The organism is Pseudomonas putida (assembly GCF_028682635.1).
Lineage (GTDB): Bacteria > Pseudomonadota > Gammaproteobacteria > Pseudomonadales > Pseudomonadaceae > Aquipseudomonas > Aquipseudomonas putida_AE.
The window spans coordinates 1-54,171 of sequence record NZ_JANHLK010000034.1; the positions used below are offsets into that span (position 1 = coordinate 1).

50 protein-coding genes and 1 pseudogene are annotated in these 54,171 nt (G+C 61.4%); 24 read left to right on the forward strand and 27 right to left on the reverse strand.

Annotated elements, in window-relative coordinates; translation table 11 throughout:
• Window positions 1–226 precede the first annotated feature (226 nt).
• The 10 genes from NPS56_RS27500 to NPS56_RS27545 form a co-directional block, all read right to left on the reverse strand.
• The gene (locus tag NPS56_RS27500) at window positions 227–1,762 is read right to left on the reverse strand and encodes an APC family permease (RefSeq protein WP_274077554.1); all 1,536 of its coding nucleotides are present in this window, start codon (window positions 1,760–1,762) and stop codon (window positions 227–229) included.
• A gap of 112 nt (window positions 1,763–1,874) precedes the next feature.
• Complete coding sequence (locus NPS56_RS27505) at window positions 1,875–2,897, reverse strand: heme-dependent oxidative N-demethylase family protein (protein WP_274077555.1); 1,023 nt, start codon at window positions 2,895–2,897, stop codon at window positions 1,875–1,877.
• Between the two features lie 18 nt (window positions 2,898–2,915).
• Window positions 2,916–3,884 carry a PDR/VanB family oxidoreductase gene (locus NPS56_RS27510; protein ID WP_274077556.1) on the reverse strand — a complete coding sequence of 323 codons (969 nt, stop codon included), beginning with the start codon at window positions 3,882–3,884 and terminating at the stop codon, window positions 2,916–2,918.
• Window positions 3,881–4,483 (reverse strand): dimethylamine monooxygenase subunit DmmA family protein, encoded by a 603-nt coding sequence (locus NPS56_RS27515; RefSeq protein ID WP_274077557.1) that lies wholly within the window; start codon window positions 4,481–4,483, stop codon window positions 3,881–3,883. The genes NPS56_RS27510 and NPS56_RS27515 overlap by 4 nt, the downstream gene beginning before the upstream one ends.
• A gap of 524 nt (window positions 4,484–5,007) precedes the next feature.
• On the reverse strand, window positions 5,008–6,435 hold the full coding sequence (locus tag NPS56_RS27520) for a sigma-54 interaction domain-containing protein (RefSeq protein WP_274077558.1): 1,428 nt from the start codon (window positions 6,433–6,435) through the stop codon (window positions 5,008–5,010).
• Complete coding sequence (locus NPS56_RS27525; RefSeq protein WP_274077559.1) at window positions 6,432–7,562, reverse strand: PAS domain-containing protein; 1,131 nt, start codon at window positions 7,560–7,562, stop codon at window positions 6,432–6,434. Before NPS56_RS27525 ends, NPS56_RS27520 begins: the two co-directional genes overlap by 4 nt.
• Window positions 7,563–8,203: 641 nt before the next feature.
• Window positions 8,204–8,971, reverse strand: a complete 768-nt coding sequence (gene phnE, locus NPS56_RS27530) for a phosphonate ABC transporter, permease protein PhnE (protein WP_274077560.1) — start codon at window positions 8,969–8,971, stop codon at window positions 8,204–8,206.
• The gene (locus NPS56_RS27535; protein WP_274077561.1) at window positions 8,968–9,795 is read right to left on the reverse strand and encodes a PhnE/PtxC family ABC transporter permease; all 828 of its coding nucleotides are present in this window, start codon (window positions 9,793–9,795) and stop codon (window positions 8,968–8,970) included. Before NPS56_RS27535 ends, phnE begins: the two co-directional genes overlap by 4 nt.
• Entirely contained in the window at window positions 9,789–10,586 is a 798-nt protein-coding gene (locus NPS56_RS27540; protein ID WP_274077562.1) for a phosphonate ABC transporter ATP-binding protein, read from the reverse strand. The genes NPS56_RS27535 and NPS56_RS27540 overlap by 7 nt, the downstream gene beginning before the upstream one ends.
• A complete protein-coding gene (locus NPS56_RS27545) occupies window positions 10,583–11,434 on the reverse strand; it encodes a putative selenate ABC transporter substrate-binding protein (RefSeq protein ID WP_274077563.1) in 852 nt (283 codons plus the stop codon). Before NPS56_RS27545 ends, NPS56_RS27540 begins: the two co-directional genes overlap by 4 nt.
• Before the next feature lie 397 nt (window positions 11,435–11,831).
• Here NPS56_RS27545 and NPS56_RS27550 point away from each other — a divergent pair, with 397 nt between their 5' ends.
• Complete coding sequence (locus NPS56_RS27550; RefSeq protein ID WP_274077564.1) at window positions 11,832–12,281, forward strand: cupin domain-containing protein; 450 nt, start codon at window positions 11,832–11,834, stop codon at window positions 12,279–12,281.
• 6 nt (window positions 12,282–12,287) lie between these two features.
• Here the strand turns inward: NPS56_RS27550 and NPS56_RS27555 are convergent, their stop codons facing one another.
• Entirely contained in the window at window positions 12,288–13,550 is a 1,263-nt protein-coding gene (locus tag NPS56_RS27555) for an MFS transporter (protein WP_274077565.1), read from the reverse strand.
• Window positions 13,551–13,681: 131 nt separating this feature from the next.
• Here NPS56_RS27555 and NPS56_RS27560 point away from each other — a divergent pair, with 131 nt between their 5' ends.
• From NPS56_RS27560 to NPS56_RS27585, 6 genes are all read left to right on the forward strand, one after another.
• On the forward strand, window positions 13,682–14,575 hold the full coding sequence (locus NPS56_RS27560) for a LysR family transcriptional regulator (protein ID WP_274077566.1): 894 nt from the start codon (window positions 13,682–13,684) through the stop codon (window positions 14,573–14,575).
• Window positions 14,576–15,089: 514 nt separating this feature from the next.
• Window positions 15,090–16,487: a diguanylate cyclase domain-containing protein gene (locus NPS56_RS27565; protein ID WP_274077567.1), complete on the forward strand. Its 1,398-nt coding sequence runs from the start codon at window positions 15,090–15,092 to the stop codon at window positions 16,485–16,487.
• A complete protein-coding gene (locus tag NPS56_RS27570; RefSeq protein WP_274077568.1) occupies window positions 16,484–17,812 on the forward strand; it encodes a glycosyltransferase family 2 protein in 1,329 nt (442 codons plus the stop codon). The genes NPS56_RS27565 and NPS56_RS27570 overlap by 4 nt, the downstream gene beginning before the upstream one ends.
• Window position 17,813: 1 nt before the next feature.
• Window positions 17,814–18,656, forward strand: coding sequence for a hypothetical protein (locus NPS56_RS27575; protein ID WP_274077569.1), 843 nt, complete (start codon window positions 17,814–17,816; stop codon window positions 18,654–18,656).
• A 6-nt stretch (window positions 18,657–18,662) separates the two neighbouring features.
• Window positions 18,663–19,787, forward strand: coding sequence for an HlyD family secretion protein (locus NPS56_RS27580; RefSeq protein ID WP_274077570.1), 1,125 nt, complete (start codon window positions 18,663–18,665; stop codon window positions 19,785–19,787).
• Window positions 19,788–19,789: 2 nt separating this feature from the next.
• Window positions 19,790–20,737, forward strand: a complete 948-nt coding sequence (locus NPS56_RS27585) for an NAD-dependent epimerase/dehydratase family protein (protein WP_274077600.1) — start codon at window positions 19,790–19,792, stop codon at window positions 20,735–20,737.
• Here the strand turns inward: NPS56_RS27585 and NPS56_RS27590 are convergent.
• Window positions 20,709–20,969 carry a hypothetical protein gene (locus NPS56_RS27590; RefSeq protein WP_274077571.1) on the reverse strand — a complete coding sequence of 87 codons (261 nt, stop codon included), beginning with the start codon at window positions 20,967–20,969 and terminating at the stop codon, window positions 20,709–20,711. The genes NPS56_RS27585 and NPS56_RS27590 overlap by 29 nt on opposite strands.
• Window positions 20,970–21,385: 416 nt before the next feature.
• Between NPS56_RS27590 and NPS56_RS27595 the strand changes: the two genes are divergently transcribed.
• Window positions 21,386–22,453 (forward strand): hypothetical protein, encoded by a 1,068-nt coding sequence (locus NPS56_RS27595; RefSeq protein ID WP_274077572.1) that lies wholly within the window; start codon window positions 21,386–21,388, stop codon window positions 22,451–22,453.
• Window positions 22,454–22,469: 16 nt separating this feature from the next.
• Entirely contained in the window at window positions 22,470–22,823 is a 354-nt protein-coding gene (locus NPS56_RS27600; RefSeq protein ID WP_274077573.1) for a DUF1428 domain-containing protein, read from the forward strand.
• Between the two features lie 15 nt (window positions 22,824–22,838).
• Here the strand turns inward: NPS56_RS27600 and NPS56_RS27605 are convergent, their stop codons facing one another.
• Entirely contained in the window at window positions 22,839–23,033 is a 195-nt protein-coding gene (locus tag NPS56_RS27605) for a hypothetical protein (protein WP_274077574.1), read from the reverse strand.
• Window positions 23,034–23,108: 75 nt separating this feature from the next.
• Here NPS56_RS27605 and thpR point away from each other — a divergent pair, with 75 nt between their 5' ends.
• On the forward strand, window positions 23,109–23,648 hold the full coding sequence (thpR, locus tag NPS56_RS27610) for an RNA 2',3'-cyclic phosphodiesterase (protein ID WP_274077575.1): 540 nt from the start codon (window positions 23,109–23,111) through the stop codon (window positions 23,646–23,648).
• 210 nt (window positions 23,649–23,858) lie between these two features.
• Here thpR and NPS56_RS27615 read toward each other — a convergent pair whose 3' ends face one another.
• From NPS56_RS27615 to NPS56_RS27635, 5 genes are all read right to left on the reverse strand, one after another.
• Complete coding sequence (locus NPS56_RS27615) at window positions 23,859–24,956, reverse strand: polyamine ABC transporter substrate-binding protein (RefSeq protein WP_274077576.1); 1,098 nt, start codon at window positions 24,954–24,956, stop codon at window positions 23,859–23,861.
• 53 nt (window positions 24,957–25,009) lie between these two features.
• Window positions 25,010–25,894, reverse strand: a complete 885-nt coding sequence (locus NPS56_RS27620; RefSeq protein WP_274077577.1) for an ABC transporter permease subunit — start codon at window positions 25,892–25,894, stop codon at window positions 25,010–25,012.
• Window positions 25,891–26,772: an ABC transporter permease subunit gene (locus NPS56_RS27625; protein ID WP_274077601.1), complete on the reverse strand. Its 882-nt coding sequence runs from the start codon at window positions 26,770–26,772 to the stop codon at window positions 25,891–25,893. Before NPS56_RS27625 ends, NPS56_RS27620 begins: the two co-directional genes overlap by 4 nt.
• A 29-nt stretch (window positions 26,773–26,801) precedes the next feature.
• Window positions 26,802–27,944 (reverse strand): polyamine ABC transporter ATP-binding protein, encoded by a 1,143-nt coding sequence (gene potA, locus NPS56_RS27630; RefSeq protein WP_274077578.1) that lies wholly within the window; start codon window positions 27,942–27,944, stop codon window positions 26,802–26,804.
• Between the two features lie 360 nt (window positions 27,945–28,304).
• Complete coding sequence (locus NPS56_RS27635) at window positions 28,305–29,066, reverse strand: gamma-glutamyl-gamma-aminobutyrate hydrolase family protein (protein WP_274077579.1); 762 nt, start codon at window positions 29,064–29,066, stop codon at window positions 28,305–28,307.
• Window positions 29,067–29,349: 283 nt separating this feature from the next.
• On the opposite strand from NPS56_RS27635, the gene NPS56_RS27640 reads away from it, so the two are divergent.
• From NPS56_RS27640 to NPS56_RS27655, 4 genes are all read left to right on the forward strand, one after another.
• Window positions 29,350–30,726 (forward strand): glutamine synthetase family protein, encoded by a 1,377-nt coding sequence (locus NPS56_RS27640; RefSeq protein ID WP_274077580.1) that lies wholly within the window; start codon window positions 29,350–29,352, stop codon window positions 30,724–30,726.
• Window positions 30,727–30,913: 187 nt separating this feature from the next.
• Entirely contained in the window at window positions 30,914–32,404 is a 1,491-nt protein-coding gene (locus NPS56_RS27645) for an aldehyde dehydrogenase (protein WP_274077581.1), read from the forward strand.
• A 52-nt stretch (window positions 32,405–32,456) separates the two neighbouring features.
• Window positions 32,457–33,740, forward strand: a complete 1,284-nt coding sequence (locus tag NPS56_RS27650) for an NAD(P)/FAD-dependent oxidoreductase (protein ID WP_274077582.1) — start codon at window positions 32,457–32,459, stop codon at window positions 33,738–33,740.
• A 271-nt stretch (window positions 33,741–34,011) separates the two neighbouring features.
• Complete coding sequence (locus NPS56_RS27655; RefSeq protein WP_007946335.1) at window positions 34,012–34,560, forward strand: cupin domain-containing protein; 549 nt, start codon at window positions 34,012–34,014, stop codon at window positions 34,558–34,560.
• Between the two features lie 79 nt (window positions 34,561–34,639).
• Here NPS56_RS27655 and NPS56_RS27660 read toward each other — a convergent pair whose 3' ends face one another.
• Together NPS56_RS27660 and NPS56_RS27665 are read right to left on the reverse strand one after the other, a co-directional pair.
• Window positions 34,640–35,065: a hypothetical protein gene (locus NPS56_RS27660; protein WP_274077583.1), complete on the reverse strand. Its 426-nt coding sequence runs from the start codon at window positions 35,063–35,065 to the stop codon at window positions 34,640–34,642.
• Window positions 35,066–35,193: 128 nt separating this feature from the next.
• A complete protein-coding gene (locus NPS56_RS27665) occupies window positions 35,194–35,412 on the reverse strand; it encodes a PLD nuclease N-terminal domain-containing protein (RefSeq protein WP_274077584.1) in 219 nt (72 codons plus the stop codon).
• A 263-nt stretch (window positions 35,413–35,675) separates the two neighbouring features.
• Between NPS56_RS27665 and NPS56_RS27670 the strand changes: the two genes are divergently transcribed.
• Window positions 35,676–36,479: a hypothetical protein gene (locus NPS56_RS27670; protein WP_274077585.1), complete on the forward strand. Its 804-nt coding sequence runs from the start codon at window positions 35,676–35,678 to the stop codon at window positions 36,477–36,479.
• Between the two features lie 36 nt (window positions 36,480–36,515).
• Here the strand turns inward: NPS56_RS27670 and NPS56_RS27675 are convergent, their stop codons facing one another.
• The 3 genes from NPS56_RS27675 to NPS56_RS27685 form a co-directional block, all read right to left on the reverse strand.
• Window positions 36,516–37,253 carry a hypothetical protein gene (locus NPS56_RS27675; RefSeq protein ID WP_274077586.1) on the reverse strand — a complete coding sequence of 246 codons (738 nt, stop codon included), beginning with the start codon at window positions 37,251–37,253 and terminating at the stop codon, window positions 36,516–36,518.
• Window positions 37,254–37,446: 193 nt separating this feature from the next.
• Window positions 37,447–37,683: a hypothetical protein gene (locus tag NPS56_RS27680; RefSeq protein WP_274077587.1), complete on the reverse strand. Its 237-nt coding sequence runs from the start codon at window positions 37,681–37,683 to the stop codon at window positions 37,447–37,449.
• A gap of 258 nt (window positions 37,684–37,941) precedes the next feature.
• Entirely contained in the window at window positions 37,942–39,357 is a 1,416-nt protein-coding gene (locus NPS56_RS27685) for a purine-cytosine permease family protein (protein ID WP_274077588.1), read from the reverse strand.
• A 256-nt stretch (window positions 39,358–39,613) separates the two neighbouring features.
• On the opposite strand from NPS56_RS27685, the gene NPS56_RS27690 reads away from it, so the two are divergent.
• Entirely contained in the window at window positions 39,614–40,525 is a 912-nt protein-coding gene (locus NPS56_RS27690) for a LysR family transcriptional regulator (RefSeq protein ID WP_274077589.1), read from the forward strand.
• Window positions 40,526–40,540: 15 nt separating this feature from the next.
• Here the strand turns inward: NPS56_RS27690 and argE are convergent, their stop codons facing one another.
• The 4 genes from argE to NPS56_RS27710 form a co-directional block, all read right to left on the reverse strand.
• Window positions 40,541–41,692: an acetylornithine deacetylase gene (argE, locus tag NPS56_RS27695; RefSeq protein WP_274077590.1), complete on the reverse strand. Its 1,152-nt coding sequence runs from the start codon at window positions 41,690–41,692 to the stop codon at window positions 40,541–40,543.
• Window positions 41,689–42,366 carry a DUF1028 domain-containing protein gene (locus NPS56_RS27700; protein ID WP_274077591.1) on the reverse strand — a complete coding sequence of 226 codons (678 nt, stop codon included), beginning with the start codon at window positions 42,364–42,366 and terminating at the stop codon, window positions 41,689–41,691. Before NPS56_RS27700 ends, argE begins: the two co-directional genes overlap by 4 nt.
• A 101-nt stretch (window positions 42,367–42,467) precedes the next feature.
• Complete coding sequence (locus tag NPS56_RS27705; protein ID WP_008058648.1) at window positions 42,468–42,884, reverse strand: RidA family protein; 417 nt, start codon at window positions 42,882–42,884, stop codon at window positions 42,468–42,470.
• Between the two features lie 52 nt (window positions 42,885–42,936).
• Complete coding sequence (locus NPS56_RS27710) at window positions 42,937–44,247, reverse strand: flavin-containing monooxygenase (protein ID WP_274077592.1); 1,311 nt, start codon at window positions 44,245–44,247, stop codon at window positions 42,937–42,939.
• 479 nt (window positions 44,248–44,726) lie between these two features.
• On the opposite strand from NPS56_RS27710, the gene tssB reads away from it, so the two are divergent.
• The 8 genes and pseudogenes from tssB to NPS56_RS27750 form a co-directional block, all read left to right on the forward strand.
• Complete coding sequence (gene tssB, locus NPS56_RS27715; RefSeq protein WP_274077593.1) at window positions 44,727–45,230, forward strand: type VI secretion system contractile sheath small subunit; 504 nt, start codon at window positions 44,727–44,729, stop codon at window positions 45,228–45,230.
• Between the two features lie 34 nt (window positions 45,231–45,264).
• Window positions 45,265–46,830, forward strand: a complete 1,566-nt coding sequence (tssC, locus tag NPS56_RS27720; protein WP_274077594.1) for a type VI secretion system contractile sheath large subunit — start codon at window positions 45,265–45,267, stop codon at window positions 46,828–46,830.
• Entirely contained in the window at window positions 46,827–48,182 is a 1,356-nt protein-coding gene (gene tssK / locus NPS56_RS27725) for a type VI secretion system baseplate subunit TssK (protein WP_274077595.1), read from the forward strand. The genes tssC and tssK overlap by 4 nt, the downstream gene beginning before the upstream one ends.
• Window positions 48,179–48,859, forward strand: a complete 681-nt coding sequence (tssL, locus tag NPS56_RS27730; RefSeq protein ID WP_274077596.1) for a type VI secretion system protein TssL, short form — start codon at window positions 48,179–48,181, stop codon at window positions 48,857–48,859. The genes tssK and tssL overlap by 4 nt, the downstream gene beginning before the upstream one ends.
• A gap of 10 nt (window positions 48,860–48,869) precedes the next feature.
• Window positions 48,870–50,582, forward strand: a complete 1,713-nt coding sequence (locus tag NPS56_RS27735; RefSeq protein ID WP_274077597.1) for an OmpA family protein — start codon at window positions 48,870–48,872, stop codon at window positions 50,580–50,582.
• A 34-nt stretch (window positions 50,583–50,616) separates the two neighbouring features.
• A complete protein-coding gene (locus tag NPS56_RS27740; protein ID WP_274077598.1) occupies window positions 50,617–51,108 on the forward strand; it encodes an Hcp family type VI secretion system effector in 492 nt (163 codons plus the stop codon).
• Between the two features lie 136 nt (window positions 51,109–51,244).
• Entirely contained in the window at window positions 51,245–53,890 is a 2,646-nt protein-coding gene (tssH, locus tag NPS56_RS27745) for a type VI secretion system ATPase TssH (RefSeq protein ID WP_274077599.1), read from the forward strand.
• A 2-nt stretch (window positions 53,891–53,892) separates the two neighbouring features.
• Window positions 53,893–54,171 (forward strand): annotated as a pseudogene (locus NPS56_RS27750) (type VI secretion system tip protein VgrG); the annotation flags it as partial.

Sequence of the window (54,171 nt, forward strand, 5' to 3'; positions counted from 1 at the left end):
GCCCAGCGCCGGGTTGAACACCGGTTGGGCGGGGCCTTCGCCGTTGATGAGTTGGCCGTTGATCAAGAGTTGGGTTTGCATAAGTCTGTCCTCGTTCGAGTTCCCTGTAGGAGCTGGCTTGCCAGCGAAGGGGCCATCACTTCCAGCAATGATGTCAGCTGACACACCGCTTTCGCTGGCAAGCCAGCTCCTACAGGATCCGGTTCGCACAATGGGTATCGGGTTGTCAGATGGCTGGTTTGTTTATCGCAGCACCTGGAAGGTCAGCACCCTTGGCCCGCGGCTTGGAAAACTTCCACGCATCCCCCGCCGGCGCCGTGCCTTTGTCGTAGGGCTTGCCCAGCAGCATGTAGACCAGACCCGCACCCATCACCACCAGCGTGGTGAGGATCATCGAATAGTTGATGTACCAGGCCGCGTCCGGCGAGCGCGGCCAGACCATGTTGACGATGGCGCACACGCCATAGATCAGTGCCGCCAGGTTCACCCACAGGCCCCAGGCGCCGAGGGTGAATTGACCGTTCGGGCGCCAGCCCTTGGCACGGGCGATCAGCGCGGCGACCACGATCAACTGGAAGGCCACGTAAATGCCGATCGCGGCGAAACCGACGATGGTGGCCACGGCATCGGCCATGAACATCCCCAGGCAGACAATCGCCGCCGGCACCAGGCCGCTGACCAGCAGCGCGAACGACGGCACCTGGTTGGCCGACAGGCGCTTGAACAGTGAGCTGCCGACGATCATCTCGTCCCGGGCATAGGCGAACAACAGGCGGCTGGCCGCCGCTTGCAGGCTCAGCACGCAGGAGATAAACGAGACCATGACCACCGCCATCACCAGGCGCGAACCGACCGGGCCGAAGGCATTGGCCAGGATCGTGGCGACCGGGTCGGTGTCTTCACCGGCCAGTACCTTGGCCATATCCGGCACCGAGAGAATCAACGCCAGGCACGCGAACATCGCTGCCGCGCCGCCGATGTAGATGGTCATGCGCATGGCCTTGGGAATGCGCTTGCCCGGGTTCGGGGTTTCTTCCGCGACATCGCCGCAGGCCTCGAACCCGTAGTACTGGAACAGGCCGGCCAGGGAGGCCGCGAGGAAGGCCGGCAGGTACGAGCCATTGACCTCAAGGTTGAAGGTGTCGAACAGCACGCCGATCGGTTGATGACGCTCGAAGATCAGCAGGTAGCCACCGACCAGGATCGCCCCGACCAGTTCGCAGAGGAAGCCGAACATCGCCACCCGTGCCAGCAGCTTGGTGCCCACCAGGTTCAGCGCGGTGGACAGCAGGATGATCGCCAGGGCGATGACGATGTTGGCATCCGGGCCGGGATTGAAGCCCAGCATGATCGCCAGGTACGGCCCGGCACCCACAGCGACCCCGGCGATGGTGGCGCATAACGCCCAGGCATAGACCCAGCCGACCATCCACGCCCAGCGCTTGCCCACCAGGCGACGGGCCCAGGGATAGACACCACCGGAAATCGGGAACTGCGACACCACTTCGCCAAAAATCAGGCAGACCAGCATTTGCCCGGCGCCGATCAGCAGGTAGGACCAGAACATCGGCGGGCCGCCGGCGGCCAGGCACAGGCCGAACAGGGTATAGACCCCGACCACCGGCGACAGGTAGGTAAAGCCCAGGGAAAAGTTCTCCCACAGGCTCATGCTGCGATTGAAATCCGAGCTGTAGCCGAGGGCGCGCAGTTGTTCGGCGTCCTGATCGGCGCTGCTTGCACGCGTGTTGGATGAGCCACTCATGTTATTTCCTCATTATCAATGGCAGTGGATTGCGGTGTGGGAGCCAGCCTGCTGGCGATGGCGCCCTCAAGACCGCCATCGCCAGCAGGCTGGCTCCCACAGGGGGATCGCATCAGGCTTTGGTTTCGTCGTCGTACTGCGACAGCCACTCGACCGCCGCATCGCGGTACCGGCTGAAGCCTTTGTAATCGACCAATTGCTGATTCAGGTCGCGCAGCACCCGGTGCATGCGCCGCGCCCATGCCGGGTTGGTGGCGATGTCTTCGAGGCTGAGCAGGTAGGTGCGGATCGGAAAGACAATGGCGTTGCTGCGCGGCAGGCGGTGCAGCGGTTGCAGCTCAATGCGCAGGTACACCAGCTTGCCGGCGTTTTCGGCGGTCACGAGGGTCCGGTCCGGCGCCCATTCAGGCAGGCTTTCGGCCGAGACCTCAAGGCGCGGGTTGACCGTCAGCGACCAGTTCAGGCGCCGCACCGGGTGGCCGGTGCGCAGGCGCAGGAGGAACTTCAGGGCACGGTCGAGCATGCCGATTTCCTTCACCAGCGGCACCGGGCCGTGGAACTCTTCCCAGCTCATGCCGAGGTTGAATCGCAGCGAATAGTCGGCCCGTTGGGTGGCGATCCCTGCGCCCCAATACAGCGTACCGTCGCGTTCTTCCTGCAATACCCAGTCGCCCTGGGCCTGGCGGGTCACGTACTCCATCGGCTCATAGGGCAGGGTCGCCGGGTCGCCGAAGGTGAAGTGATCGTCGATGTCCAGCAGGCGGTTGACCCAGTGCCACTGGCGGCCTTCACGGGACAGGGTGAAGTACTGCGGATAGTCGCGGGCGTAGGACTCCATGATCAGTTCGAGCAGGTCCCACTGCGCCTCCATCATGTGCGGCGCCGAGACGTAGTGCATGCCCGGATCTTTCTCCAGGGTGATGGCGCGGTCCCGGCATTCGCTGATGTAGTGCTCGTCGATATCGAACGCGGCCCGGAAGGCGCCGTCGCCGACCGAGACATGGGGCTCGAGGTTCATCGAGTACATGTAGTCGTCATCGGGGAACGGGAAGGGCGCGCGGGCGATGGTCTCCGGGCTGTTGGCGAAGGTGTAGTCGTCGCGGTAGGTTTCGTCGGGATTGAATTTGATATTCATTGTTATGGTTTCCGTCGATCAGAGGTCGATGACCAGGCGATTGCATTTGGCGCGGGATACGCAGGGCATGATTTTCTTGTGGCTGCTCTTGTCGTCGTCCGACAGCCAGTCATCGCTGTGCAGCAGTTCGCCGTCGAGCTCCAGGACCGCGGTTTCGCAATGGCCACAGGCGCCACCACGGCACAGGTAAGGCATGCTGTAGCCCGCAGCCTCGACCGCTTCGAGCATGGTCTGGTCAGGCGAGACTTCGATGGTTGCGCCACTGCGCCCGAGGGTGAAACTGAAGGCTTCGCCGCCGCTGCTTTGTTCGAGGAAGCGCTCGAAGTGCACGTGGCTGTCGGTCCAGCCCAGGTCGCGGGCACAGGCCAGCGTGGCGTCGATCATGCTGTCCGGTCCACAGGCATAAACGTGACTGCCCAGCGGGCGATCGGCGAGGATCCGGCCGATGTCCATGCGCGTTTCGATGCCTTTGCGATACAGGTGGACCTGTTCGCCGTAGGTGGCCTGCAACTCTTTGCCGAGCTGTGCGTGTTCATCGCCGCGAACGGCGTAATGCAGTTCGAAGGGCACCTTGCTCAGGCGCAATTCCTCCAGCTGGGAGATCACCGGGGTGATACCGACGCCACCGGCAATGAACAGGTGCAGGCGGGCTTGCTTGATCAGCGGGAACAGATTGACCGGTGGCGTGACCTCGATCAGGTCGCCCTCGCGGACACTGTCATGCAGCGCCATCGAACCACCGCGACCGCTTTCCACCCGGCGCACGGCAATCTGATAGCTGCTGGTGTCATAGGGCGAACTCAGCAGCGAGTAGGGGTTGCGCAGCGTGTTGTTCGGGTTGGCGATGAGCACCACCACGTGGCTGCCGCCGGAGAACGCCGGCAGGTGCGCACCGGTCGGCGATACCAGGGTGAAGCGTTTGATCTCTGGGGTCACCGCTTCGATGCGGACCACCCGCAGGTTCAAGGTCCCGTTGTTCTGGCTCATGTATCGAGTTCCTCGGCTGGGGGCAGTTCGCCCGGTACTTCGGCATCGGCCTTGACCGCCTGGAAGGCCGCCAGGCGCCGGGAATAGTGGTCGCGCACCACCAGCGTCAGGCTGCAACCGGGGCAGTCGTAGACGCGTTGGGTCACGTTTTCGGTGTAGGTGTCGCAGTGCACGCACCAGACCCGGCGCACCAGGGTGCCGGAGTGCTCGCGAAGCACTTCGTCGCGATTGAGATCGAAGCGGGTGGCCACTTGCATGGCGCTGCCGAGGAAGCTTTCGGAACCGGCGAGGTAGAGGCGGGTACCCATCCTGGCGTCGCCGAGCAGATCGTCGAGGGCGTCGATCAATGCCTGGTTGCTGGCATACACCCGCAGTTGGTGACCCGGGTGCTGCTGCAATTGCGCCAAGAAGTCCTGGCCGGAAAATGACTCCTGGGCGTACAGCAAGGTCACGGGGCGATCCAGCCCGGCCATCTCCTCCAGCAAACGCAACATGGCGCGACCGCCACTGCCTTGCCCGGCAATGATGTGCCGGACACCTCCCGGCAGAGGTTGCAACCGGTCGTAGACCGGCCGACTTTTGATCCCGGTGATCAACATTATTGTTATTCCTCCTGACTATCGGAGCCCAACGATGGTGGGTTGCAGATAGCAGGAGCACAGGGCGTGCCAAGTGTTTAAGTCGTTGTTTTTAAATGATTAAATATTTATACAGAATAAAAGTGTAAGCAGAAATAACTACGTTGTAGGCGTTTTTGCAGCGTTTTATTGGAGAGAACCGGGAAAAACCTGTAGGAGCTGGCTTGCCGGCGAAGGCAGCCTGACAGCCGACCAATCTCCTGCCGATGTACACCGATCAACCTGTAGGAGCCGGCTTGCTGGCGATGGCGGCCTGACAGCCGACCATTCTCTTTCAGGTGTACATAGATCAACAGCCAAGCGAGTACCTGTGGGAGCGAGCCTACTCGCGAAAAACCTGAGAGCGCCTCGGGGTGGCAGGATCTCCGCGTCATCGTTGACGTCCATCGCTGCGATGCGGCGACCCGACAAGCCAGCTCCTACAGTTAAGAGGCAAACCGTAGATGGCTCCGAAAGAATAGGGTCGCCAAGCCCACACGCTGCAATCAGTCGCGCTGCAACTTGCGAATCAGCGTCCCTATATCAATCCCCAGATGCTGCGCAGCCTTGCGCTTGCTCCCGCACAGGTGCACGGCACGTAGAATGACCTGGCGTTCGAAATGCTGAACCTGAAGCTTGAGGTTCTGCTCCGACTCTTGCGGCGCTTGTTCCTGCACGACCGAGGCGGCCCGGGCGCGCACCGGTTCGAGCAGTTCAGCCGGCAAATGATGCTCCTGCGCCTCATCGTCGGCGAGCACGGCCAGACGTTCGAAAATGTTCACCAGCTCGCGAATGTTGCCCGGGAAGTCATAGCTCATCAAACGCTTGCGAACGCCGGCGGACAGGCTCAGGGACGGTACACGATCGCCATTGATGCGGCTGAGCAGGATGTCGATGAGAAACGGCAAGTCATCGCGGTGCTGGCGCAGCGGCGGGATCTCCACCGGCAGCACGGCGAGGCGATAATACAGGTCGGCGCGAAACTCACCCAGGTCCACCAGATGACGCAGGTCCTTGTTGGTGGCGGCGATGACCTGTACCTGCACGGTTTTGCTCAAGGGCGAGCCAACCGACTGGATGGTGCTGTCTTCGAGAAATTTCAGCAGCTTGGCCTGTACGTGCAGCGGGATTTCACCGATCTCGTCGAGGAACAGGGTGCCGCCCGACGCCGCTTCGATATAGCCTTGCTTGCCGCCCTGCAACGCGCCGGTAAAGGCGCCACGCTCGTAGCCGAACATCTCCGACTCGAACAGACTCTCCGGAATGCTCCCGCAATTGACGTGGATGAACGGACGATCGCCCCAACCGGCGGCTCGATGGATGTGCCGGGCGATGGCGGTCTTGCCGACCCCCGGCTCACCCAGCAGCAACAGCCGTGCGCGCCGGCGGAACGCCCGCACGCCGGTGTCGGCGATGCTCGACAGCTGCGGCGAAAGGTGCAGGGCATTGTCCTGGGGATCGCGCAGGCCCTGGGGCTCCAGCGGCCGGTTGTTGAGCGATGCCCGGCGCTGCGGCTGGCTGGCGTCGAAGTCTTTCTGGGTGAGCATCCTGAACGGTTTTTCGTAGGCACCGGTGGGGATCGCGTGGGTACTGCTGAGCAGCACCCGGCCTTCCCGTGAACGGGTCAACGCACTGTTGCCACCGCGGTTCAGCGCGGCCAGCAAGTCGTCGTAGTTCAACGCCGAACGCTGGAAAAAATCACGCTCGGACAGCCCCACGGCCTGCTGTTTCGACAGGCGGTTGACGCGCTCGGCGGCCAGGTTGATGAAGCGCAGCCGGCCCTCACCGTCGCTGATGATCAGCGCTTCGCTGAAGCTGTCGAGCAAGGCATGCAACGCCGGCGTTTCCAGCAGCGCGCCCAGCACTTCGCTGCTGACATTGACCGAAGAACGCATGCCCATCTGCAAGGTGGGTGGCAGGTTGGAGTCTTTCATGGGTGCAACTCTTGGGGGGTGCGAACGCCCTGGCTTTCACGAAACACCGCCACGCGCCAGGCCACGCCTTCGCGAATCAGGATGCGCGAGCAATGCACATTGAAGTTCAGGTCGCGTCCGCTCAGGTCCGGCAGGGGCAGGCTGTGCCAGGTGCGTTCGGGCAAGGCATTGTCCAGCAGCAAACGGGCGATTCCGGCACCATGGGTAATGCCGAAGGTGTCCTCGAAGGCTGCGTTGCGCCACTGCGGTTGCAAGTGTTCATCGATCACCAGCACCGCGTCGGGCACGGCATCGAAGACCCGGCGCAAGGCATCGATGCGTTGCTCGGCATCGTGCTGCATGCGCAACTCCTGGCTGACGTCACGAATGCTGCCCCACATGCGCAACAACTGGCCATTGACGATGGTGGCCCTGACGTCGTTTTCCACGTAGGCCGGCGAGCCATCGTGGCGGCGATCCACCGAGAGCGCTCCGTCGACATGAAACCCGGCCTCGATCAGGCGCCGCACGAACTCTTCGTTGGCCGGGCTGCGTGGCCAGTACAGGCGCACCGGTTGCTGGTTGAAGTCGACATCCGACGGCATCTCGTACACCTCGGCCATGGCCCGGTTGCACAGGCGCCAGTGGGAGTCGTTTTCGAACACCTGGCGCACGATCTCATCCGGTGAGTGGTTGATGTCCACCGCCTCGGCGAATTCGATGCACCAGTAGGCGACCTTGGCGCTTTGCAGCATCTGGTTCATTACTTCATTGGCGTTGTGCATTTCCCGCAGCCGATGGCCCAGCGTACCAAGGGGAATCTTCAACAGGTGCAGGCGTGCCGGTTGCACATTGCGCCACTCCAGCACACCGCTGGCAATCACATGCAGCAGGCCACCGTTGTGGCGAATCAGGGTCAGCTCCAGGCTGTGGATCAGCTCGTCGGCGGGCGGGTTGGCAAACAGCGCCTGCACCGTGCGCAGCGACTCGACGCTCAATACCCGCTCAATCGGTTGATTGAGCAGCTCCTCGGGTGCATAGCCCAATTGATCACTCAGGCTCAGGGACAGGCCGAGCAGTAGTCCGTCGGCGCCGACGGTACTGGTCAGGGGCTGGGCTTTGTTTACCAGCAAATTCAGGATATCCATTGGTGGATCGGCTCGATTCGGCTAATGGGACCTGGGCACAGAATGCCAGGGCAGTCTGGTAAGGGCATATCGCATGCCAACTCTAAAGCCAGTGAACAGGAGGCCTTGCGCGTGGCCGTTTTGAATGCGCGCTGCGTTATTGCAGCATAATCAGCAAATATGCAGCGCGTTAATGAGATCAACGGTTGTGCGCAGAACCTGTAGGAGCTGGCTTGTCGGGTCGCCGCATCGCAGCGAAGGCGTCCGTCAGATCACCATCCCATCAAGCCGGCACCTACAGGACCAAATCGATCTAAAAATTTCAGTCCACGCCCTGAGCGTTTTGCTACTCTGAAGTTGTAGGTGAAAACGCAGACTGATGCGCAAGCGGATAGCGAGGACGCGTGGGGCGCGCTCCGAAGGGTACACGGTTAGAAAGATCTCCGCGCTGAGATCCAGCCCTTATGCCGTGTGAAGCAGGACAGCGCTTATTGCTGTTTCTGTGAGAGTCCTGATAAACCTCGTAAGCCAGAGACCAGCGCTGGCCACCTACTTGGCTCTTAGAAGCCTGCCTTGTGCAGCTGAACATATGCAGCTCGCCAAGATCAAATGCCCCGACTTTCGGGGCATTTGTTTGTCTGCTGTTTGCCGTTGGCGCGATTTCAGGCCTTCACCCAACGCTGGCGACTCCAGCTGCTCAGCGTATCGACGGCAAAGACCAAAAACAGCATCGCCAGAATGACCGTGCTGGCCTGGGCCTCCTGGAACAGGCTGAGGCTCATGTAAAGCATTTGTCCCAAACCGCCGGCACCGACAAAACCCAGCACGCTGGCCATGCGGATATTGTTCTCCCAGCGGTACAGGATGTAGGCCAGCAGCTGCGGGAACAGATTGGGCAGGGTGCCGTAGCAGAACGCCCACACGGCATTGCCCCCCTGCAGGCGGATCGCGTCGGCCGGTTCCGGCGGGGTGTTTTCCAGCGCTTCGGCAAACAGCCGGCCGAGCACGCCGGTGGTGTGCAGCGCCAACGCCAGGGTGCCGGCATTGGGGCCGAGCCCGGCGGCCAGGACCATCAGCACCGCCCAAACAAGCTCCGGAATCGCGCGCAGGGCATTGAGCACCAGGCGCGACAAACCCTGCATCGGCCAGCCGAATCGACCGGCCGCCGGCAGCGCGAGCAACAAGCCGAACACCGTCGCCAACAGTGTGCCCAGTGCCGACATGGCGATGGTTTCCAGCGCGCCGCGAGCAATCGCCTGCAAATGTCCGGTGCTCAGGTCCGGGCTGAGAAAACGCTGAATGTAGGCGAGCATCTGTTTCAGGTTGCCGCTGCCACCCAGTTCGCCGAGGTCGATGCCCAGGTAGCGGAACGAAGCGAACACCGCGGCGCCGATGCACAGCACCAGCAGCAGGTTGACCAGGCGACTCACGCCAGCCTCCAGCGCAACAGCCGGCTCAGTTGATCGGCGAGCAGCACCAGGACGAGGAAGGTCAGCAACAGGCTGGCCACTTCACCGCCGGCGAACATGCGCATCGACAGGTCGATCTGCTGGCCCAGGCCGCCGGCCCCGACGAAGCCCATCACCACCGAGGCGCGAATCGCGCATTCCCAGCGGTACACCGTGTACGACAACAGCTCCGCCGCGACGTTGGGCAGGATCCCGTAGCAGAACGCCGCGAGCCGCCCACTGCCGGCTTGCAGCAACGCGTGGGCGGGGCGCTGGTCGACCGATTCGAAAATTTCCGCGTAGACCTTGCCCAGCATGCCGCTGTAGGTAATGGCGATGGCCAGGACCCCGGCGGTCGGCCCCAGGCCAACGGCGCGCACAAACAGCAGGGCCCAGACGATTTCCGGCACGCTGCGCAGGAAAATCAGCGCGCCGCGCACCGGCCAGCGCAGCAGTTGCCCCCACTGGCTCGGGCGCCCGGCGCGGGACGCTGCCGACAGGGACAGCGCGCGGCTGGCCAGCAGGCTGGCGGGGATCGCCAGGAGCAGCGCCAGGGCCATGCCAGCCGTGGCGATGGCCAAGGTCTGCAAGGTGGCTTGCCACAACAGCTGAAGGAATTCTGCGCCATGGGCGGGCGGCCAAAAGGTCGCGACAAAGCGGCCCATCTCGCTCTGGCTGTCACTGGCCAGCAATACACTCAAGTCCAGTTCGCTGAAGCGGATACCCGGCCACAGCAGGGCGATCGCCAGCAGAGTGAGCAGCAGGCGTGGCCGGGCGGCGGGATCACGGGTGGCACGACTCAGCATCGGGGAATCTGCACGCTCAAGGAGGGAACCGGGGTTGGGGAGGGCTGCAACTGCTCGTTGGCGTAGAGGGCGTCGAGTTGCTCGCGGTCGACGGCGCTGGCCGGCAGGTCGAAGAGGATTTGTCCGTCACGCAAGCCGATGATCCGCGAGAAGTGCGCCAGCGCCAGATCCACCGCGTGCAGGCTGGCGACCAGGGTCACGGCGTGCTCCCGCGCATGCTGGCAGAGGACCTTGAGCGTGTGGCCGGCCAGCACCGGGTCCATGGCCGAAACCGGTTCGTCAGCCAGCAACACCTCGGGCGCCTGATACAGCACCCGGGCAATGCCCACCCGTTGCAGTTGGCCGCCGGACAATTGCTGGCACTGCGCGAAGAGCTTGTCGTGCAGGTCGAGCCGGGTCAATGCCGCGCGAGCCCCGGGAACATCCAGCGGGTGCAGCAGGTTGATCAGGCTCTTGGCCAACCCCCACTGACCGATTTTTCCCGCCAGCACCGCGGTGATCACCCGCTGGCGCGGAGGCAGCGGCGGCGCTTGATGCACCAGGCCGATGCGCGCGCGCAGGCGTTGGCGCTGACGGGCCGACAGGTGCCAGGGCTGTTCCCCCAAGACCTGCAATTCGCCGTTGCCGGGGCGCAGGCCGGTGGCAAGTACGTTAAGCAGGCTCGACTTGCCCGCGCCGGACGGGCCGATGATGGCGACCTGTTCACCGGCTTCGATGTGCAAGTCCAGGCTGCGCAGCGCCTGTACTCCGTTGGCATGGGTGAGACTGACCCGGGTCAAATGCAAGGTCATTTGAGCAGGTCGGCGGCGCGTGCGGCTTCCTCGATGCCCTTGTAGTTTTCCGGCTTGGTCTCGATGAAGCGGCTGGCGGCCTGCAAGTCGAGGATTGCTTTTTGCTCGGGTTTCGCCGGATCAAGCGCGAGGAAGGCAGCCTTGATCTTCGCCGCCAGCGCCGGGTCGAGGGTGCCGCGCACGGTCCAGTTGTAGTCATAGTAGGCCGGCGTGGTGGCAAATACCTTGACCCTGTTGGTGTCGACCTTGCCAGCCTTGACCAGTTTTTCCCAGACGCTGGCGTTGAGCACACCGGCATCGACCTTGCCCGCCTGGACCCAGGCCACGGTGGCGTCATGGGCGCCGGAGTAACCGACGCGGCTGAAGAAGGTTTCCGGCTTGATGCCGTCCTGCAACATGAAATAGCGCGGCATCAGGCTGCCGGATGTCGAGGACACCGAGCCGAAGGCGAAGGTCTTGCCCTTGAGGTCGGCGAGGGATTTGACGTTCGGGTCGGCGGTGATGAATTTGCTGGTGAACTGGGCGTCCTGTTCGCGCTGCACCAACGGAATGGCATTGCCGGTTTTCAGCCGCGCCTGGACGAAGGTGAACCCCCCGAGCCAGGCCATGTCGATCCGGTCGGTGGCCAGCGCCTCGACCACGGCCGGGTAGTCGCTGACCGGCACGAACTCGACCTTCATGCCCAATTGCTGTTCCAGATAAGTGCCCAGAGGCTGGAACTTGCGCAGCAGTTCGGTGGGGGCTTCATCGGGAATGGCACTGACCTTGAGGACGTCGGCGGCCTGTGCCAGCAGGGTGGAAAAGGACAGGGTCAAGCCGACAGCCAATGCCAGGGTGCGTTTGAGCATGAAAGTTCTCCGGTTCATTAGCGCAAGTATTTCGAAGCGCCTGACCTATATGGGATAACGGTCAGGCGCTTTTTGAGGGTAGACGAAGTGCGGCGATTATAGGGATTGCAGATGGCGTATCAACCAATCGCTGCTCGGCGAGGCGCAGAGGTTACCTGTAGGAGCGAGCCTGCTCGCGAAAAACCTCAGAGCACCGCGGGGTTTCAGGCTCCCCGCGCCATCGTTAACGTCCATCGCGAGCAGACTCGCTCCTACAGGTATCGCAACGTATCCACCGTTCACCCAGCTACGTTGGCATACAAAATCCGGGGTGGCGGGACACGCAGGCGATACACGACGAGCGCGTAATGCAGCAGCCGGATAACGGCTTTTACCTTGCGCTCACTGGAGAATCACCATGTCCCGAACCCCCACCCGCTACGCGGCAGGCCTGCTCGGCGTTGCCCTGGTCACTGCGACACTCACCGCCTTCACGGGCCTCGCCCAAGCCCAGGAATCCGGCCAGCCACCGGCAAAAAACTGGCAGGCCGGCCTCAAGCGTACGGACCTGGTGCGCCGCGACCTTGACGTCGCCGGGCGCGAAGTGATCCAGGTGCTCGTTGAATTCGATCCGGGCGTGGCGTCGCCGAAACACTCGCACCCCGGGGTAGAAGTGGCCTACGTCACCGACGGCACCCTGGAATATCAACTCGAAGGGCAACCGACCGTGACGCTCAAGGCTGGTGAATCCCTGTACATTCCGGCCGGCACCGCCCATGTGGCGAAAAACATCGGCCAGGGCAAGGCGTCGGAACTGGCGACCTACATCGTCAAGAAAGACACGCCGTTGGTGTCGCTGGAGCAGTAAGCGCCTCTACCGCGGGTCAGCCTGCCTGCGCCATGCGACCAGGTAGGCGACAACGATCAGCCCCAGCGCGACCAGATAGGTCGTGCGCATGCCGCTGGCAATGGCCTGCGGCTGGGCGGTGCCGATGTCGACCGCCTTTGAGGCCAGGGCAAACACGGAGCCCATCGCCGAGGCCCCGGTGACCAGTCCCAGATTTCGTGACAGGTTGAGCAGGCCGGAGACCACGCCGCGTTGATCGGGCAACACGTCGAGCATCACGGCGGTGTTGTTGGCGGTCTGGAACAGCGCATACCCCAAAGTGATAACGACCATGGGCGCGATGTAGCCGCCGACGCCGAACGTTTCGGGCACCAGCGACAACAGGCAGCAGCCGAGCGCCATGCCCAGCAGCCCGGCGAGGGTCATGGCCGGGGCCCCCCAACGGTCGACGATGCGCCCGGCGGGCACTCCGGCCAGCATGGCGACCAGCGGCCCGACCGCCAGCACCAGCCCGGTCTCCATCGCCGTCAACCGCAGGGTCTGCGACAGGTAGAACGGCCCGACCAGCAGCGTCGTCATCATCACGGTGGTCACCAGCAGGCTCATGGCAAGGCAGCCACTGAGTCGGCCATCGCGCAACAGCGCCAGTAACAATGTACCCAGCGAATCGACCCCCGCACGCCTGGTTTGCCCCTGGCGATCTTCGGGCAGGTAGCGTTGCGCGAGCAGCCAGGTCAGCAGACCCAGGGGTACGCTGATGAAGAAAATCCAGCGCCAGCCGAATCCGTCAATGAGCACGCCACCGAGCGCCGGTCCCATCGCCGTACCCATGGCGGACAGGGTCCCCAGCAGCCCCATGGCGCTACCGGTCTTGCCCTTGGCCACCGTGTCGCCGACAAAGGCCAGGGTCAGCGCCATCATGACCGCCGCGCCCAGGCCTTGCAGCGCCCTGGCAGCGATCAGCAGGCCAAGATTGGGCGCCAGGCCGCACAGCGCCGAAGCCAATGTGAACAGGGCAATACCGGACAACAGCAGGCGGCGCCGACCGACAAGGTCACCGAGGCGGCCGACGCTGACGATCGAGGCGGTAATGGCCAGCAGATAGGCGATGACCACCCACTGCACCTGTTGAAAGGACGCGCTGAATGCCTGTGCCAGGGATGGCAGGCCGACGTTGGCGATGCTGGTGCCGAGGGACGACAACAACATCGCCAACGACAGGCTGGCCAGCGCCCCTTTCACCGAAGGTGTTTGTTGAGCCACTGCCGCGACTGCAGATCCGTCATTCATGGTGTTGCCCTTTTCTGGCCGCTCCCGACTGGAGCTACCAGAAATCTACGCCGGGGCCTAACATGGCGGAAGACGCACGGTTTGCACTGATTACGTGCATACAGCGCCATACCTTCCGACCTGGGGCACGCATGTCCACTCCCGATCTCAACCTGCTGATCACCCTCGATGTGCTGCTGGCAGAAGGCAGTGTCGCCCGCGCCGCCAAACGCCTGCGCCTGAGTCCATCGGCGATGAGCAGGGCGTTGGCGCGATTGCGCGAAACCACCGGCGATCCGCTGCTGGTCAGGGCCGGTCGCGGCCTGGTGCCAACGCCGCGTGCGCTGGAATTGCGTGAGCGGGTCGCCCAGCTTGTGCAGGAGGCCCAAGCGGTGCTGCGTCCGGCCGAGCAGCCCGACCTCCTGCAGGTGTCGCGCACCTTCACCTTGCGCACCAGCGAAGGATTTGTCGAAAACTTCGGCGCCGCACTGATCGCCCGCGTCGCCGAACAGGCGCCAGGCATACGCCTGCGCTTCATGCCCAAACCCGACAAGGACAGCACGGCGTTGCGCGACGGCACGGTCGATCTGGAAACGGGTGTGGTGGGCAGGACGGCGAGCCCGGAACTGCGTACCCAGGGGTTGTTCCGCGATCGATTGATTGGCGTGGTGCGCGCGGGACATCCGCTGTGCGACGGCGAGATGTCGCCCGAGCGTTTTGTCGCCCGAGGTCACATCAGCGTGTCACGACGAGGGCTGGAAAAGGGGCCAATTGATGAAGCCCTGGAGGCGCTTGGTTTGCAGCGGCAGATCGTGACCATGGTCGGCGGTTTCTCGACTGCATTGGCGCTCGCCCAGGCAAGCGATCTGATCGCCACTGTGCCCGAGCGGCATACCGCCAATCTGCGAGCCGGCATGCACAGCTTCGTGCTGCCAATGTCACTGCCGGAATTTACCTTGGCGATGATCTGGCATCCTCGACTGGATGCGGATCCCGTGCATCGATGGCTGCGTGGTTGCCTGAGGGATGTTTGCGCTTCTGCCTGATAATTAATCCGGGTGTTTCATGTGTCTACTTTGATATTAAAATAATGGCTGTATCATTGTTGTAACTATTCGTGCCTGTTTTTTGTTTTGTTATATAGTCTCATTGTGTTGATATAAAAAAGTTCGAACTCATAAGTTTGTATGCTGTATCGGATGTCAAAATGGGATCCAGTTTAGTTAAGCTAGTAATTGATAGGCGCTCTCAATTACTGTCAAGTGGCCAGAGGCTATCAATGTTGGTCACCAATTATTAATGATAATTAATAATTTTTAGTTTTGTATGGTGATCGTAAATATATGAATTTTAAGAATATATTGTAGTTAAGATTATTGATTTCTATGGATTTCTCCAATATCAATTCAGCGTCAAGATTTGGCGACGAGTGGTGATGAATTTTTGACGCTGGTCGTGTCAAAAAATAACTTGATAATAATCCACATGTTTCGCAAATGTGATGCTAGTGTTCCTACCTCCAATTAACCCGCACTTGTCTGATTGTAGAGGACGTGCGTCATGCCGACTTCAAATCCTCGGGTTGCGATATTCGGTAATAGAGTTCCGAGCCTGAATCTTCCAGCGCTTGAGCACTTTACCGACTTGGGCAGCCTGCTGGCTGCCGATGCATTTGATGTGATGCTGCTGGACATGCCAGGTGCGTATGCCGGCAAAGTCCTTCGCAAACTGCGCTCACTTCCCTCTTACCGCTACACGCTCATCTACTGCTGTCGTGATCAGGATGGCTGGTGCGAAGCCTTGGGCGATGGCGCGTGCCCTGTGGAAACCAGCGAAATCATAAGGCTCTGGGGCGTATGGCAGGATCGCTTCGGGTTGTTCAATCATGGATCCGCACCGGAACGTTTTGAAAGCCGCGTGCTTTCCTGGCTGTGGTTGCGCGACGGCGCCCAGGTGCTCGCCCTGCGCGATCCGGAGGTGCCTCAGCACTATCGCTATCCATTGCTGGACGTGCTGGCCGATAGCGAGCAGGTCAACGCGTTTGTCTGGCTCAGCCTGATGGTGCAGCAGGACTGGCTGGAGGAGGGGGTCCTGATCGACCGCGTCCGCCTCTGTTCCGATTGTGGTTCGGGACGGCTCAATTACATCGATGTGTGTACCGAATGCCATAGCCTGGACATCGCACGGCAACCGTCACTGCACTGTTTTACCTGTGGTCATGTCGGGGCGCAGGAGTCATTTCTCAAAGATGGGGTGTTGCTGTGCCCCAATTGCCTGAATCGGCTGCGCCACATTGGAAGTGATTACGACCGCCCGATGGAGAATTATCGCTGTCGCTCGTGCCAGGCGTTTTTTGTCGATGCCGAGGTGCAGGCGCGTTGCCTGGATTGCGGCCTGTCGCACACGCCCGACAAGTTGCGCATACGCGAAGTCAGGGATTTCCGCCTGTCCGAGGCCGGGCGTTTCCGTTGCCGGCAGGAGTTCAGTGAAAGAGCGGTGCAGCACTTCGGTCAGCTCAATCTGTTGGGTGGCAAGAATTTTTATGATCTGCTGACCTGGCAAATGCAGATAGTGCGCCGCCATCCGGTGCCTGAGTTTTCCCTGATCGGCCTGCGCTTCGTCAACCTCGCCGGTACGTTGTCGCACCTGGGTGAACAGCGCGGGCATGCCTTCGTTGATAGCGTGGCCGATCGCTTGAAGGAGTCCGTCAGGGAAACGGACCGCTGTTCTCGCAGTACCGAAGAGTTCTTCTGGATCATGCTTCCCCATACCGACGAGAAAGGCCTGGAAATCGTCAAGCAGCGCCTGGGCCGGGTCGCCGAATTGTTTTCGGCGCCGGAGGTCAGCGACGTTACCTTGCGTGTCATCGGCATCACCGCCCCCCAGGATCTACTGGATCAGGAAGATGGCGAGCTGTTACTGGCGCGCCTGGCCGGTGAGATGGGTGATATCCCATGAGCCCTTTCCTCGAGCAACTGTTGAACGCACTCAGCGCGCTCGCGGGGCCGGATGGCATGAGCCGCCTGTTCTACATGCTATTTCCGGCGTTCCTGATGTTCGAGTTGCCGATGATGATCATGGTGATGCTGGGCGTGTTGCGCTGGTTCACCCGTCGGCGCACCAGCGTGCCGAAGATCAGTGTTTATTGCCCGAAGGTCTCTTGCATCATTACCTGCTACAGCGAAGGCATGGACGTCCAGACCACGCTGTTGAGCCTGTGCGAACAAACCTATGGCGGCCACATCGAGATGATTCCGGTGGTGGACGGCGCCACGGTCAACCAGGCGACGCTCAGCGCCGTGCGCAGTTTCAATGTGGACTCGCAGTTGTACCCCAAGCGACATTTACGGCCGATCGCCAAATGGCAGCGGGGCGGAAGGGTGTCGTCCCTCAACGCCGGCCTGTCGCTGGCCGGCGGTGAAATCGTCATGGCGCTCGATGGTGATACATCCTTCGACAACAACATGGTCGCCTCCATCGTACGGCACTTCGAGGACCCCTCGGTACCTGCGGTCGCCGGCAGCCTGCGGGTGCGCAATGTCTGGGGCTCGTGGGTGACGGCGATGCAGGCGCTGGAGTACCTGCTGTCGATCCACATGTCGAAGATCGGCCTGGCGGAATGGAACCTGGTCAACAACGTCTCCGGCGCCTTTGGCGCATTTCGCCGCAGTTTCCTGGTGAAAATCGGTGGCTGGAACACCCACACCGCTGAAGACCTGGACCTGACATTGCGTATCAAGAGCTACTTCAAGCGGCATGACCTGAGGATTCCATTCGAGCCCGAAGCGGTAGGGCACACCGATGCCCCGGCGACGCTCAGCCAGTTCCTGATGCAGCGCCTGCGCTGGGATGGCGACCTGTTTTTCCTCTACATCCGAAAGCACAACCACAACATCAGCCCCACGTTACTGGGCTGGCGCACCTTCCTGATGATCCTGCTCACGGGCTTCTTCTTTCAGTTGGTTCTGCCGTTCATCATCTTCATCTACACCTTGCTGGCCCTGTTCATTCTGCCGGGCAAGACACTGTTGTTTCTGTTTGCGCTGATCTACCTGCTGTACCTGACAATCACCCTGGTGATGTTCTTGGCCATGTTGGTGATGGTCTCCGACCGGCCCCGACAAGACATGGTGCTGGGCTTGCTGGTGCCTTTCTTCCCGCTGTTCATGCTGCTCCTGCGGTGCTGGAGCGTCGTGGCCATGCTTAACGAGATGTTCCGTCGCGGCCATGAAGAAAGCTCGATGGCACCCTGGTGGGTACTCAAGCGCGCCACGAGGTTCTGACATGCGATCGATACTTCTGGCGGTGACGCTTTGGATGCCCTTTGTGATGCTGGCGGTACAGCCCATGACGCTTGAAGCGGCGCCAGCGCAAAAGTGGTCCCAGGCCAGCTATGTGTGGGACAGCGAGGCGTTGCTCGATCCAGGGCAGCGTGCTGCTGAACTGACGGCGCTGCGCAAGGCCGGGATGGAAAAGATCTACCTGGGCCTCAAGGGCGCACAGGTCAAGGACCTGGCTACCACGCGCGAACGCCTGGAGCAATTGCTGCAGGACGCGGCCAGGCAGGGTCTGCAAGTGGGTCTGCTGCTGGGCGATCCTGAATGGTTGAAACCGCAGGAACGCCATCAGCTCACCGATTTGCTGGGCAAATTCCAAGGGCTTTCATTCAGCAGCCTGCACCTGGACCTGGAAGTCGAACAGCTGGGCGTACCGGTGCCTGACCAGCGTTTGCGGGACTTGCTCGACACCTTGCGCGCGGCTTCCCGAGCGAGCCCCTGGCCGGTCGAGATTTCCAGCCATCATCGCTGGTTCGCCGAGCCCAAACCCGGACAAACCTGTGTGCCCTGCGGGCTGCCCGATGCTGGCGTGCGCCAGGTCAGCCTGATGATTTATACCCGCAACCCGAAAAACAGCGCACGCATGGCAGAGCAGATCGCCCAGCGCTGGCCCGATCTGCAATTTCGCCTCGCCCAAAGCACGGAGCCACAACTGGATGCCACGGAGTCCTGGGCCGGCGCGTCGACCGAGCAGTTGCAACACCAGAGCAGTGCCTGGCGTGAACAACTGCAACCCCTGGGGATTGCCGGCATTGACTGGCAAGCCTGGCGAGACTTTCCAAAACGGTGAGCCGTCATGAAGATTCGTTTCGATAGTCGTAAAGAATTGAGTCCCACACAGGAACAGGGTTTGACCGTGCTCTACGCGCCGGGCAAACGCATGGCCTTTCGCGTGCGCTGGTATCTGATCCTGCTGCTGGTCGCCAGCCCGTTGATCTGGCTGGGGGGCAAGCTGGCCTACGGCATGCTGATGATCGACGCGCCGGCGCAGTTGCGCCTGCCGATTCTCGAGGTGCGCGCGCGCGATACCGGTCGGGTCGAGCAATTGTTCGTCAAGGCCGGTGATCAGGTCCGGACCGACCAGCCTTTGGTCAATCTCGACAATCCGGAATGGCGAGCACGGTTATCGCAACTGGCGGCCATGCCGACCCAGACCAGCCCTGCGCGCAACAACAAATTGGGTGGCAACGAACGGCAGTTGCTCAAGACTCGCATCGGCAGGGCGCAGGAAAGGGTGGGCGTGCTTGAAAGTCTGGTTGCAAGAGGGGCGGTGTCGCCTGGCGAGGTGCTGACGGCGAAGTCCGAGCTCGACAGTTTCAGGGCGGATCTGCTGGCGTTCGAGCGCCGTGAGCAACTGGCCAATCAGCCGACGTTGAGCGTTGAGCGCGATGTCGTTCAACAACAGGCTGAACAACAGTGGCTGAAAACCCGCCTGGCTGCGCTGCCGATCAACGCCGCGCAAAGCGGACGCATTGCCGAGGTACTGGTCAATCCTGGCGAAAACGTCGGTGCCGGCACCTTGCTGATGCGCATCGAGCGCCTGGAAGACCCCTTGCTGTGGATCTACCTGGAGCCGTTGAACATCAGCTACGCCGCGATTGGCCAGCCGCTGCGGGTGCGCATGCCGGACGGCGAGTGGTTGAGCGCCCACGTGGTCCAGGCGGTCGACAGCGCCGGCCGTACACCGACGGTGTTGCGCGGGCCGTTCGCTGCCAGCGAAATGGGCTTGCAGGTCGCCGCCCGGTTCGACCGGCCGCTGCCGCCGCGCTGGCGAATCGATCAACTGCCGTTGAACGTCCGTTTCCCCACTGACTGGCCACAACTGCTCAGTGACAGCCGTGAGTTCATCGATCAAATAGGGGAGTTCATCGCCATGGATCGAACTCCCGACACCAAAAACAGCGTATCGGAGGCTCAATAATGATGACTGCTGAGCGAATCCTGGTCACCGGTGGCGCCGGCTTCATCGGCTCGCACCTTGTCGAAGCCCTGCTCGAACACGGTTACAGCGTCCGAGTCCTGGACGATCTTTCCAGCGGTAAATTATCCAACCTGCCGATTGATCGATGCCATCTGACGTTGGTTGTGGGGGACGTCGCCGACGCGCCGACGGTCGCGCGGGCGATGAAAGACTGCACCGCGGTGGTCCATCTGGCGGCGGTGGCCTCGGTGCAGGCCTCGGTCGACGATCCGATCGCCACTCACCAAAGCAACTTCATCGGTACGTTGAATATTTGTGAAGCCATGCGCCAGGCGGGGGTAAGGCGAGTCGTTTATGCCTCCAGTGCGGCGATCTACGGCAACAACGGCGAAGGCACCGCGATCAGCGAAGACACGCCAAAAAATCCCCTGACGCCCTATGCCGCCGACAAGCTGGCCAGCGAACACTTCCTTGATTTCTATCGTCGCCAGCACGGACTGGAGCCGGTCATCCTGCGCTTTTTCAATATCTACGGACCGCGCCAGGACCCTTCGTCGCCTTACTCCGGCGTCATCAGTATTTTCAGCGAGCGAGCGCAAAAAAAACTCCCCATCACGGTTTTCGGTGATGGAGAGCAAACAAGGGATTTTGTCTACGTCGATGACCTGGTCAAGATCCTGGTACAGGCGGTCGCTGAAGCCAAACCACGTATGGAACCGGTCAATGTCGGGTTCAACCGCTCCACCAGCGTCAACGATCTGGCGACGATGCTGAGCGAACTGCTGGGATGGCCGCTGGCGCTGACCTACGATGCGCCCCGATCCGGTGACATCCGGCATTCGCGTGCCGAGAACAGCCGTTTGCTGGCACATTTTTCGTTGGAGAAGCCGACCTGTTTTGCAGAGGGCCTGGGTCAGTTGCTCAGGAGTATTGATGCCGGCGGGCGCTAGAGACGGCTTCGGTCTCCAGCAAATGCTCAGCCAGTACATCGTTGAGAAAGCGGAACTGATCGTTGAGCCCGACCACTTCATTGCTGAAGTGATGACCGGCTGCCGGAATCAGCAGCGCCTCGAATTTTTCGTCGAACATCAGGGTCAATACTTTACGAGACTCGAATTGTTGCGAGTAGTAGTTGGTGCCGAATACCGGGAAGCTCACGGCCAGGGTGACGGTGGTGATCATGACGTGCGCTCCTCGGAGAGTAAGAACCAGCCGAATACGCTCAACGTGAAGGCCGTCAGGGCCAGGCAGGTCAGGAGATGGATCAGCATGGTTCGACCCTCCGCTACAGGGTTTGGTGTTGGGTTGGAATTGATCCTACGCTGACGATCGGTGGGCGGAAGGCAATCGTGGCGATGGTGAATATCGATGGGAGTGATGGTCCGGATTTGTTGGTGTCCTTGATGGCCCCATCGCCAGCAGGCTGGCTCCCACAGGGGTTATGGGTGTTCACAAGACTTGTGTTCCACCCCGATCCACTGTGGGAGCCAGCCTGCTGGCGATGGCGGCCTCAAGAGCACCATCAGACCTATACTTTAACCAGGGGCCTCTGAGCGCCGAACCTCCCGTTCGGCTCACATTTTCAGGAAACCGCGATCTTGAACCTGCGTTCGCTGATCGTCGCCGTGCTGGTGGTGTTGGCGGGATGCGTCACGGCCCCGCCTGCCCCGGTGGAAGTGCCGCAGATCATGGTGTCTCCCAGCACCTGGCAGCAGGTGGACCGGGAGATTGTCGATGCGTCGCAATCGGCCACCGATCAGGCAAAAATCTACGCCCGCGGGGCCATGGATTACTGGCGCACGCGGGTCTATCAGTTGACCGAAGAAAATTTCATTCCCTGGTTCAGCAGTTACTGGACCCAGGAATGGCTGTCGATGAAGGTCAGCTGGTACTCCATCAGTAGTTCCAGGGACGAGCAAAATGCCTCGGAAAAACGCCTGGCGGCCTACCTGCTGGAGAAATACCAGGAAAAAGTGCTGGCCCCGGCGGCGCTCGAGGTCGACCCGGACGCGATCCTCACCCTGGCGGCGGCATTCTACGTGGACATTCTCAAGGAAGAACTGCAGAAGATTTCCCAGCGCCATGGCGTGCCAATGGCCCAGCTCAATGGCCGCGTGCGGAAAATTCCGGCGATTGCCCTCGGACCGCCGTCCGCCAGGGACGCCTCGCTGTTCCAGGTGGTGCACACTGAACAGTTGGCCACGTTGCCGGCGTACGCCGCGCTGGTCGACAAGGTGCACAAGGCCGGTGGCGACAAGGGTGTTGGCTCCACCGACACCGCCATGGCACCGGTGGCCAAGCGTGCCAGTAAACGCATTGAAGCCGAGATGGCTCCGCGCGGGGCGGCCAGTGCGGTAGCGGCGGCCGCCGGGAAACTCGCCGGTGCGTTGATCTCTGTTGGCGTTGCGGGCGTGCGGGCGATCATCCAGGCCAACGACCGGCCCGACAGCGAAGCGTTGATTCGCAGCAGCCTGGGTAACACGTTCGACAAGGCCTGGACCAAGCTGCTGCAGAACCCGACCACCGGTGTCATGGCGAGCACCCTGTACATGGCCTCACAGATAGAAGGGAACCTGGCGCAGAGCGCGCAACCGTCGGTCGGTCAGGATGCGGGATCTGTCGATTGGAGTCCGACCCAGTCGACTAACCAGCAGCTCAACCCATGATCCAAGGAGAACGCTCATGTCTTATGTTGATGGCTTTGTCATTGCCGTACCCACCGCCAACCGCGAAAAATTCAGGCAGCACGCCGACATGGCCGCCGCCATTTTCATCGAGAACGGCGCGCTCAGCCTCGCCGAGTGCTGGGGCGACGACGTCCCCGACGGCAAGGTGACCTCTTTTCCCATGGCGGTGAAACTCAAGGAGGATGAAACCGTGGTGTTTTCCTGGATCGTCTGGCCGGACAAACCCACCCGTGACGCCGGGATGGCGAAACTGATGACCGATCCGCGGGTGCAACCGGACGTCAATCCGATGCCGTTCGATGGTCAAAGGATGATTTTCGGCGGGTTTGAAATGATCGTGAAGGCTTGAACCGACATCAAAGGATCACTCCGCCGCAGGGGTGATCCGGCAGCTCTTGCGGTTGCGGATTTCGTGATCGCTCGGGCGCTCGCGGATGAACTCGAAACGCGGCTCGCCTTCGCTGTAATGCACCAGCCAGCCCCAATCCAATTCCATTTCGTCCTGGCCTGGCTCTGGCGGCGCGGCCCACCAAGGTTCCTTGCTGAGGATCTGGCGCATACTTGCCTCCGGTTGATTTCGCTTGCATCAACTATAACTGGCATGCCGGCAGACGCCAGAAACGAGAGACCCCGCATGAATGACGACATCCACGAACCTTTCAAACGGCTGTTTTTCGCGCTGGACTGCGCACCCGCACTGCGCAAGGCCATCGGCCAATGGCGCAGTGCCTTGCAACTGCGTAGCGGGCGCCCGGTGCCGGTGGAAAATTTTCACCTGACCCTGAAGTTTCTCGGGGCGGTGGAGATCGCGCAGATTGCCGACATCTGCAGCGCAGCCGCGTCTGTGCGCACGCCGGGGGAACGCCTGACCGTGGAGCTGGATCGCCTGGATGTCTGGCGCAGGGCAGGGGTCCTGGTGCTGGCACCCGAACAGGCATCGCCGGCGTTGTTACGGCTGGTGTATGACCTGGAGCAGGCCTTGTTGCCGTTTGGCCTGGAAGATGCCCCCCGGGAATTTCGCCCGCATTTGACCCTGGCACGTGACTACCGGGCGCCGGTGCCGGAGTCCGCTACGCCACCCGAATTTTTCCTGCGTGCCGAGCGCTTCACCTTGTTCGAATCCCACAAGGGCCGCTATCGGCCATTGGCCCAGTGGCCGTTGAGCGGTGCCTGAGCCAAAACAAAAAAGGCGCCCGAGGGCGCCAAACTTCACCTTAACCGAGGAGCCAGGTGAGGGATGCAGCGGTGGTAAGGCGCTGCATGAATATAAAAAATGTACGCAACCCCCTGTAGGAGCTGCCGCAGGCTGCGATCTTTTGATCTTGATCTTGAAAAAGCAAAGATCAAAAGATCGCAGCCTGCGGCAGCTCCTACCAGAGCAGAATTACTTACCCAACTTCACCTTGGTCCAACCCCGGGTCATGATCCGCTGCACCGCAATCGGCTGGTCAGGAACGGCATACAAGGTCGCCATCACCGCTTCCGGCGGATACGAGCCCGGTTCGTTGCGAATCGCCTCATCCACCAACGGCGTCGCCGCCGAGTTGGCGTTGCTGTAGCCGATGTTGTTGGTGATCTCGGCAATGATGTCCGGGCGCATCAGGAAGTTCATGAACTGGTAGGCGTTGTCGACGTTGGCGGCATCGCGCGGGATGGCGACCATGTCGTAGAAACTGCCGGCACCTTCCTTCGGGATGCTGTAGTCGATCTTCACCTTGTTCCCGGCTTCCTCGGCGCGGGCCTTGGCCTGCAGCACGTCGCCGGAATAACCGACGGCCACGCAGATGTTGCCGTTGGCCAGGTCCGAGATGTACTTCGAGGAATGGAAATACGCCACCGACGGGCGGATTTTCATGAACAGCGCTTCGGCTTCGGCGATGTGCGCCTTGTCCTGATCGTTCACCGGGTAGCCCAGGTAGTGCAGGGCGGCCGGGATCATCTCGGTGGGCGAATCGAGGAAACTGATGCCGCAGGCCTTGAGCTTTTCCGCGTTTTCCGGCTTGAACAGCAGGTCCCAGGAGTTGGTCGGGGCGTTGGCGCCGAGCACTTCCTTGACCTTCTGCGGGTTGAAGCCGATGCCGATCGAGCCCCACATGTACGGGAAGGCGTGGGCGTTATCCGGGTCGCTGGCGGAGGCGTTTTTCAGCAGCACCGGATTGAGGTTTTTCCAGTTCGGCAGCTTCGACTTGTCCAGTTCCTGGTAGACCCCGGCCTTGATCTGCTTGGCCAGGAAGCTGTTGGACGGCACGACCAGGTCGTAGCCGGACTTGCCCGCCAGCAGGCGGGCCTCCAGGGTTTCGTTGCTGTCGAACACATCGTAGGTCACGCGGATCCCGGTCTCGTCTTCGAACTTCCTGACGGTGTCCGGGGCAATGTAATCCGACCAGTTATAGACGCGCAGAACCTTGTCATTGGCCTGGGCGCCCGAGGCGATCGCGCCCAATAAGGACAGTGTCAGCAGAGTCCTGCCAAACATTTTCATCGGTACAACTCCATTCTTTTTATTCAAACGCAAAATCTGTGAAACGCGACGGCCTAGGCCGTCGCTTCTACCATTTGCTTCTTAGGTTGTTGCCAGGATTCGCTCGCCGTCTGGTCCATCGCTTCCTGGATCGCTCGCTTGCGGCTGGCTTCGGCACGGCGGCTGAAGTACCAGACCATGAAGGTCACGATCGACACGGCCAACAGGATCAGGCTGGCCACGGCGTTGATCTCCGGTTTCACGCCCAGGCGCACCGCCGAGAACACTTCCATCGGCAGGGTGGTGGAGCCCGGGCCCGAGACGAAGCTCGCCAGCACCAGGTCATCCAGCGACAGGGCGAACGACATCATGCCGCCGGCCGCCAGTGATGGCGCGATCATCGGGATGGTGATCAGGAAAAATACCTTGAACGGCTTGGCACCCAGGTCCATGGCCGCTTCTTCGATGGACAGGTCCAGCTCGCGAAGGCGGGCGGAGACTACCACCGCAACGTAGGCGGCACAAAACGTGGTGTGGGCGATCCAGATCGTGACGATGCCACGCTCCATCGGCCAGCCAATCATCTGCGCCATGGCCACGAACAGCAGCAACAGCGACAGACCGGTGATCACTTCCGGCATCACCAGCGGCGCGGTGACCAGGCCGCCGAACAGCGTGCGGCCCTTGAAGCGGGTGACGCGCGTCAGCACGAACGCGGCCAGCGTGCCCAGTGCGACGGCGGCAATCGCGGTGTAGCAGGCGATCTCCAGGGAACGCAGCACCGAGCCCATCAGTTGCGAGTTGTCGAGCAGGCCCGCGTACCACTTGAACGACCAGCCACCCCACACCGTCACCAGCTTCGAGGCGTTGAACGAGTAGATCACCAGGATCAGCATCGGCAGGTAGATAAACGACAGGCCGAAAATCAGCATGAACTTTGAAAATCCGAAGCGTTTCATCCCCGTGCCTCCATCTCTTTGGCTTGACTGCGGTTGAACAGCAGGATCGGCACAATCAGGATCAACAGCATCACCACCGCCAGGGCGGACGCCACCGGCCAGTCGCGGTTGTTGAAGAACTCCTGCCACAGCACGCGGCCGATCATCAGGGTCTCGGGACCGCCCAACAGCTCCGGAATCACGAACTCACCCACCACCGGAATAAACACCAGCATGCAGCCTGCGATGATGCCGTTCTTGGCCAGCGGCACGGTGATTTTCCAGAAGTTGTTGAAGTTGCTCGAGCCCAGGTCGGACGCGGCTTCCAGCAGGCTGCCATCGTGCTTGACCAGGTTGGCGTACAGCGGCAGCACCATGAACGGCAGATACGCATAGACCACGCCGATATAAACAGCGGTGTTGGTGTTGAGGATCTCGATCGGGTGCGAAGTCAGCCCGGTCCACATCAGGAAACCATTGAGCAAGCCGTTGTTGCTGAGAATGCCCATCCACGCGTAAACGCGGATCAGGATTGCGGTCCAGGTCGGCATCATGATCAACAGCAGCAGGACGTTTTGCGCTTCCTTGCTGGTCTTGGTGATGGCGTAGGCCATCGGAAAACCGATCACCAGGCACATCAGCGTGCTGAGCAATGCAACCTTCAACGAACCGAGGTAAGCCGACAGGTACAACTCGTCTTCGCCCAGCAAGGTGTAGTTGCCGATGTTGAGCAACAGGTTGAATTTCTGCTCGGCGTAGGTGTAGATCTCCGAGTAGGGCGGAATGGCCAGGGCCGCTTCCGAGAAGCTGATCTTCATCACCAGGAAGAACGGCAACAGGAAGAACAGGCACAGCCACAGGAACGGAATGCCGATGACCAGTTTTCGTCCGCTGGGCACCAGGCGCAGCAATTGCTGATTGAAGGTTTTCATGCGCGCAGTACCACGCCGCTATCGTCTTCCCACCACACGTAGACCTGATCGTCCCAGGTCGGACGCGCACCACGGCGTTCGGCGTTGGCCATGAACGATTGCACGACCTTGCCGCCCGGCAACTTGACGTAGAACACCGAGTGGCCGCCGAGGTAGGCGATGTCATGCACCTTGCCGCTGGACCAGTTGTAGCGGGCGTCCGGCTGGGTGGTGCTGACCAGCAGTTTTTCCGGGCGGATGGCGTAGGTGATCGACTTGTCCTGCACTGACGTACTGACGCCATGGCCGACGTAGATCTTCTGCTCCAGGTCCGCGCTGTGAATGATCGCGTGGCCTTCCAGGTCTTCCACCACGGTGCCTTCGAAGGCGTTCACGTTGCCGATGAATTCGCAGACCATGCGACTGACCGGCGCTTCATAGATGTCCACCGGGCTGCCGATCTGGGCGATCCAGCCCAGGTGCATGATCGCGATGCGCTGGGCCATGGTCATGGCTTCTTCCTGGTCGTGAGTCACCATGACGCAGGTCACGCCGACGCGCTCGATGATCTCGACCAGCTCCAGCTGCATCTGCGAGCGCAGCTTTTTATCCAGCGCGCCCATGGGTTCGTCGAGCAACAGCAGCTTCGGACGCTTGGCCAGGGAGCGGGCCAACGCCACGCGCTGACGCTGGCCGCCGGACAACTGATGGGGTTTGCGCTTGGCGTACTGGGTCATGTGCACCAGGCGCAGCATTTCTTCCACACGGGCGTCGATTTCAGCGGCGGGCAAACGATCCTGCTTGAGGCCGAAGGCGATGTTCTGCGCCACCGTCATGTGCGGGAACAGGGCGTAGGACTGGAACATCATGTTGATCGGCCGCTCGTAGGGCGGCATGTCGGTGATGTCGACGCCGTCGAGCAGGATCCGGCCTTCGGTCGGGCGCTCGAAGCCGGCGAGCATGCGCAGCAGCGTCGATTTGCCGGAACCGGAACCACCGAGCAGGGCAAAGATCTCGCCCTGATGGATTTCCAGGGACACATCGTCCACGGCGGTGGTCTCGTCGAATTTCTTGGTGACGCGGTCGACTTTCACCAACACCTTTTTCGGTGCCTGGTGACCCTCAAGAGCCTTCCTGTAGATGCTGGAGGCGTTTGCCATGTGAAACTCCCAACAGGTTTCAGTCGTCGGGCCAACGCGGCCTGACTTAATAGTTGATTGCAAACCCTTGCAGTAAGGCGCCAATCAGGACGCGGTCTCTGTAGGAGCTGGCTTGCCAGCGAAGGCGGCCTTGCAGTCAACGATGATGTCGGCTGAAAGGGCCTCTTCGCTGGCAAGCCAGCTCCTACAAGGTATTGCGCATGCCTGACGGGCATTCCACTCGGGTTAATTCGGCGCCGCCGTCCTGGCTGCCTGGTAGTGCTTGTTGTTATTGCAGTGTGTTGTTTTCGCGGGCGAGAGGCGCGCAAAAGCCCGCCTGCCCGCTCGCGGGGGCAGTAAATGGTTTGATCGTTTATGGCGTCAGCGTGAGTTACGCAGCGCCGCCCGTTGCCGGCACGCGTCGCCAAACGCCTGGAAGATCTTCAGATACGGCGGGTTGTCCAGCACCTGCCATTCCGGGTGCCATTGCACACCGAGGGCAAATGCCTTGCTGTTCTCCACCGAGACCGCTTCGATCAAGCCATCCGGCGCGAGTGCTTCGGCGCGCAGGCCGGGAGCGAGTCGGTCGATCCCTTGGCTGTGAATCGAATTGACCTGGAACACCGGCGGCAGATCCAGCGCCTGGAACACACCGCCCGGTTGCACATCGACGGCATGGGCCGGTGCGTATTGCACCGCCAGGTCGGGATGGTTGGCCTCGCGATGATCGAGGAAGCCGGGAAGTTCATGGACCTTCTGATGCAGGCTGCCACCGAACGCCACGTTCATCTCCTGGAAGCCGCGGCAGATGCCGAGCACGGGAACGCCAGCGGCAATGGCTGCGCGAATCAGGGGAAGGGTGGTGCGATCCCGCTGGGGATCGTGTTCCGTGCCGGGAGCGCTGTCGGGGCCTTGATAGTGGAAGGGTTCCACATTCGATGGCGAGCCGGTCAGCAACAGACCATCGAGCTGCGGTAGCAGGTCCTCGATTTCGGTCAGTTCGCCCAGGGAAGGAATGACGACAGGCAGCCCCAGTGCCGCAACGCTGACAGCACGCAAGTACTTGTCGCCGCTGACATGGTAGGGGTGCAGGCCAATCTGTTTGACGCATGCAGTAACGCCGATCAATGGCTTGAATGCCATTTTTATCACCTCGAAGTTTCACACTTGAACGAGCTTTTCCGGAGCTTAGCCTTGTTGATTTTAATTAACAACTCTCATGTAAAAAATTCTAAACGCCGCACGTCCGAAGCTGAGGATTTACGCGTGTTCCAGGGATGATCTGGCACTCTCGTGCCTCTGAGAGGCCCGAAAATAAACGTTTAAAGGCAAGGTGTTCGCTATTGACTTCACTTTGTCTTTCGGATTGACTGGCTACGTGAAAGGGCGGTGAACATAATAATTAACAGTAAAAAATAGGTGCATCATGTCGGTCCCTCTGCGTACCGTTCAACTCAACGAAGCAAACGCATTCCTTAAGAAATATCCTGAGGTTTTGTACGTCGACCTTCTGATTGCGGATATGAACGGTGTGGTGCGCGGTAAGCGCATCGAACGCACCAGTCTTCATAAGGTTTACGAGAAAGGCATCAACCTGCCGGCGTCCCTGTTTGCCCTGGACATCAATGGCTCCACGGTGGAAAGCACCGGCCTGGGTCTGGACATCGGCGACTCCGACCGGATCTGCTACCCGATCCCCGGCACCCTGAGCATCGAGCCATGGCAGAAGCGCCCAACCGCGCAACTGCTGATGACCATGCACGAACTCGAAGGCCAGCCATTCTTCGCCGACCCGCGGGAAGTCCTGGCCAACGTGGTGCGCAAGTTCGACGAGATGGGCCTGACCATCTGCGCCGCGTTCGAACTGGAGTTCTACCTGATCGACCAGGACAACGTGAACGGTCGTCCGCAGTCGCCACGTTCGCCGGTGTCCGGCAAGCGTCCGATGTCGACCCAGGTGTACCTGATCGACGACCTCGACGAGTACGTCGACTGCCTGCAAGACATCCTCGAAGGCGCGAAAGAGCAGGGCATCCCGGCTGACGCCATCGTCAAGGAAAGCGCCCCGGCGCAGTTCGAAGTCAACTTGCACCACGTGGCCGACCCTATAAAGGCTTGCGACTACGCGGTCCTGCTCAAGCGTCTGGTGAAAAACATCGCCTACGACCACGAGATGGACACCACCTTCATGGCCAAGCCGTATCCGGGCCAGGCGGGTAACGGTCTGCACGTGCACATTTCGATTCTCGACAAGGAAGGCAACAACATCTTTGCCAGCGAGGATCCCGAGCAGAACGCCGCGCTGCGTCACGCGATCGGCGGTGTGCTCGAGACCCTGCCGGCGCAGATGGCGTTCCTCTGCCCGAACGTCAACTCCTACCGTCGCTTCGGTGCGCAGTTCTACGTGCCGAACTCGCCGAGCTGGGGCGTCGACAACCGTACCGTGGCGGTCCGCGTGCCAACCGGTTCACCGGATGCCGTGCGCATCGAACACCGCGTGGCCGGTGCCGACGCCAACCCGTACCTGTTGATGGCTTCGGTATTGGCCGGCGTGCACCACGGCCTGACCAACCAGATCGAGCCGGGCGCCCCGGTGGAAGGCAACAGCTACGAGCAGAACGAGCAGAGCCTGCCGAACAACCTGCGCGATGCCCTGCGCGAGCTGGACGACAGCGAAGTCATGGCCAAGTACATCGACCCGATGTACATCGACGTGTTCGTGGCGTGCAAGGAAAGCGAGCTGGCCGAGTTCGAGAACTCCATCTCCGACCTTGAGTACAACTGGTACTTGCATACCGTCTGATTAGTCGGTTCAACACGATCAAATGTGGGAGCGGGCTTGCTCGCGAAAGCGGAGTGTCAGGCGACATCAATATTGGATGTGCCGGCGCCTTCGCGAGCAAGCCCGCTCCCACAGGGATCGCATTTCAAATTTGAATTGGCGGGCGTCGGCCTGACGATCACCTATTCCCCTGCGTCGAGTCACAACCATGACAACTACTCGCAGCGACTGGGAGCAACGCTTCCAGTCCCTGACAATCGAAAGCCGTGCCTTCATTGACGGCCAATACTGCGCAGCCGCCAGCGGCGCGACGTTCGAATGCATCAGCCCGGTAGACGGCCGTTTCCTGGCCAACGTTGCCAGCACCGACGACGTCGATGCCAACCTGACCGTCGCCGTCGCCCGCCGCACCTTCGAATCCGGCGTCTGGTCCGGGCTGGCCCCGGCCGAGCGCAAGCGCATCCTGATCCGCTTCGCCGACCTGATCCTGGCCAACCAGGAAGAACTGGCGCTGCTCGAAACCCTCGACATGGGCAAGCCGATCGGCGATTCGCTGGCCATCGACATTCCGGCCACCGCCAATGCGATCCGCTGGACCGCCGAAGCCATCGACAAGATCTACGACGAAGTGGCCGCCACCCCCCACGACCAACTGGGCCTGGTGACGCGCGAAGCGGCCGGCGTAGTAGCGGCCATCGTGCCGTGGAACTTCCCGCTGATCATGGCCAGCTGGAAATTCGCCCCGGCCCTGGCGATGGGCAACTCGTTCATCCTCAAGCCTTCGGAAAAGTCGCCGCTGACAGCCATTCGCATCGCGCAGCTGGCGCTGGATGCGGGCATCCCCAAAGGCGTGTTCAACGTGCTGCCGGGCTTCGGCCACACCGTCGGCAAGGCGCTGGCGTTGCACATGGACGTCGACGTGCTGGCCTTCACCGGCTCCACGGCGATTGCCAAGCAACTGATGATCTATGCCGGGCAAAGCAACATGAAGCGCGTCTGGGCTGAAGCCGGTGGCAAGAGCGCCAACGTGGTGTTCGCCGATGCGCCGGACTTGCGCGCCGCCGCGCAGGCCGCCGCCGGGGCCATTGCCTTCAACCAGGGCGAGGTCTGCACCGCCGGGTCGCGTCTGCTGGTGGAGCGCTCCATCCGCGAGCAGTTCATCCCGCTGCTGGTGGAAGCCCTGCAAGGCTGGAAACCGGGGCACGCGCTCGATCCTGCGACCACCGTCGGCGCGGTGGTGGACCAGCGTCAACTGGACAACGTGCTGCGCTACATCGACATCGGCAAGGAGCAGGGCGCCCGGTTGATCGCGGGCGGCAGCCGCACCCTCGAAGACACCGGCGGCCTCTACGTCGAGCCGGCGATTTTTGACGGCGTGACCAACGCCATGACCATCGCCCAGGAAGAAATTTTCGGCCCGGTGTTGTCGGTGATCACCTTCGACACCCCTGAAGAAGCCCTGGCGATCGCCAACGACAGTATCTACGGACTGGCCGCCGGTGTGTGGACCAGCAACCTGAGCAGGGCCCACACCTTCGCCCGTGGCCTGCGTGCCGGCAGCATCTGGGTCAACCAGTACGACGGCGGCGACATGACCGCGCCGTTCGGCGGGTTCAAGCAGTCGGGCAATGGCCGGGACAAATCGCTGCATGCGTTCGACAAGTACACCGAACTGAAAGCGACCTGGATCAAGCTCTAATAACAATAAAGCGGCGGTCGCCGGCTCTTTGCGGCGGCCATCGGAGAAACTTATGAAACAAGCACATGTAAACAGCTACTACGCCGCCACCCGCAACTTCACCGGCGATTTCCCGGTGCTGGAGGGCGCGGTGGACTGCGACGTCTGCGTGATCGGCGCCGGTTACACCGGCCTGTCCTCGGCACTGTTCCTCGCTGAAGCGGGCTACAGCGTCACCGTGCTCGAAGCCGCCAAAGTCGGCTTCGGCGCCAGCGGTCGCAACGGTGGCCAACTGGTCAACTCTTATAGCCGTGACGTCGATGTCATCGAAGAGCGCTACGGCGACAAGACCGCCGAAGTCCTCGGCAGCATGATTTTCGAAGGCGCCGACATCATCCGTCAGCGCATACAGCACTACGACATCCAGTGCGATTACCGTCCGGGCGGTATCTTCGCCGCGATGAACAAGAAGCAGCTCAAGGGCCTGGCCGAACAGAAGAAGGGCTGGGAGCGCTACGGCAACAAGAACCTGACGATGCTCGGCAAGGATGACATCAAGCGCGAAGTCGGTTCCGACGCCTACGTCGGCGGCCTGCTGGACATGCAGGGCGGGCACATTCACCCGCTGAACCTGGCGCTGGGCGAGGCTTCGGCGATCATCGGCCTGGGCGGCAAGATCTACGAGCAATCGGCGGCGGTGGAAATCACCTACGGCGAGCCGATCACCGTACGCACCGCCAAAGGCGTGGTGAAGGCCAAGTACCTGCTGATCGCCGGTAACGCCTACCTGCCGCAGGGCCTGGACAACCGCGTGACCAGCAAGAGCATGCCGTGCGGTTCGCAGATTGTCGTCACCGAGCCGTTGTCGGAAAAGCAGGCCCGCAGCCTGATCAAGAACAACTACTGCGTCGAAGACTGCAACTACCTGCTCGACTACTACCGCCTGACCGCCGACAACCGCCTGCTCTACGGCGGCGGCGTGGTCTACGGCGCCCGTGAGCCGGACGACATCGAACAACTGATCCGCCCGAAAATCCTCAAGACCTTCCCGCAGTTGAAGGACGTGAAGATCGACTACCGCTGGACCGGCAATTTCCTGCTGACCATGTCGCGCATGCCGCAATTCGGCCGTATCGAGAAAAACGCCTACTACATGCAGGGCTACAGCGGCCACGGCGTCACCTGTTCGCACCTGGCGGGCAAGCTGATTTCGGAAATGATCCGCGGTGACGCCGAACGCTTCGACGCCTTCGCCTCGCTGCCGCACATGCCGATGATCGGCGGGCGCACCTTCTCGGCGCCGTTGACCGCCCTGGGCGCGGTGTACTACTCGCTGCGCGACCGTTTCGGGATCTAAGCTTTACCTCGCCGGTGGTCAACCCCAGGAAGGCCACCGGCTTTTTACCTGAAACACCACGTTCCCGTGTAGGAGCTGCCGCAGGCTGCGATCTTTTGATCTTGCTTTTCAAGATCAAGATCAAAAGATCGCAGCCTGCGGCAGCTCCTACAGCAACACCCACAAACGTGATTTAATAGCCGCCTTTCACGTTTCCGGGACAGGAAAACGGCGCGATCCACGCCTGCTCTCCACCCCCATTACCCTTGCGTACCAAGCACATAAGGCTGTCATGGACACGGGCTCACGACTCAAATTAGTACGCGAAAGCTACAAACTGTCCCAGCGCGAGCTGGCCCGGCGTAGCGGCGTCACCAATGCCACCATTTCCCTGATCGAGCAGAATCGCGTCAGTCCTTCCGTCAGCTCGCTGAAAAAGCTGCTCGAAGGCATCCCCATGTCCCTGGCCGACTTCTTCACCTTCGATCAACCGCCGCGCGAGCACCAATACGTCTTCCGCGCCAACGAACAGCCCGACCTCGGCCGCCACGGCCTGCGCCTGCTATTGATCGGCGCGTCCGTGCCAAGCCGGCAGATGCGTCTGCTGCGCGAACAATACGCACCGGGTGCCAGTTCCGGGGAAGAGCCGATCGTGCATTCGGAAGGCGAGGAGTGCGGTCTGGTCACCCGTGGCACCGTCGAATTGACGGTGGATGGGCAGATCAGTGTGCTCAATGCCGGGGACGGGTATTACTTTCCGACGACCTTGCCGCACAAGTTTCGCAATATCGGCCAGGATGAGGCGGAAATCATCAGCGCGAACACGCCGGCGAACTTCTGATTACGGCGGGTGTGATCCGGCGGCGCATCATCCATGGCGCTTGATAAAAAACCGATGCCCGCTCAGGCATCGGTTTTTTTTATTTGGTCTTCCAGTGACCACCGCCCGACTCGCAATCAATCTTGGCTTGGGCGATGTGCTCGGCACCGTAGTAATACGTCGTGACCTGGGCATTGTCGGGAATGTTGACCGACTGACTGTTCTTGTCCTTGCTGGTGGAATGAGGGTTGGCCAGGGATTCCTGGGTCAAGGTGGCGATGCAGGTGGCCTGGTAATGATCGTCACAATGTTCGACTTTCTTCTTGGTACTGGTCAGCATCTCCTTGCTCTCGTTGCTGCATGACCAGTCGATGGAATTGACCGGCATGCCTTCGTACTCATAGCAGCTATGACTTTCCACCACGGGAATGGAAGCGCTTTGGGATCGGGTCAGCACGTCGCAACCTTCGGCGTACGCCAGGGCAGGGCACAGGCCAGCGAGCAAAAGCAGCAGTCTAGTGTTCATCGGGATTTCCTCTCCAATGGCGCCTTGTTTGATCCAGGATCAGCGCTGATAAAGTTTCGAAACCCCGATGTGGCCTGTGGTTCCATGCATTTCGCTCAGTCACGAAGCGTTAACGCATTTCCCCGGCCTTATTGTCTGGCCTGTGCTGGATCCGGGTGGTGAGCGATGTGCTTTGGCCCCGCCAGGGCCCACAGGATCAGCCCGATCAGCGGCACAAACACGATCACCACCATCCACACGCCTTTGCTGCTCGCTTTGCCTGCGCTTTTGCGCACCCGATTGATGGCCCACAACTCGATCAACAGAAGAACGGCTGCCAATACAATCCACGTCGTTTCGATCTGCATGTAGTCACCTCCTGAATAGTCTTTCAGTTAGGTGGGCAGGTGGACACAGGGTTCAGTTAATTTGCGGTTTTCTAGAATGGTGGTATCGGCGCACTCTAACGTTCGTCGGATCTCATGTGGCTATCAGCGGATTTGGCTGCCCGTTCCATCACGGCTGCTAAGCTTCGTCGTTGCAGCACCCGAGCCTGTCCTGGGCTCACGTTGCGTGCGCAACCACGGAGTTCCACCTCTTTTCCTGTCGGCAATCTGCACGGAGGCAGGCGATGGTGATCAAGCGCATGGTTGATTCGAGCGCGGCGGGGGTTCCCGTGGCCCTCGATCCTGAAGAGATGCAGCGCGTACTGGCGTTGCTGCTGGCCAGCCCGTTGTTCGCCAAATCCCGGCGCATGGGCAGTTTGTTGCGCTTTCTGGTCGAGCACGACCTGCAACCTTCAAATACCCCCCTTACCGAACACGCCATCGGCATCGCGGTGTTCCGTCGCGATCCGGCGGTGTACTGCACCGGCGACGATCCGGTGGTGCGGGTGCAGGTGGGGCGGTTGCGGCGCAAGCTCGCGGCGCATTACGCCAGCAACGGCCAGCAGGACCCGGTGCGGCTGAGCATACCGGCCGGGTGTTATCGCCTGGCTTATCAGCGGTTGCAAACCAAGGGGATCGCCACCCGCCATCCGGTTTTGCAGATCCAGCCGTTCACCTGCATCACCCCGGATGGCGATGACTTCGCCCGGGGCTTGTGCGAAGAGCTGAGCTGTCGCTTGTTCGAGTCGTTCGAGCAAACGCAAAGCGTGGCCAATCATGTGTTGATGAAGGTGCCGCGCAGCAGCGTAAAAGCAGCGGATGGGGGACGCGGCGGGCGCTACAGCTATTGCCTGGAGGGCAGCGTGCGGGTCGAGCCGGCGCGGGTGCGGGCGTCGTTGCGCCTGGTGGATGTGGCGCAGGGGCGGATTCGCTGGTCGGCGCAGTTCGATCGCAACCAGCCTTATGGCATCGCCACCCAGGAGGACCTGGCGCAATCGATCTGCCTGTCCCTAACGGGCTACTTTGCCAAAGGCGCCATCGACGAATGAAAGGGGCAACCCTGGGGTTGCCCCGGTGCGCAGCAGTTACACGGTTTTCCATTGACCGCCTTCGTAAAGGCGACCGGCGGTGTTTTCGAACGTCAGGTCGATTTCGATCGCCTTGGAGCGTGAGGTACTGAACATGGTACTGGTCTGTACGTTCTGTTCGAACCATACGAGGATGGTTTCAACGGGGGTCAGTACGGTTTTACCGGTGACGACCGGGTCCACCGCCACGTAGATCGGCGTGCTGACCTGATTGCCATCGATGCCGGTGGACAGCTGGTTGATCCCCGGATGGATCGGTGCGTACTCGTTCACAAAGGTCATGGACACGTCCGGGCCGCCCGTGATCGCCGGGCTCAGCAGGCCGTGTTCATCGAGTGTCGAGGTTTGCCCAAGACCGATATTGACGATGTTGGTCGAGACTTTGACCTGGACGTTTTCCTTGAACACGTTGGAGGCGAACAGCTGATACAACGGCGTCCAGCTGAATTCGTTATTGCTCAGGTACGCGACATAGGACTGCCAGACCACGTTGTAGTCGGCGGTGCCGACCTTCTTGGCAAAGCACAGCTTGTAGCCAGACTTCTTGAGCAGGGTCAGGTCGCCGGCGGCGATTTCGATGGTGACGGTTTTTTGCGCCGCCGCCAGGGCGGACTTCAAGACCCTGCCATAGTCCGACGCCTTCAGTTGCGTTGCACCCATGATCGACTTGACGGCTTCTTGCACATCATCGTGCAGCTGCTGGCGTTGTTGGCTGACAGCGTTTGATTGGCTCATGGTGTCCCTCTTCCTTGGTGGTGTGTTGGGCAATCGATGGGTGGAGGGCAGTCAACCCGGTCCATCCATCGAGGGCTTCACTCTAGGTTCAAGCAGCGCATGGGCTAAGTGTCTTGGCGTTACAGGCGGGTAACGGGGGGGTATCAATCAGGTTGAAGTGGCGGGGCGAACGACGGGCCGCCCCGCCAGGGCCTCAGGCTGCCTTCACATCGGCCCAGACGAAGTTCCAGCTGGTACGCTTGCCCTTGGCAATCTCGATCAGCTTGTTCTCATACACCGTGTGATTGACCAGGCCGGCGTAGGTCAGGGTGCGAGCAGCGTTGTTGCCGCTGCACTCGCCCGGTACGCCGCCAGACTCGAACATGGCTTTTATCATGTCGGCTTCCGACGGGGCGCTGCTCTGGTTTTTTTCAACTTTGACGAAACTCATGATGTCACCTCTTCCGTGATGGGAAATCGGTGCGGTTGAGGGTCGACAGCGTTCGTGCCTGCCGCAACACACCGAAGGCCATACTGTATTGGCCTGCCGTGCGGCGCAGAAGTGACAAGTGGGGCGGTGAGGTAACAGCACGATCGGGGGGACGTATCAGCGAGGTATCAAGCGCGGGTCGATTCAGGTGGAGTTTGCTCGCGAAAGGCCTGACGATCCATGTCAGGGCTTTGTCGCGAGCAGGCTTGTGGATCTTGATTACAGGCTGGTAGCGAGTTTCCCACTCGACAACCGACGCTTGTAGGCACTGTCGCGATTGGCCAGCCACCAGTACAGCGGCGAGGTAATCACCAGGCCCACCACCCAGGACAGATCCGCACCGTTGATGTGCTCGGAAATCGGTCCGACGTACAGCGGCGTGTTCATGAACGGAATCTGCACCAGGATGCCGATCGCGTAGGCCAGCAGCGCCTGCGGGTTGTAGCGCCCGTAGATGCCGCCATCGACGTGGAAGATCGAGTCGATGTCGTACTTGCCCTTGTGAATGGCGTAGAAGTCGATCAGGTTGATCGCCGTCCACGGCACCAGCACCACCAGCAACACCAGCACCATGTCGACGAAGTGGCCGATGAAGTCAGCGGAGGCACCGACGGCGGCGAAGCAGCAGGCGCCGAGCACGATCACCGAGAGCACGGCGCGGCTCTTGGCGGTGGGGATCCAGCGGTAGGCGAAGGTCTGCACCAGGGTGATCAGCGACAGTACCGCGCCGTAGAGGTTGAGGGCGTTGTGGCTGATGACGCTGAGCAAAAACAGCACCAGCATCAGCGGGCCGATGGAACCGGTGGCGAGCTTGACCGCGTCCATGGTGTCCATGCCGACGGGCGTGGCCAGTACGGCGACGGCGCCGAAGACGAACGACAGGCTGGAACCGAGCACGGTGCCCAGGTAGGTGGTCCAGAAGGTCGACGCCACGGGCACGTCGGCTGGCAGGTAGCGCGAGTAGTCGGACACGTAGGGCGCGAAGGCGATTTGCCAGAGTGCGGCCAGGGACACCGTCGCCAGCCAGCCGGAGATGTTGAAGCTGCCGCGGGTGAGGAAGTCGTCCGTCTGCACGTGGGTCAGGATGTAGGCGAAACCCAGCACGATGCCAATGCCCAGCACCCAGGTGCCGATACGATTGAGCACGTGGATGAAGCGATAGCCGATGATGCCGATGATGCCCGAACCCAGGGCGCCGATGACGATGCCCACGGGCACCGGGACGCTGTCGACCACGCCGTGCAGGGATTTGCCCGCCAGCACGATGTTGGAGGCGAAGAAGCCGATGTACATGACGCCGGCGATCAGCACCACCAGCAGCGCGCCGAGGGAGCCGAATTGCGCGCGGCTCTGGATCATCTGCGGGATGCCCATCTGCGGGCCCTGGGCCGAGTGCAGCGCCATCAGCACGCCGCCGACCAGATGGCCGACGAGGATGGCGACGATGCCCCACACCAGGTTCAGGTGAAACAGCTGCACGCCGAGGGCGCCGGTGACGATGGGCAAGGGCGCGATGTTGCCACCGAACCACAGGGTGAACAGGTCGCGCGTCTTGCCATGACGGTCTTGCGGCGGCACGTAGCCGATCGTGTGTTTCTCGATGAGCGGAGCGCTCGTTGCTGCAGTGGTTACCATGACGAACTCCAAGGCAAAGTGAGTACGTGGACGTACTTCGGTGAGCGTCGCGCGAACGACGCTTTTCTTGTTGGAGCGATCATGTGCAATGGCTCGGGATAGATAAATTAGTAAGTTTGTTGCTTCAAACCTTAAAAAATATATGCCGCGCCGGCGGTCGCCTCCGGTATGTTCAGCCTTGACCGCAGGCCGGCACCAACCCCTTGTGTGCGCTGCCGATTCCTTGACCCTGATGTTCTGTTTTCCGGAGGTTCCCATGGCCGCCTACAACCTGCGCCAGCTCAGGTATTTCGTCACCACGGCCGACTGCGGCAGCGTGGCGGAGGCCTCGCGCAAGCTCTACATCGCGCAGCCATCGGTATCGACGGCGATAAAGCACCTGGAAGAAAGTTTTGGTGTGCAACTGTTCATCCGCCATCACGCCCAGGGGGTGTCGCTGACGCCGAGCGGCTCGCGGTTCTACCGCAAGGCCCAGGAGCTGCTGCGGGTCGCCCATGAGTTCGAGCAGAACGCCCTGGCGGACAACGACGTGGTGGCGGGACAGATCGACATCGGTTGTTTTGAAACCGTGGCACCGCTGTACCTGCCACGCCTGATCGCCGGTTTCAAGGAGCGCTGGCCCGGGGTGGAAATACGCATTCGCGATGGCGAGCAGCAGGAGCTGGTGCAGGCGTTGACCGCCGGCAGCATCGACATGGCCATGGTCTACGAACATGACCTGGACAGCACCATCGAGACCGTGGCGCTGATGCCGGCCCAGCAACCCTATGCCTTGCTGCCCGCCGACCATCGCTTCGCCCAGCAGGCGAAAGTCTCGCTGCACGACCTGGTGCTGGAGCCGATGATTTTGCTGGACGTGGTGCCCAGCCGAACCTACTTCGTGAGCATATTCGAAGAGCGCGGGCTGACGCCGAACATCGTGTTCAGCTCGCCGTCGATCGAGATGGTGCGCGGGATGGTCGGGCGGGGTTTCGGCTTTTCGATCCTGGTGACCAAACCGTTTTCCGAATACACCTATGACGGGCAGAAAGTCGTGTGCGTGCCGCTGGCCGAAAACGTCACCGGCTCGGGGTTGTCCGCGGCGTGGTTGCGCCGGGCACAGCTGACCAAACCGGTGCAGCTGTTCGTCGATTACTGCCAGGAAGAACTGGCCCGACTCTATACCTGAGCGTCGGGCCAGGGATCAGTTGCTGATTGCCAACAACATCCGTTGCAGCATGGCATCGCAGCCGTGCAGTTGCTCCAGGCTGACGAACTCATCGGGTTTATGGCCTTGCTCCATGCTGCCCGGGCCGCACACCACCGTCGGGATGCCCGCTGCATCGAACAGACCGCCTTCGGTGCCGAACGCCACCGTGCCGAATTCCCGCGAGCCGGAAAACGCGGCGATCAATTCAGCGGCTTCGCTGCGGGCATCGGTGGCCAGGCCGGGGTACGCCGACAACTCACTGAAGCGGATCTCGCTGTGCTCGCTCACGGCGCGCATGCGCGGCAACAGCTGCTGCTCGGCATAAGCCTGCAGTTCCTCTGCCACCAGGCGCGGGTCGTGGGAGGGCAGGGCGCGAACTTCGAAGTCGAAGCGGCAGTCGGCCGGCACGATGTTCAAGGCCTTGCCGCCGCCAATCACCCCGGTTTGCACGGTGGAGAACGGCGGATCGAAGCGCGGGTCATGCAGCTCCGGGGCCTTGAGCCGTTGGCCGATGCGCCCCAGTTCACCGATCAGCTCGGCTGCGTATTCGATGGCATTGACCCCAAGCGGGGCGTAGGCCGAATGGCAGGCGTGACCGTGGATGTCGCAGCGCATCGCCAGCTTGCCCTTGTGGCCCAGCACCGGCTTGAGCTCGGTGGGTTCGCCAATGATGCACAGCAGCGGTTTGACCGGACGTTGCTCGAGGGCCTTGAGGAGCGATCGCACGCCCAGGCAGCCGACTTCCTCGTCGTAGGACAGGGCGATATGCACCGGCAGGCGCAACGAGGCCTGCACCAGCGCGGGCACCAGGGCGAGCACGCAGGCGATGTAGCCCTTCATGTCCGCCGTACCGCGACCGTACAGCAGCCCATCGCGCTCGGTGAGCTGGAACGGCGCGACGGTCCACGGCTGGCCGTCGACCGGGACCACGTCGGTGTGCCCCGAGAGCACGATGCCCGGCCGGTCCGCCGGGCCGATCGTGGCGAACAGGTTGGCTTTGCTGCGCTCCTGGTTGTAGACCAGCTGGCACGGCACATCGAAGCGTGCGAGGTAGTCGCGGACAAACTCGATCAGCTGCAGGTTGGATTCGCGGCTGGTGGTGTCGAACGCCACCAGCGTTGTGAGCAGATCGCGGCTGGCGCTCATCGATCGTCTCCAGCGACGCCGTAGCCAGGGGACCGGTCGGGCGCCAGGGCGCGGTCGATGTAGTCCTGGACCTGCGGACGGTAGGCCTGCCAGAGCTTTTGCAGCTGGCCAATCGGATCTTCGTCGGCCCAGTCGACCCGCAGGTTGACGATCGGCCAGGTCAGCTCACCGACCACCATGACCGCCGCCGAATGCACCGGCCCGGCTTCGCCACCGGCCGCCACGCCACCTTGCATTGCCGCGATCAAGCGGTCGGCCAGTTGGCCTTCAGCCTGTTTGAAGGCGCTGACCATGGCCTCGATCACCGCCGGGCTGGCAAGCATGTTGCCGGCCGCCACGCATTGCTCGCCGGACACCGCATTGTGGTTGCCCAGGGTTTGCGCGCCGCTGAAGTGCGCGGTGCGGCCGAGGTGGTCGATGGCGGTGATCTGCCGGTACTGGCTGTAGCCGTTGCGGGTCAGCACCTTGTCCAGGGCCTCGGCGGGTGCCAGACCCTGCTCCATCAGGGCCAGGGTTTCCGGGCCAAGGGAGGGCAGGGTGATGTTTTGCGTGGAGACGGCGCCCACACCGGGCAATAACCAGGGGCAGCGGGCGCCGACAGCGATACTCGAGGAGCTGATGGCGATGCCGAACTGACCGGTGTCGGGGCAGCGGGCGGCGATGGAAAAGGTCATGGGGCGGGTCCTTGTCTGGATTTTGTAGGAGCGAGCTCGCTCCTACAGAAGATCAATGGCGGGAGCGGGCGGCTGGAGTTTGTCGCGACGCGGTCTGCCCGTTATTCCGGGATCACCGCAATCACATCGATCTCCATCAGCCACTGCGGCTGACCCAATGCCGTCACCACCAGCCCGGTGGAAATCGGGAATACGCCTTTGAGCCACTTGCCCACTTCCTGATACACCGGTTCGCGGTAGCGCGGATCGATCAGGTAGGTGGTGGTCTTGACGATGTGGCTCAGGTCGCTGCCAGCTTCTTCCAGCAGTTGCTTGACGTTGCGCATGGCCTGCTCGGTCTGTGCCCGCGGATCGCCCAGGCCAACCAGGTTGCCCTCGAAATCGGTGCCGACCTGGCCGCGCACATACACGGTGTTACCGGCGCGGACGGCCTGGCACAGGTCGTTGTCCAGGCTCTGGTTCGGGTAGGTTTCCTTGGTGTTGAACATGCGAATGCGGGTATGGGTTGGCGTGGTCATTTGAAACTCCTGAAATTTTGGGGGCCGGCGCGGTTCACGCGCCGTGCGGGAATCAAGCGTTGGCAGTGGTCTTATGTGCGGCCGGGCAGGCTTGGGCCTCGCGTTGGTCGGCATCGCGGTACTCGAGATAGGTCCGCTGGATGGCAATGTGATCGGCCACGTACTTGGCGTCATGCCACACGCCCCAGATGAAGGACGAACCGCGACGGGACTGCCAGGGCAGGCCGAGGAAATACACGCCCGCCTCGCTGGACACACCGCGCTGATGCCGGGGCTTGCCGTTGTCGTCGAAGGCGTCGACCTGCAGCCAGCTGTAGTCCACGGCAAAACCGGTGGCCCAGATGATCGACGTCACGCCGGCCTTGGCCAGGTCGAGTTCGAGGATCGGGTTGGAGACACAGTCCGGCTCCGGGAAGGTATGGCGCGCTTCGGGTTCTTCCGGCAGGTCCAGGCCATTGCGTTCGATGTAGGCATCGGCGGCGTCGAGCAGGGCCAGGTAGTTTTCATCGCCCCGGGCCAGGTTGTCCGCCAGGTTCGCCTGGAAGGTCGCCACGCTGCCGTTGAACGATTGGGTCAGGCCCACCAGCACCATGCCGGCATGGGCCAGGCCACGAAAATCCACGGTGCGGCCACCCTGGGCGCCGCTGACGGCGATGGTCACGTGTTCACGGCCGGGTTTCATCGCGGCCTGGTCCCACTCGCCCAGCACCCCCAGCCACCAGCAAAAATCGCGGTTGCGATAGGCGCGGGGCGGACGATCGTGGGCGCCTACCGACAGGTACACCTGCTTGCCGGAGCGCTGCAATTCATCGGCGATCTGCACGCCCGAGGAACCGGCGCCCACCACCAGCACGGCACCCTCGGGCAATTGCCCGGGATTGCGGTAGTCGGCGGAGTGGATCTGCAGCAGTTGCGCATCCTTGGGGGCGATCGGCGGGATCACCGGACGCTGGAACGGACCGGTGGCCGCCACCACGCGGCTGGCCTCGATCACGCCTTGGGAGGTCTCGATGGTGAAACCCGGGCGACCGACGTTGCGCTCGACCTTCTTCACTTCCACGCCAGTGCGGATCGGCGCCTTGAACTTGCGGGCATAGGCTTCGAAGTAATCGGCCACGCGCTCCTTGGGGGCAAAACCATCGGGGCTGATGTCGTCGAATTCCAGGCCGGGAAAACGGTCGTGCCAGGCCGGACCATTGGCCACCAGCGAATCCCAGCGGCCGGTGCGCCAGCGCTCGGCGATACGATTGCGCTCCAGCACCAAGTGCGGCACGCCGAGCTTGCTCAGGTGTTCACTCATGGCTACGCCGGCCTGGCCGGCGCCGACAATCAAGGTATCTATTATTGTTTTTTCAATGGTCATCTGCTTGCCCTTCGAAGTTGGTTAACGGTCGGTGTCGACCTGCCATTTCCTGGGCTCAAGACTAGGGATCAGCCTGATATCGGTAAAATATTATTAAGCTGGCATTTGAGTATAAATAATTGATGCAGAGGGTTTGCCCGGGCGGATTGGAGGGGGAGGGCGCAGCCCGTCGGAGAAGAAAAACGTCGACTCGCGCCCAGTAAAAGGACTGTTTTCAGTGGTTTCTTGTAGGGCATTTCTGGAAATAAGTAAGAAATTTCCCAAAGTTGCCGGGAGGGGTGGAATGTGCGAGTGGGATAGTTCATTGTCGTTGTAGGAGAACAGTCATAGTTCCCGTGCGTATATTGTTGCACTCATTTTGACATGGAATTCACAGGCTGTAGCAGGGAAACTTTCTATTCTGTTGGCTAGAGTTTCGAGTTCCTGTCTTGCAGGTTTTAGCGATTGCATTGGCTGTCGCAAAATAATCGGGAGGTGTTATGTCTTCAAGCAGTTTTCAAAACGAAGTGCCGAAGGCTCGGGTCAATATCAAGCTCGATCTGCATACCGGTGGTGCGCAGAAAAAAGTCGAATTGCCACTGAAGCTGATGGTGATGGGGGACTACAGCAATGGCAAGGAGCAGCGTCCCTTATCTGCCCGTAGCAAGGTTTCCATCAACAAAAACAACTTCGATAGCGTATTGGCGGAGTTTTCTCCGGTCTTGAAAGTGGCCGTGGAAAACACCCTGGTCGATGACGCTGGCGACACCTCGGTCGAGCTGAATTTCCAGCGCATGAAGGACTTCGAGCCAGAGCAGGTGGCGCGGCAAATCCCGCACCTGCGTGCGCTGCTGGCCATGCGCAATCTGTTGCGCGACCTTAAGTCGAACCTGCTGGACAATGCCACTTTCCGTCATGAGCTGGAACGCATCCTCAAGGACGATGCGCTGAGTGACGAACTGCGCGCCGAGTTGGCCGCGTTGGCTCCGGAAGAAAATCGTTAATCCACTTCGGTTCGTTTAAAGGGAAGTTACCTGCATGTCCATCGAAAGTTCCAACGTGCATTCGCGCGGCACTACAGTGTTGTCCGAAGAAAATAAAGGCGTCTATGGTGCGCTGTTTGGCAAGATCAATCTCAGTCCGGTCGATACATTAAGTAGTATCGAAGTATTTCAAAATACCGAGGCACTGTCCGAAGTGTCGGCCGATGAGCGAGTGACGGCGGCCGTCAGTGTATTTTTGAAACTGCTCGGGCAGTCTTCGCAGAAAATCGAGCGCCTGGATAAAGTCCTGCTCGATGAACACATTGCTGCCCTGGATGGGCAAATCAGCCGGCAACTCGATGCCGTGATGCACCACCCGGATTTCCAGCGCGTCGAGTCAACCTGGCGCGGGGTCAAATCCCTGGTCGACCAGACCGATTTTCGCCAGAACGTGCGCATCGAATTGCTGGATATCAGCAAGGATCATCTGGTCCAGGACTTCGACGATGCACCGGAAATCGCTCAAAGCGGCCTGTACGTGCATACCTATACCCAGGAATACGACACACCGGGTGGCGAGCCGATTGCCGCGGCTATTTCCAACTACGAGTTCGACCGCAGTCCGCAGGACATCGCCCTGCTGCGCAACATTTCCAAAGTCGCGGCGGCTGCGCACATGCCATTTATCGGCACCGTCGGCCCGGCTTTCTTCGGCAAGCGCTCGATGGAAGAAGTGGCCGCCATCAAGGACATCGGCAACTACTTTGACCGTGCCGAATACCTGAAGTGGAAGGCGTTCCGCGACAGCGACGACGCCCGCTACATCGGCCTGGTCATGCCCCGTGTCCTCGGGCGCCTGCCCTATGGCCCGGACACTGTCCCGGTGCGCAGCTTCAACTACATCGAGAGCGTCAAGGGCCCTGACCACGACAAATACCTGTGGACCAGCGCCTCGTTCGCCTTCGCCGCCAACATGGTCAAGAGTTTCATTGCCAACGGCTGGTGCGTACAGATCCGCGGGCCGCAGTCGGGCGGCGCGGTCACCGAACTTCCTATCCACCTGTACGACCTGGGCACCGGCAACCAGGTGAAGATCCCTTCGGAAGTCATGATCCCGGAAACCCGCGAATTCGAATTCGCCGATCTCGGTTTCATCCCGCTGTCGTATTACAAGAATCGCGACTACGCGTGTTTCTTCTCGGCCAACTCGACCCAGAAAGCGGCCCTGTACGACACCGCCGATGCGACCGCCAACAGTCGGATCAATTCGCGCCTGCCCTACATTTTCCTGCTGTCGCGCATTGCCCATTACCTCAAGCTGATCCAGCGCGAGAACATCGGCACCACCAAGGACCGGCGCTTGCTGGAACTGGAGCTGAACAAGTGGATCGGCGGGTTGGTGACCGAAATGACCGACCCGGGCGACGACCTGCAGGCCTCGCATCCGCTGCGTGACGCCAAGGTGACCGTGGAAGACATCGAAGACAATCCGGGCTTCTTCCGCGTCAAGCTGTATGCCGTGCCGCACTTCCAGGTCGAAGGCATGGACGTCAATCTTTCGCTGGTGTCGCAGATGCCCAAGCGCAAGCCCGATGCCGTTCGCGGGGAAACCAGGTCTTGAAAATCGACCGTCCCGTATGGTCTGCGGGGGCACTCCTGTGCCCCCAGCAGTTCCAGCAACAGGCACGCTGGGAAGCCTGGACCAACGAACGCCTGGCTCACTTGTCACTGGTGCATCCCTGGGGTGTAGCGGCGGTGGCGTTTGACCAGGAGACCCTGCGACTGGGCAAGCTCAAGGCCACAAGGTTGTGCCTGCGCATGCCCGACGGCACCTTGATCGATACCGATCAGGTGGATCGTCTGCCCTCGGCCCTGGAATTGACCCAGCTGCTGTCCAGTGACGTGCAGGACACCACGGTGTTATTGGCCTTGCCGCTGGAACAGGCCAATGGCAACAACTGCCTGCTCGATGACAGCAAGGTCGAGCGACCGACGCGTTATCGCCAGGACTGGCGCAAGGTGCAGGATTTGTACGAAGGCGAGGCGCAGCAGATCGGCGTGCTGGAACACGTGCTGAGCCTGCGTCTTGCCCACGACGACAACGCCGATTACCTGACCTGCCCGATCGTGCGCCTGGTGCGGGACGGGCAGGGCGCATGGGGGCTGGATGACACTTATGTGCCGCCACTGCTCGATTTTGCGGCTCACCCGGGATTGCTGGCGCAGTTGGATAATCTGTTGACCCAATTGGCCGCCAAGCGTCAACGGCTGATGGGCTTGCGTCGTGAAAGTAACCAGCGCATGGCCGATTTTGCCGTGGCCGATGTGTCGCTGTTCTGGCTGCTCAACGCCCTGAACACCTACCAGCCGATCCTGGCAGATCTCAAGGCGCACCCGGCACGGCATCCCGAATCGGTGTACCGGGAATTGGCAAAGTTGGCCGGCGGCCTGCTGACCTTTTCCCTGGAACACGATATCGACCAGATCCCGGCTTACCGGCATGAGCATCTGGAAAGTGTGTTCCCCCCATTGTTGCGTCTGATTTCCACGTTGCTGGAGGCCAGTCTGCCTTCGCGTGTGATCGCCCTGGCGCTGGAGGAGAACGGCGACAACCGCTGGAAGGTCAGCCTCAATGATCCACGCCTGCGCGAGCGTGAAGGCGCTGATTTTTATCTGTCGGTGCGTTGCCGCTTGCCGGCAGCACAGGTGCAGAGCCAGTTCCCGCGCCTGTGCAAGATTGGCACCCCGGATGAGGTCGATCAACTGATCAATGCCGCGCTCGACGGTGTGCCGTTGCAGTCGCTCAGCCATGTACCGGCAGCCATTCCGCTGCGACTGGAGAACCAGTATTTCGCCCTCGATCTCGACCATGCCAAGGGCCAGGCGGTGCTGGCTGCAGGGGTCTGCGCCTTCTACGTCCCGAGCACGCTGGCCGAGGTAAAACTTGAACTGTTCGCGGTGTTGCGCACATGAACCTGAAAGCCTCAAGAAAACCAGCCGCACTGGCGGTAGATATCGACGCGTTGTTGCAGGACAGCTACCTGCTGGTAGTGGAATTGTGCAAGGGCGCATCGGCGCACGATGGCATGGCGCTGAAGGACCTTTGCGTCAAGCAGGTCGAACATGTCCGCCAGATGCTCGAGCACGCCGGCCTGAGCCCGCGCAGCATTGATCACATCAGCCATGCCCAGTGCGCTTTGCTCGATGAAACCGTACTCCGTGTGGATAAGCAGGCTCGCGATGCCTGGACGAAAGAGCCCTTGCAAGCGAAGTTCTTCAGTCGCCACCAGGCGGGCGAGTTCCTGTATGAAGACATGCGCGAAGTCTTGCGCGAGCCCGCCCCTGATCCATTGGTGCTGACGGCGTTCCATCGGGTGCTGATGCTCGGCTTCCAGGGGCGTTATCGCGACGCCGACGACCCTGAGCGCGAACAGTTGCTCAGCGCGCTCCATGCACAGGTCGCACCCTTGGCACTCAGCCAGACGCTGGCGACAAAGATGACGTTCGGACAGGGACTGCGTATTTGGCTGTGGCCGCGTTCGCCACTGGCTCATGGTCTGCTTGTGGGCCTGCTGTTTGTCGGTTGCTGGTGGGGGCTTGACCAGCTGTTGGCCAATCTCCTCAGCTCGGTTTTGCCCGGTGAGGCTTGAGGTGGGACCGATGACGCCGACACTGATGCGTGGTCTCTGGTTATGGGCGGGCGTGCTTTCACTGGCGTTGCTGGTTGTCGTTCCCTTGACCTGGAGCCTGCGCACCATCGCCGTCCTGGTCGTTGTGTGCGTCATGGTCCTGGCCTGGAGCCGGATTGGGCGCCGGACATGCGCGTCAGTGACCCTGGCCGAAAATACCTCGCTGCCTCCGGCCGCCTACCGTCAACCAGTGGTCCTGGTTTGTGGCGATGGCCTGACGGGATTGTTCGGCGCGACGCCGTTGGAGCACCTGGCTTTGCGCACAACCCGCCACGGTTGTTATGTGCGGGTACCCGAGCTTGAGCAGTTGCCTGCGATCACCGCCAGCCTGATGACGCTGCGTCCCGAGTGGAGTGGGCAGCTCAGCGTCATGTTCATCGTCAACCCGACCGAACACGTCGACAGCGCCGTGTTGGCCGGACAGGCGCGCGCACTGCGCTATCAGGTCGGCATGGTTCGCAAGGGCGGCGTTGCGCTGCCGCTACTGTTGACCAGCTATGTGCAAGCCTCGGCCGCAGAAGGTCCCTGGTTCAATTGGGAGGCCGGTGAAGTCAGCCCCAGGGTGCACGAGGGCGGAACCTGCGCCAGCCTGGACGACTGGCAAAGGCAGCCGTCAGACAGCGCAACGCGCTCAGCCCGGATGCACACCAGCGTGAAGCTGAACAGTGTCGTGGCATGGCTGGATCAAGCGGTAATGCCCCACCTGGCCCCCCGTGATGTACGCGATCCCGACAGCCTGCCGAGGATCTGTGCCATCACCTTCGTACCGGCGCTCGCGCAATCAGTCGCGGGCAACCTGTGGCAGCAATGGCTGCGCAACAAGGTTGCACTGCATGACGTCAGGCAGGCGCAGCCAGGGCAGGGCACTTCAATGCCTTTCCCCGATCCCTTGCTGGCGCTGCTGCCCTCGCAGAATCAACGCGCCCCATTGCGCCGCGCGAGCGTCATCGCGTTGTGGATGTTCGCCATTGTCGGGACAACGGCCCTGGCCAGCTCGGCCTGGCAAAACACCCTACTGGTCCGCCAGGTCAGTGACGACCTGCGTCGTTACCACGCCATCCCCGTGACAGGACAACCCGATCGGCCTGAATTCATCCTGCGCGAGCAGGCACTTGCGGTGCTGCGCGAGGATGCCCTGCGCCTGGACGGCTACTACCGACACGGCGCGCCCCTGTCGCTGGGGCTGGGCCTTTACCGGGGCGAGCGATTGCGCATCAGGCTGCAGTCGACAATTGCCGGTCACCGTCATCCGTCGCTGGCCCCAAGGCTTGCGGGTCATCCAAAGCCGGTGCGCCTGGACAGCCTGTCGCTGTTCAGTACCGGCAGCGCCCAACTCAAGCCCGGCTCGACCAAGGTCCTGATCAACGCCCTGGTCGACATCAAGGCCCAGCCTGGCTGGCTCATCGTGATCAGTGGCCATACCGATGCCACTGGCAGCGCCGAGCAAAACCTGCAGTTGTCCCGGGCCCGGGCGGCCGCCGTGCACGACTGGATGCAGCACATGGGCGGTATCCCCGCCAGTTGCTTTGCGGTGCAGGGCTTTGGTGCCAGCCAGCCCATCGCCAGCAATGACAACGAGGCCGGGCGCAGCGCCAATCGTCGAGTCGATATTCGTCTGGTGCCGGAGCCGGGAGCCTGCGTGTTCCCCGCTACGGGGCCGGATTTGCAACCCCCTGTCGCATAACGCGGCATTCATGTTCAGAGAGAAGGAGCTTCACATGGCAATTCCCGTTTACCTGTGGCTGAAAAATGACGGCGGCGCGGACATCAAGGGTTCGGTGGATGTTAAAGGGCGTGAGGGCAGCATCGAAGTGCTGGCCCAGGATCATGGCCTGACCATTCCCACTGACAATAACACCGGCAAGCTGACAGGCACACGGATTCACACTCCGTTCATGTTCACCAAGGAAATCGATGCCGCCAGCGTCTACCTGCTCAAAGGCGCGTCCCAAGGGCAGACCTTCAACAGCGCCGAGTTCAAGTGGTATCGCATCAATGACGCAGGCCAGGAGGTCGTCTACTACACCGTTCTGCTCGAGAACGTGAAGGTCGTAAGCGTCGTGACGAAAATGCACGACATCAAGGACCCGACCAAGGAAAAACACAATCACCTGGAAGACGTCCAGCTGCGCTACGAAAAGATCACCTGGAAGTTCATCGAGGGCAACTTCAGCCACTCCGATGCCTGGGACGAACGCCAGAGCGCTTAACCCATTGAACCCGTAGGCATGCCTGCCTGCGGGTCCAGTGTCCCGTGTTGAGCGTCCGTCCGCGGGCGCTCAGCCAGCCCCGTCGAGCCGGGCTCTTTTTGATTACCAGCCTCACACTCAAGACAAGGACGTACCCATGGTACAGAACGCCTCCCGCTTGCTTCGCCGTCTCAATCCCTACTGTGCCCAGGCGCTGAGCGCGGCGGCGACGCTGTGCCAAAGTCGCGCCCATGGCTACATCAGTATCGAGCACTGGCTGCTCAAATTATTCGAACAGGGCGAGGGCGACCTGACGCTCATTGCCCGTCGCTACGAATGGGATCTGGACGCTCTCTGGGGCGGACTGCTTGAACACCTGGACACACTGCCGCGCAGCGTACACGCCAAGCCGCAGCTGTGTGGCAAGTTACAGCGACTGATCAGCAATGCCTGGCTGCGTGCATCGCTGGACAGCCAGGATCACCTGCGCTCAGCCCACTTGCTTGGCGCGTTGCTGGAGTCTCCTGACCTGCTGGCTTGCGAAGCGGCCTGGCCTCTGTTCAGTGTCAGCGAAACCCAGTTGCAGCATCTGTTCGCACTGCTTGATCAACACTCCGAAGAGCGTCCCCAGGCGCAGCAAGCGGCTGCCATTGATCAGGCACAAGTATTGACTGGATCCGCTGCCGTCAACCACGAGGCCTTGCAGGCCGTGCTGGACAGGTTCACCCAGGACATCACCGCCAAGGCCCGGGAAGGGCGGATCGACCCGGTGTTCGGCCGTGACGATGAGATCCGCCAGGTCATCGACATCCTCAGCCGCCGGCGCAAGAACAACCCGTTGCTGGTCGGCGAGCCGGGAGTCGGCAAGACCGCACTGGTCGAAGGACTGGCGCTGCGCATTGCCGAGGGCAATGTTCCGGACAGCCTCAAGCCGGTCAGCGTGCGTACCCTCGACCTGGGGTTGCTGCAAGCGGGGGCCGGGGTCAAGGGCGAGTTCGAGCAACGCCTGAAAAACGTCATCGATGCCGTCCAGCAATCGGCATGTCCCGTGCTGTTGTTCATCGATGAAGCCCATACCCTGATCGGCGCCGGCAACCAGGCGGGCGGTGCCGACGCGGCGAACCTGCTCAAGCCCGCACTCGCCCGTGGCGAGCTGCGCACCATCGCCGCCACCACCTGGAGTGAATACAAGCAGTACTTCGAGCGCGATGCCGCCCTGGAACGACGCTTCCAGAAGGTCAAGGTCGACGAGCCGGATGACCACGATGCCTGTCTCATGCTGCGTGGCCTGAAGGCGCGTTACGCCAGCCATCATGGCGTGCACATTCAGGATGCGGCGGTACAGGCGGCGGTCACGCTTTCGCGGCGCTACCTGACCGGTCGCCAGCTGCCGGACAAGGCCGTCGACCTGCTCGACACCGCCAGTGCACGGGTGCGCATGAGCCTCGACTGCGAACCCCAGGCACTGGTCAGACTCATGGCCGGGCAGGCGGCCCTGGGACTTGAACGACAAGCCCTGGAAGAAGATGCACAACTCGGTGGCAGTAGCCTTGACGAGCGCCTTGCCTCGATCGATGCGCAACTTGTCGACTTGAAAGACCAACACAGTGAGCTGGTGCGGCAATACCGCAACGAACTCGACCTGACCCGCCAACTGCTTGATGCACGTCAGGCTCACCCCCTGCAGATCACCCTTTGTATGTGGCTGCAAGATCAGCTTGCCGAAGTGCAGGGCGCCCAACCGTTGCTCTCCCTGGACGTCAACCCGCGCAGCGTAGCTGAAGTGATTGCCGACTGGACCGGCGTGCCGCTGGGCAGTCTGCTCAAGGACGAACAGGCCAGCCTGTTGGCGCTGGAGCAGCAGTTGAGTGAGCGTGTCGTCGGCCAGGATCATGCCCTCGCTGCATTGGCCCAGCGTCTGCGCGCGGCCAAAACCGGCCTGACCGAGGAGCAGGCACCGTTGGGCGTGTTCCTGTTGGTCGGCACCAGCGGCGTCGGCAAGACGGAAACCGCCCTGGCGCTGGCCGACTGCCTGTTCGGTGGCGGGCAGTCGCTGATTACCCTCAACCTCTCCGAGTACCAGGAAGCCCATACCGTCAGCCAACTCAAAGGCTCGCCACCGGGCTATGTCGGTTACGGCCAGGGTGGTGTGCTCACCGAAGCGGTGCGCCGGCGCCCCTACAGCGTCGTATTGCTCGACGAAGTGGAAAAGGCTCACCGCGACGTACTCAATCTGTTCTACCAGGTCTTCGATCGCGGCTTCATGCGCGATGGCGAGGGACGCGAAATCGATTTTCGCAACACCGTCATTCTCATGACCTCGAACCTGGGCAGCGATGAACTGCAAACCTGCCTGCAACAACACCCTGACGTAACGGACAACACCTTGCAGGAGCTGCTGCGGCCACTGTTGCGTGAATACTTCCAGCCGGCCTTGCTCGCGCGCTTCCAGACCCTGATCTACCGCCCGCTGCAAGTCGACGCACTGCAGCGCATCGTCGCGCAAAAACTCGCCCGGGTCGCCACGCGCCTGCAACGCCACTACGGCCTGACCTGCCAGGTCGACAACGCACTCAACCAGGCCCTGGTTGCCGCCTGCCTGTTGCCCGATACCGGCGCGCGCAACATCGACAGCCTGCTCAACCAACAGATCCTGCCGGTGCTCAGCCAGCAACTTCTGCAGCGCCAGGCGACCCGTCAACAAACCCGGGGGGTGACCCTGGGTTACAGCGACGATCAAGGCATCACGCTGCAGTTCATCGACACACAGGAAGCGATGCCAAGCGTCGTCAAGGAGGCCTGACCATGAGCACCCAACAGCGCATTTTCTTTGACCACACTCGCCATAAATTCGCCATCCGCTGGTTCGACGCCGTCTTCGACGTCCTGGCCTTCGAAGGCCAGGAGCACCTCAGCCAGCCCTTCAGCTATCGCATCGAATTCACCTGCACCAATCAGGACCTCAGCGCTGAGCAGATGCTCAACAAGGACGCTCGTTTCAGCCTGTACCCCTCGCCGCCAAAGCCACCTTACCCAGGCTTTCCAGCGCCCGAGTACAAGCCGTTGCGCAGCCTGTACGGCATG

What these genes read in the sequence shown, in the direction of transcription:
- NPS56_RS27500 (WP_274077554.1), bottom strand. Translation starts at nt 1,762, where the DNA reads ATGAGTGGCTCATCCAACACGCGTGCAAGCAGCGCCGATCAGGACGCC.
- NPS56_RS27505 (WP_274077555.1), bottom strand. Translation starts at nt 2,897, where the DNA reads ATGAATATCAAATTCAATCCCGACGAAACCTACCGCGACGACTACACC.
- NPS56_RS27510 (WP_274077556.1), bottom strand. Translation starts at nt 3,884, where the DNA reads ATGAGCCAGAACAACGGGACCTTGAACCTGCGGGTGGTCCGCATCGAA.
- NPS56_RS27515 (WP_274077557.1), bottom strand. Translation starts at nt 4,483, where the DNA reads ATGTTGATCACCGGGATCAAAAGTCGGCCGGTCTACGACCGGTTGCAA.
- NPS56_RS27520 (WP_274077558.1), bottom strand. Translation starts at nt 6,435, where the DNA reads ATGAAAGACTCCAACCTGCCACCCACCTTGCAGATGGGCATGCGTTCT.
- NPS56_RS27525 (WP_274077559.1), bottom strand. Translation starts at nt 7,562, where the DNA reads ATGGATATCCTGAATTTGCTGGTAAACAAAGCCCAGCCCCTGACCAGT.
- NPS56_RS27535 (WP_274077561.1), bottom strand. Translation starts at nt 9,795, where the DNA reads ATGCTGAGTCGTGCCACCCGTGATCCCGCCGCCCGGCCACGCCTGCTG.
- NPS56_RS27540 (WP_274077562.1), bottom strand. Translation starts at nt 10,586, where the DNA reads ATGACCTTGCATTTGACCCGGGTCAGTCTCACCCATGCCAACGGAGTA.
- NPS56_RS27545 (WP_274077563.1), bottom strand. Translation starts at nt 11,434, where the DNA reads ATGCTCAAACGCACCCTGGCATTGGCTGTCGGCTTGACCCTGTCCTTT.
- NPS56_RS27550 (WP_274077564.1), top strand. Translation starts at nt 11,832, where the DNA reads ATGTCCCGAACCCCCACCCGCTACGCGGCAGGCCTGCTCGGCGTTGCC.
- NPS56_RS27555 (WP_274077565.1), bottom strand. Translation starts at nt 13,550, where the DNA reads ATGAATGACGGATCTGCAGTCGCGGCAGTGGCTCAACAAACACCTTCG.
- NPS56_RS27560 (WP_274077566.1), top strand. Translation starts at nt 13,682, where the DNA reads ATGTCCACTCCCGATCTCAACCTGCTGATCACCCTCGATGTGCTGCTG.
- NPS56_RS27565 (WP_274077567.1), top strand. Translation starts at nt 15,090, where the DNA reads ATGCCGACTTCAAATCCTCGGGTTGCGATATTCGGTAATAGAGTTCCG.
- NPS56_RS27570 (WP_274077568.1), top strand. Translation starts at nt 16,484, where the DNA reads ATGAGCCCTTTCCTCGAGCAACTGTTGAACGCACTCAGCGCGCTCGCG.
- NPS56_RS27575 (WP_274077569.1), top strand. Translation starts at nt 17,814, where the DNA reads ATGCGATCGATACTTCTGGCGGTGACGCTTTGGATGCCCTTTGTGATG.
- NPS56_RS27580 (WP_274077570.1), top strand. Translation starts at nt 18,663, where the DNA reads ATGAAGATTCGTTTCGATAGTCGTAAAGAATTGAGTCCCACACAGGAA.
- NPS56_RS27585 (WP_274077600.1), top strand. Translation starts at nt 19,790, where the DNA reads ATGACTGCTGAGCGAATCCTGGTCACCGGTGGCGCCGGCTTCATCGGC.
- NPS56_RS27590 (WP_274077571.1), bottom strand. Translation starts at nt 20,969, where the DNA reads ATGATCACCACCGTCACCCTGGCCGTGAGCTTCCCGGTATTCGGCACC.
- NPS56_RS27600 (WP_274077573.1), top strand. Translation starts at nt 22,470, where the DNA reads ATGTCTTATGTTGATGGCTTTGTCATTGCCGTACCCACCGCCAACCGC.
- NPS56_RS27605 (WP_274077574.1), bottom strand. Translation starts at nt 23,033, where the DNA reads ATGCGCCAGATCCTCAGCAAGGAACCTTGGTGGGCCGCGCCGCCAGAG.
- thpR (WP_274077575.1), top strand. Translation starts at nt 23,109, where the DNA reads ATGAATGACGACATCCACGAACCTTTCAAACGGCTGTTTTTCGCGCTG.
- NPS56_RS27615 (WP_274077576.1), bottom strand. Translation starts at nt 24,956, where the DNA reads ATGAAAATGTTTGGCAGGACTCTGCTGACACTGTCCTTATTGGGCGCG.
- NPS56_RS27620 (WP_274077577.1), bottom strand. Translation starts at nt 25,894, where the DNA reads ATGAAACGCTTCGGATTTTCAAAGTTCATGCTGATTTTCGGCCTGTCG.
- potA (WP_274077578.1), bottom strand. Translation starts at nt 27,944, where the DNA reads ATGGCAAACGCCTCCAGCATCTACAGGAAGGCTCTTGAGGGTCACCAG.
- NPS56_RS27635 (WP_274077579.1), bottom strand. Translation starts at nt 29,066, where the DNA reads ATGGCATTCAAGCCATTGATCGGCGTTACTGCATGCGTCAAACAGATT.
- NPS56_RS27640 (WP_274077580.1), top strand. Translation starts at nt 29,350, where the DNA reads ATGTCGGTCCCTCTGCGTACCGTTCAACTCAACGAAGCAAACGCATTC.
- NPS56_RS27645 (WP_274077581.1), top strand. Translation starts at nt 30,914, where the DNA reads ATGACAACTACTCGCAGCGACTGGGAGCAACGCTTCCAGTCCCTGACA.
- NPS56_RS27650 (WP_274077582.1), top strand. Translation starts at nt 32,457, where the DNA reads ATGAAACAAGCACATGTAAACAGCTACTACGCCGCCACCCGCAACTTC.
- NPS56_RS27655 (WP_007946335.1), top strand. Translation starts at nt 34,012, where the DNA reads ATGGACACGGGCTCACGACTCAAATTAGTACGCGAAAGCTACAAACTG.
- NPS56_RS27660 (WP_274077583.1), bottom strand. Translation starts at nt 35,065, where the DNA reads ATGAACACTAGACTGCTGCTTTTGCTCGCTGGCCTGTGCCCTGCCCTG.
- NPS56_RS27665 (WP_274077584.1), bottom strand. Translation starts at nt 35,412, where the DNA reads ATGCAGATCGAAACGACGTGGATTGTATTGGCAGCCGTTCTTCTGTTG.
- NPS56_RS27670 (WP_274077585.1), top strand. Translation starts at nt 35,676, where the DNA reads ATGGTGATCAAGCGCATGGTTGATTCGAGCGCGGCGGGGGTTCCCGTG.
- NPS56_RS27675 (WP_274077586.1), bottom strand. Translation starts at nt 37,253, where the DNA reads ATGAGCCAATCAAACGCTGTCAGCCAACAACGCCAGCAGCTGCACGAT.
- NPS56_RS27680 (WP_274077587.1), bottom strand. Translation starts at nt 37,683, where the DNA reads ATGAGTTTCGTCAAAGTTGAAAAAAACCAGAGCAGCGCCCCGTCGGAA.
- NPS56_RS27685 (WP_274077588.1), bottom strand. Translation starts at nt 39,357, where the DNA reads ATGGTAACCACTGCAGCAACGAGCGCTCCGCTCATCGAGAAACACACG.
- NPS56_RS27690 (WP_274077589.1), top strand. Translation starts at nt 39,614, where the DNA reads ATGGCCGCCTACAACCTGCGCCAGCTCAGGTATTTCGTCACCACGGCC.
- argE (WP_274077590.1), bottom strand. Translation starts at nt 41,692, where the DNA reads ATGAGCGCCAGCCGCGATCTGCTCACAACGCTGGTGGCGTTCGACACC.
- NPS56_RS27700 (WP_274077591.1), bottom strand. Translation starts at nt 42,366, where the DNA reads ATGACCTTTTCCATCGCCGCCCGCTGCCCCGACACCGGTCAGTTCGGC.
- NPS56_RS27705 (WP_008058648.1), bottom strand. Translation starts at nt 42,884, where the DNA reads ATGACCACGCCAACCCATACCCGCATTCGCATGTTCAACACCAAGGAA.
- NPS56_RS27710 (WP_274077592.1), bottom strand. Translation starts at nt 44,247, where the DNA reads ATGACCATTGAAAAAACAATAATAGATACCTTGATTGTCGGCGCCGGC.
- tssB (WP_274077593.1), top strand. Translation starts at nt 44,727, where the DNA reads ATGTCTTCAAGCAGTTTTCAAAACGAAGTGCCGAAGGCTCGGGTCAAT.
- tssC (WP_274077594.1), top strand. Translation starts at nt 45,265, where the DNA reads ATGTCCATCGAAAGTTCCAACGTGCATTCGCGCGGCACTACAGTGTTG.
- tssL (WP_274077596.1), top strand. Translation starts at nt 48,179, where the DNA reads ATGAACCTGAAAGCCTCAAGAAAACCAGCCGCACTGGCGGTAGATATC.
- NPS56_RS27735 (WP_274077597.1), top strand. Translation starts at nt 48,870, where the DNA reads ATGACGCCGACACTGATGCGTGGTCTCTGGTTATGGGCGGGCGTGCTT.
- NPS56_RS27740 (WP_274077598.1), top strand. Translation starts at nt 50,617, where the DNA reads ATGGCAATTCCCGTTTACCTGTGGCTGAAAAATGACGGCGGCGCGGAC.
- tssH (WP_274077599.1), top strand. Translation starts at nt 51,245, where the DNA reads ATGGTACAGAACGCCTCCCGCTTGCTTCGCCGTCTCAATCCCTACTGT.